This is a genomic window from Actinoplanes hulinensis, assembly GCF_019429605.1.
GTDB classification, from domain to species: domain Bacteria; phylum Actinomycetota; class Actinomycetes; order Mycobacteriales; family Micromonosporaceae; genus Actinoplanes; species Actinoplanes campanulatus.
On record NZ_JAHXZI010000002.1, the window covers coordinates 56,868 to 111,717 of the forward strand.

Here is a 54,850-nt window from a genome sequence, read left to right on the forward strand (position 1 = left end):
GCCTTGGCCGACGCCTCGGCCTCCAGGCAGCCGCGCAGCCCGCAGCCGCAGGGTGTGCCGCCCGGCCGGACCACGACGTGCCCCAGTTCGCCGGCCGCGCCGTGCGCTCCCGGGTAGCCGGCGCCGTCGATCACCAGGCCACCGGCGATGCCGGTGCCGATCGCCACGAACAGCACGTGCCGCCGCCCGCGCCCGGCGCCGAGGCGCGCCTCGGCGAGAGCGCCCACCCGCACGTCGTGGCCGAGCGCCGCGGGCATCCCCAGCCGTTGCACGGCCAGATCCCTCAGCGGTACGTCGCGGAAGCCCACATTCGCCGACCAGACCGCGACGCCGTTGTGCTCGTCGACCACGCCGGGCACCGCGATGCCGGTCGCGACCGGGGTGAGCCCGTCGGCGCGGGCCTTCCCGGCCAGCGCCCCGGCCACGCCCAGGATCGTCTCGGTGACCGCCTCCGGGCCGCGCTCGGCCCGGGTCGGGTGCCGCTCCTCGTGGTGGACCGTGCCGTCCGGCCGGACCAGGGCGCATTTCATCCCGGTGCCGCCGACGTCCAGGGCGACGACGACGCTGTCGCTTCCGTTCACGCGAGGACTACGGAACGGGTGAGGTTGGGAGGGTTGTCCGGGTCCAGGCCCTGGGTGGTGGCCAGCGCCAGGGCCACCCGCTGGGCCAGGATCAGGTCGGCCATCGGGTCCAGCGGGGCCCGGCCGCCGACCCAGCGGCCGATCGAGCCGTACCCGCCGTGGTGGCGGCTGTGCACGAAGGCGGCGCCGGTGGCCTCGACCTCCCCGGCGAGGCCCTCCGGCACGTCACCGAACGCCCACACCACCCGGCGCGGCCCGGCGATCGCGATGGGCCCGTGCCGGTAGTCCATGGCCGGGTACGACTCGGTCCAGAAGCCGGCGGTCTCCCGGCACTTGAGGGCGGCCTCCTCGGCCAGTCCGACGGTCCAGCCCCGGCCCAGGAAGGTGATCTGGTCGAAGAGGGCCGGGTGCACCGGGAGCGGGAGGCGGATCGCGACCTCGGCGTCCGAGGCGGCCGTCTCGATGTCGTGGCCCAGGTGCGCCCGCAGGACGGCCAGCACACTGGTGGCGAAGCGGGTCTGCACCACCGATTTCTCGTCGGCGAAGTCGAGGACCACGGTCTCGTTCGCGATCTCCGCGGCCGGCTGCGTGGCGTCGGCGGTGAAGACGGTCACCGGGGCGCGCTCACCGACGGTGCGCATCACGTCGAGGGTCTCGGTCGTGGTGCCGGAGCGGGTGATCGCCACGAGACGGTCGTAGTGGCGGCCGTACGGGAAATCGGATGCCTGGAACGCGTCGGTCTCGCCGTGGCCGGCCTGTTCCCGCAGCACCGCGTACGACTTGGCCATGAACCACGAGGTCCCGCATCCGACGACGGCGACCCGCTCGTCACGGCGGGGCAGCCCCGGCGCCCCGGCTAGTTTTGCCGCCTGCCGCCAGCACTCCGGTTGTGTGGCGATTTCCGCTTTGACATGGCTCATGTCTGTTCCTCACCGGTTGATGCTGCGCATTAGCGCTCGGTTCCCGGGACTTTCGCGCGTTATTGTGCTCACGAGGCCGTCGTCGGGGCAAGCGTCTAAGGTCCTTCGCGCAACGAATGTCTTTGCTTCCAGGGCTTTCGCGCACTAATGTGCACACACTTATCATGGAACGTGCATCGGAGAGTGGTGGGTGGACCGGTACGCGCGGTGGAATGCCCTGCTCGAATTACTCACGGAGAGCGGCCGGGTAACCGTCGAGGAGGCCTCCGAGCGTCTCGACGTCTCCCAGGCCACCATCCGGCGTGACTTCGACCAGCTCGCCCAGCAGCAGATGATCACTCGAACCCGGGGCGGTGCGGTCGCCAACGGTGTCTCCTACGACCTGCCGCTGCGTTACAAGAGCGCCAAGCACTCCGCCGAGAAACAGCGTATCGGCGAGGCCGCGGCCCGTCTCGTCACTCCCGGAACGGTGGTCGGCCTCAACGGCGGCACCACGATCACCGAGGTGGCCCGGGCGCTGGCGGTCCGGCCCGACCTCAACGCCGGCGGTGAGGGCTCCCAGCTCACCGTGGTCACCAACGCCCTGAACATCGCCAACGAGCTGCTGCTCCGCTCGCGCATGAAGATCGTCGTGGCCGGCGGTGTGGTCCGCCCGCAGTCCTTCGAGGTGGTCGGCCCCCTGGGTGGCGCCCTCCTGAGGGAGGTCACCCTGGACATCGTGCTGCTCGGCGTCGACGCTCTGGACGTCGAGCTGGGCGCCGCCTCCCATCACGAGGGGGAGGCGTCGATGAACAGCCTCATGGTGGCCCGGGCCAAGCGGGTCGTCGTGATCGCCGACTCGTCCAAGCTGGGTGGCCACGCCTTCGCCCGGATCTGCCCGATCACCAAGGTCGAGACCCTGGTCACCGATTCCGGCGCCCCGCCGTCGGTGCTGGCCGCCTTCCGGGAGGCGGGCGTCGACGTCATCACCGCCTGAGTCGCGTATGGGTGCCAGTGGATCGGACGTTGCGTAGCCGTGTGGTCGCTTGAGGTAGCGTCTGCGGGGATCTTCGGTCCGACCTATGCTGAGGATCCCTCGTGAAATCCGTGGTCACCGATGCCGTCTGGGAGCGCCATGCAGCCCGCCGCCGAACCGACCGGGGAGCAGCCGGCGGAACCCGGCCCCCCACCCACTCTCACTGAGCGTGAGCTGGAGATCCTCGCCTTCGAGGGCAGGTGGTGGAAACACGCGGGCGCCAAGGAGCAGGCCATCCGGGACACCTTCGGCCTCTCCTCGACCCGCTACTACCAGATCCTCAACGGCCTGCTCGACAACCCGGCCGCTCTGGAGCACGACCCGGTCCTGGTCGGACGGCTGCGCCGGCTCCGCTCGGCCCGGGCCCGCGGCCGCCGCCGCTAGGCCTGTCGGCTCTCGGCGTAGTTGGCGAGCCAGGCCACCTGATCCGGGTCCAGTGAGGCCCGCACCCGGGCGCGGGCCGTGGCCACGTTGCCGGCGGTGACCGTGGACGCCTCCAGGGAGTCGCGCATCGCGGCCAGCGCCGACTCCCGGATCAGCGCCGAACAGTCGGCCGCCGAGAAGCCCTCCAGCTCCGTGCCCAGCTCGTCCAGATCGACCGAGTCGTCCAGCGGCACCGCCCTGGCCGAGGCCCGCAGGATCGCGGCCCGCGCCGCGGCGTCCGGCGGCGGCACGTAGACCAGGCGCTCCAGCCGGCCGGGCCGCAGCAGCGCCGGGTCGATCAGGTCGGGCCGGTTGGTCGCCCCGATCACCACGACGTTGCGCAGGTCCTCGACACCGTCCAGTTCGGTCAGCAGGGCCGCCACCACCCGGTCGGTGACACCGCCGTCGCTGCCCTGACCGCGAGCCGGCGCCAGCGCGTCCACCTCGTCCAGGAAGACCAGGGTCGGCGCCGCCTCCCGGGCCCGGCGGAACAGCTCCCGCACCGCCCGCTCGCTGTCGCCCACCCACTTGCTGAGCAGCTCGGCGCCCTTCACCGACAGCACGTTCGCCTTCCCGGTCCCGGCGATCGCCTTGACCAGGTACGTCTTCCCGCACCCGGGCGGCCCGTAGAGCAGCACCCCGCGCGGCGGCGAGACACCGAGCCGGGCGAACGTGTCCGGGTAGGTCAGCGGCCACAGCACCGACTCGGTGAGCACCTGCTTCACCTCGACCATGTCCCCGACGTCGTCGAGGGTCACGGCCGCCACCTCCAGGGTGGACTCGGCCATCGAGGTCGGCCGGACCACGTCGAGCGCGGCCTCGAAGTCGGCCATCGCCACGGTCGGCGACTCGGCGTCCTTCTGCCGCAACGCGGCGCGGACCCCGGCCTCCCGGGTCAGCGCGCCCAGATCGGCGGCCACGAAACCGGGGGTACGCCCGGCGACCTCGTCCAACCGCACGTCCTCGGTCAGCGGCATCCCCCGGGTCAGGACGCCCAGCTGCTCCCGCCGCATCGCCGAGTCCGGCAGCGGCACGGTCAACTGGACGGCCAGCAGGTCCGGGGCGCGCAGAGCCGGATCCACGGACTCGGGCTTGCTGGTGGTGCAGACGATCGCGGTGCCGGCCGCCACGGTCTCGGCCAGCACCTGCCGGAAGATCGTCGAGATCGGCCCCGGCTCCTCACGTGGGGCCAGCGCCTCCACGTCGACGAACAGCAGCACGGCGGGATCATCCGTCCGCACCTCGGCGGCCAGCTCACGCAGCCGGGCCGCCGCCGCGTTGTTGGTGAGCGCGGCCAGCTCCGGCGCCCACACCGTGCGCACCTTCGCGCCCACCGCGCCGCCGACCGCGCGGACCAGGGTCGACTTGCCCGACCCGGCGGGCCCGGAGATCAGGACGCCGAGCGTCACCCGGGTGCCCAGCCGGGTCAGCACCTCCCGGTGGTGGAAGCCCAGGTCGAGCAGCTCCTCCAGCTCCTTGGCCTGGGCGCGGAGGCCGGGCAGGTCGTCCAGGTTCGGCGGAGGCGCGTCCGGGACGGCCGGTGCGGGCGTCCCGGCGCTGATCCGCGCGACCGGACCGGCCGAAGCGGTGCCCGGGCCGTCCTGCCAGGTGACCACGGTCTTCATGGTGACCAGGGAGGCATCCGCACCGGCCACCGCCACCACCCGCAGCAGGGCACTGGTCCAGCCGTAGCCGATCCGGTTGGCCAGGCTGCGCCGGGCCGCTTCGAGATGCGGACGGTTCCCGGCCTCCGGCACCACGTCCTGCGGCAGCAGCGAGACGTCGTCGCCGGCGCTGACCACCTTGCCCAGCAGGGCCAGGCGCAGCATCTCCGGGGAGACCGCGGCGACCACCTCCGGCGGCCCGGACAGGGTCACCCGGTCGGCGTGCACCACCGGGATCGGGGTGACGGTGACCTCGCCGCCGTCCCGCATCCGGAGGTTGCCCAGAATCAGATCGTCGGCGTACAGCAGCCCTCCGCCGGAAGCCGCCTCGGCCCTGGCGACGAGGCAGGCGGTGGTCCGCTTGCCGGTGAGGCGCACCGGATCACCGGTGCGCAGGTCCAGCCCTGCCATCACCTCCGGATGCAACCGCACGACTCCGCGCCGCGCATCCAGCGCAGCGGGGCGCAGGGTCACCGTCAGCGTGAGATCATCAGCCACCGCGCGTGCCTCCGATGGAATGTCTGGGGCCATCTGGTTCGTCCACGCTATCCGCCGAGGGGTAGTCCATTGATGAGGCGTAGACCGCTTGTCGTCCTGACGGTGGCGCTGGCCGTGCTGACCGGGTGCACCGACGACCCGTCCACGCCGTCGGCGCAGCCACCGGCGTCCCCGGCCGCCTCCGCCGCGGCCACCCTGGACATGCCGCCGGAGAGCTTCGGCCCGCCCCCGCCGGCGCCCACCCCCACCAGCCGAATGGAGATGAGCCCCGCCGGGTACGGCCCGTTCCGGATCGGCATGACCCAGCAGGAGGTCACCGACGCCGGGCTGGTCGCCGGGCTGTCACCGGACGGCTGCGGCAGCGCGAGCGGCTTCCCCGGTACGCCGGAGGTCGACTTCTGGGGCGGCGAGCTGGTCCGGGTACGGCTCACCGGCCCCACCGCCGGCCCGGTCCCGATCGGGGCCACCCTCGCCGACGTGCGGGCCACGTACCCGGCCGGCCGGGCGGTCACCGGCGCGGGCGGCGTCACCGGCTGGCTCGTCGTGGACGGAGCCAACGCCATGCTCGTCGAGTTCACCGGCGGTACGGCGACCGCCGTTACCGCCGGCGTGACCACCACCGTCGAGGAGGTCTTCGCCGGCACCCGGGGATGCTGAGAGTTCTCCCAGAGAACCCTCAGCCCCACCTCAGGGGTCTCCTACTAGCGTGTGCGCCATGTCTGCCCTGACCACCGGGTTGCGCCGCGCGCTTCCCCGGCTCAAACGGCGCCGGGTCGTCCCGGCGGTGGCCGCCCTCGTGGTGCTCGCCGCCGTGGCCGTCTGGGCCGTCCGCCCCGCGCCGGACGCCTGGACGACCGAGGATCTCCGGCTGGCCGGTGACGGCGTCGAACTGGACGCCCGCTTCTACCTGCCGGCCGACCGGGACACCGATGTGCCCGCGGTCCTGCTGGCGCACGGTTTCGGCGGTTCCAAGGACACCGTCCGCAGCGACGCCGAGGCGCTCGCCGAGCAGGGCTACGCCGTGCTGGCCTACACCGCCCGCGGGTTCGGCCGCAGCACCGGCGAGATCCACCTGGACAGCCCGGACCACGAGGTCAAGGACGCTCAGCGGCTGCTCGACTGGCTGGCCACCCGGCCCGAGGTGACCACCGACGGCGCCGGGGACCCGAAGGTCGCGGTGGTCGGCGGTTCGTACGGCGGGGCCCTCGCACTGCTGCTCGCCGGCCAGGACGGGCGGGTCGACGCGATCGTCCCGTCGATCACCTGGAACGACCTGGGCACCGCACTGGTCCCGCAGTCGGCTGACACCGGCGCGGCCGGCGTCTTCAAGAAGAGCTGGGCCGGCTACTTCTTCGGCAACGGGACGGCCTCGCTGGAAAGAGGCGGCCCACCGCAGCAGCAGCCGCAGGATCCCGCGTGCGGCCGGTTCGCGAAGGATGTCTGCGCCGCCTACCTCCAGATGGCCACCAGCGGCATCCCGGACCAGACCACCCTGGCGCTGCTGCGGAAGTCCAGCCCGGCCACGGTCCTCGACCGGATCAAGGCGCCGACCCTGCTGATCCAGGGCGCGGTCGACACGCTCTTCCCGCTCTCCGAGGCGGACGCCAACGCGAAGGGCATCGCCGTGGCCGGCACCCCGGTCCGGGTGGCCTGGTTCACCGGCGGCCACGACGGCGGCGAGGGGCCCACCTCCGACTCCGACCGGCTCAAGTACCTGACGGTGCAGTGGCTCAACCACTACCTCAAGGGCGAGGGTGAGGCGCCCGGCGACGACTTCACCTGGTCGCGGGTGGCCGGGTTCAGCGCGCTCGACCGCGGGCTGGTCACCAACGGCTACTCCGCGGACGCGTACCCCGGACTGGGCGGAACCGGAAGCACCCGGGTGACCCTCACCGGATCGGCGCAGCCGATCGCCAACCCGCCGAACGGCAACCCCGGCGCCATCTCCTCGATGCCCGGCCTCACCGGCCGGCTCAGCTCGCTGCTCAGCGGCAACGTGGCACTGGACGTGGCCGGTCAGCACGCGATGTTCGACTCGGAGCCGCTCACCGCGGCCGCCGACGTGGCCGGGTCGCCCACGGTCCGGCTGCGGGTCGCGTCGCCGACCGGCGAGGCGGTCGTGTTCGTGAAGCTCTACGACATGGACGCCAACGGCACGGCCACGCTCAGCGCCGGGCTGGTCGCGCCGGTCCGGCTCACCGGCCTGCCGGCCGACATCGCCCAGGCACGACCGGTCACCGTGACGCTGCCGGCGATCGTCCGGCAGATCGAGGCGGGCCACACCGTACGCGTCACCGTCGCCACCTCCGACCAGGCGTTCCTCACTCCCGCCCAGCCCGCCACCTACACCGTCGCGGTGGAGCCGGAGCTGACCCTGCCGACGTTGACCGGCAAGCCGATCGCCGATCCCGGCAGCCTGTGGTGGATCGTCCTGGCCGGCGTGGTCGCGGCCATCCTGCTCGGCCTGGTCCTGCTGCTCGTGGTGAGCCGGATCCGGCACCGGCGGCGGGACGTGGCGGTGGTCGCCGAGCACGCCGGCACCCCGCTCGTGGTGCGCGGGCTGCGCAAGGCGTACGGGGACGGCTTCGTGGCGGTCCAGGAGATCGGCTTCACCGTGGAGCGCGGGCAGGTCGTCGGCCTGCTCGGCCCGAACGGCGCCGGCAAGACCACCACGCTGCGGGTGCTGATGGGCCTCACCCAGCCGACCGAGGGCGAGATCTTCGTCTTCGGGCACCGGCTGGTCCCGGGCGCGCCGATCCTGTCCCGGGTGGGCGCGCTCGTCGAGGGGCCCGGCTTCCTGCCGCACCTGAGCGGGTACGAGAACCTCAAGGCGTACTGGCAGGCCACCGGCCGGCCGTGGGAGGACGCCCGTTTCGAGGAGGCGCTGGAGATCGCCGGACTGGGCGACTCGGTGCACCGCAAGACCCGCAAGTACAGCCACGGCATGCGGCAGCGGCTCGCCATCGCACAGGCCATGCTCGGCCTGCCCGAGCTGCTGGTGCTCGACGAGCCGACGGACGGGCTCGACCCGCCGCAGATCGCCGAGATGCGCCGCGTCCTCCAGCGGTACGCCACCGACGGCCGGGCCGTGCTCGTCTCCAGCCACCTGCTCGCCGAGGTGGAGCAGACCTGCACCCACGCGGTCGTCGTCAACAAGGGCCGGATCGTGGCGTCCGGCCCGGTCGGTGACATCGTCGGCGAGTCGCCGTCGGTGCAACTGGAGGTCTCCGACGTACCGGCCGCCACCCGGATCCTCGAGGACCTGGGCGTGCACTCGGTCAAGGCGGAGGGAACGAACGGCCTGATCGTCGACATGAACGGGACGGCCCGCTCGGAGATCGTCGCGTCGCTGGTCGGCGCCGGCATCGGGGTGGAGCGGCTGGTGCCGCGCCGCCGCCTGGAGGACGCGTTCCTGTCCCTGGTCGGCGACAACTCGCGAGGAAGTGGAGACCGATGAGCTCGCTCGAGGCCGCTACCGGCTACCGGCCGTCGCGCACCCTGCCGATCTGGGCCGAGGCGCGCCGCCAGGCGTCCCGCCGGCGCACCCAGCTGGCGCTCGGCTTCATGGTGCTGCTGCCGCTGATCATCCTGGCCGCCTTCGAGTTCGGCGGCGGGGGCGGCCCGGACGAGGACGGCGACGGCGGCGGCGCGTTCAGCAGCATGGCCGACCTGGCCACCTCCGGCGGCCTGAACTTCGCCCTCTTCGGCCTGGCGGTCTCGGCCGGCTTCCTGCTGGTCGTGGTGGTGGCGCTGTTCTTCGGCGACACGGTGGCCAGCGAGGCGAGCTGGGGCAGCCTGCGCTATCTGCTGGCCGTTCCGGTCCCGCGGGCCCGGCTGCTCGGCGTCAAGCTGACCGTCGCGGCCGCCTACTCGCTCGTCGCGTTGCTGCTGCTCACCGGCACCGGGCTGCTGATCGGCACGCTCCGCTACGGCTGGTCCCCGCTGGGCAGCACGATCGCCGCGGAGATCCCGCCGGCCGAGGGTGTGCTCCGGCTGCTCGGCATCCTCGCCTATCTGGCGACCACCCTGCTCGTGGTGGCCGGCCTGGCCTTCCTGCTCTCGGTGCTGACCGACGCCGCCCTGGGCGCGGTCGGCGGCGCCGTGCTCCTGTGGATCCTGTCCAGCATCCTGGACCAGATCGAGGCCCTCGGCAGCATCCGCAACGCCCTGCCCACCCACTACACGGACGCCTGGATGGGCCTGCTCTCCACCCCCGTCCAGACCGAGGACCTGGCCAAGGGCGCGATCTCCGCGGTCGTCTACGCCACGCTGTTCTGGGGGATCGCCTTCTACCGCTTCACCCGAAAAGACATAACTTCCTGAACCCCTTTTCTCGTACGGAAGTGCCGGGTCCCGTGGCCCGCGGCGGCTCCTCCAGGCGCTCCTCCAGGCCGTCCCCCGCCGCCGGCTCATGAGACGGGGTTCTCGGGCGCGACCGCTCACGCACGTCGCGCGGTGGGGCTCGCGTTCTGGACGCGCCAGCGGCCAGCGGGCCCCGCCGGGCCCTCGGCGGGAGCAGCGGTCCGCACCCACCACCCCGCTGCGACCTCAAGGTTCTGATCTTGGGGGGTGGCTCACACCTCGGGAACTCCGTGTGGTGTCGGCGGGATCTCGTCGTAAGGTGTTGGAAACAACTGAATACCTCATCCAGAGGGGCAGAGGGATACGGCCCGACGAAGCCCCGGCAACCACCGCGCATGACTCTCGATGACGAGGCAGCGACGTGGCAGGTGCTAATTCCGTCCCCGTTCCGGCAGGTCGCCGCGGGGAAAGATGAGAGGAAACTCTAATGACGTCTGTCGTCGACGCACCCTCAGCCACCTCCGCCTCGCCCGCTCGTGGGCTGATCTGTCGCGCTTGCGGCGCCGAGTACCCGCTGGCCGCGCAGCACGCCTGTTACGAGTGTTTCGGCCCGCTCGAGGTCGCCTACGACGAGGCGGCGCTCGCGCGGGTGACCCGGGCCCAGATCGAGGCGGGCCCGCAGAACATCTGGCGCTACGCGGCCCTGCTCCCGGCCGGCCAGGACCCGGCGACCCGGGTGACGCTCGACCCGGGCCTGACCCCGCTGGTCGCCGCCCCGCAGCTGGCCGCCGCGCTCGGGCTGAAGGCGCCGCTGTGGGTGAAGGACGATTCGCAGAACCCGACCCACTCGTTCAAGGACCGGGTCGTCTCGGTGGCGCTGACCGCCGCCAAGGAGCTGGGCTTCAAGCGGTTCTCCTGCGCCTCGACCGGCAACCTGGCCAACTCGGTGGCCGCCCACGCGGCCCGGGCCGGCGTGCCGAGCATCGTCTTCATCCCCTCCGACCTGGAGCAGGGCAAAATCATCACCACCGCGGTGTACGGCGGCGAGCTGGTGGCCATCGAGGGCTCCTACGACGACGTGAACCGGCTGTGCAGCGAGCTGGTGGAGACCGACGAGTTCGAGGACACCGCGTTCGTGAACGTGAACGTGCGGCCGTTCTACGCCGAGGGCTCCAAGACGCTGGGCTACGAGGTGGCCGAGCAGCTGGGCTGGCGCATCCCGGCCCAGGTGGTCATCCCGATGGCCTCCGGTGAGCTGCTCACCAAGGTGGACAAGGCGTTCTCCGAGCTGGTCGAGATCGGACTGGTCGAGGCCCCGGCGGACGGGTGGACCGTCTTCGGCGCCCAGTCCGAGGGCTGCAACCCGATCGCCGTGGCGCTGCACGCCGACACTGACGTGATCACCCCCGTGAAGCCGACCGGCATCGCCAAGTCGCTGAACATCGGTGACCCGGCCGCCGGGCCGTACGCGATCGAGGCGGTCCGCCGCACCGGTGGCTGGATGGACTACGCCAACGACGACGAGATCCGGGCCGGCATCCGGCTGCTCGCCGAGACCACCGGCGTCTTCGCCGAGACCGCCGGCGGCACCACGGTGGCCGTGCTGAAGAAGCTGGTGGAGAGCGGTCGGCTGGACCCCACCAAGGAGACGGTCGTCTACAACACCGGCGAGGGCCTGAAGACCCTCGACGCGGTCGCCGGCCAGGTTGGACCGACCCACACGATCAAGCCGTCGCTGCGTGGTGCCCGCGAAGCCGGCCTGCTCGGATAACACTGCGTGACCGGCGATCAGCCGGTTGTCGAGAATTACCTCCTCCGAGGACTTGCACTCCGATCTCCGGATGGGCAGGATGCTCTCTGCGGGAGGACGCGACGCCGTACGAGGCCCCTCACCTGAGCTTGGCGACAATCTCCGAGGGTCCCAACGATCCAGCGCTGACCCATACGGCTACGTGCCCGGAGGCGTTGTGCGTCCGTCCTCCCGACCAAACATCCGCACTGCCCACCGCCTTCGCACCGCCCACGGCCGCAGTGGCAGGTCCTCCGGGTAGTGCCCGTCGGCCAGCCCCGCGTCCCGCTCGAACCAGTTGCGCACCCCGTAGGACGTGGTGAGCGCGATCGACCAGGCGCAGGCCAGCCAGTAGGCGGGCCAGAAGAGCGGGCCGAGGACGGCGTACTGGCCGGCGTGCCGGCTCTCGTGGGCGAGCAGCCGGGCCCGCTCCTCGGCGAGCAGCCACTCGGCGGTGCGCTTCGTGATGATCACCGAGCCGACCGTGAAGCAGGTCGCGGGCGGCACCCGGAGCCGGTAGTTCTCGGCGATCAGCACGCCGTGCCGGCCGCGCCGGACCCGCGCCCCGGTGGACAGCGCGATCAGCAGACCGATGACGGTCGTCCCGTTCACGGCGGTGAGGACCGTGCGCGTCACGTGCCACCCCCGCCCGGGCATCAGACCCGCCGTCGCATCTGGAGCTCGGTGAGGGCCGGGATGGTCGGATGCCGCAGGCGCACCCCGGTGTCGGCGAAACCCAGCTTCTCGTACGCCCGGACGGCCCGCCCGTTGCCGCACACCACCTCGAGCATCAGCTCGTCCCGCCCGGCCGCGGCCGACCAGTCGGCGACCGCCTCGATCAACTGCCCGAGGATCTTGCCGCCCCGGTACGCCGGAGTCAGGTACACCGCGAAGATCACCGTGCAGTGCGGCGCGTCCGGCAGCACGATCCCGCCGGCGTGCCCGACCAGCGGCCCACCCGGGTCGGCGATGAACTGGGCCGTCTCGAAGCCCTCGGACGACTGCCGGATCCGCTGCCGGTAGCCCTCGTGCGGCCGGGCCGCCGCCTGCGCCAGGGTCTCCAGGAACGCGAGGGGACTGTCCGCCAGCATCTCCAGCCGGAGCGCCCGCATGCGCCCGGCATCCTCGGGGGTGACCCGGCGTACGTCCCAGTTCTCCATGGGTAATCCCTACCGCCGTGGCCCCCGGTCGGCAACCGGGTTGTCGTGAAGCCGAGTGGCGGCGCTGCGCCATGATTCGACGATGAACGATGAGCCCGAGGGGCTTTCCGGTGTCCGGCTGCTGCGCGCCCGCCCCTGGGGGATCGCGCTGGCCGTGCTGCTCACCAGTGCCGCGGCGCTGGCTTACACGTGGGCGTGGCTGTCCCTGATCCCGGGCTTCGGCCCGATGCCGTCGTTCGATCCGGGCGAGGCCCTGACCCGCTGGGTGGTCGTGCCGATCGTCGCGGAGATTCCGGAGATGGTGGCCCTGATCTCGATCGCGGTGCTGTCCCGGCGTCGGGTGACCGTGGGCCGGGCGCTGCTGCTGTGGATCCTCGCCGCGCTCGTCTCGACCGTGAAGAACATGCTGGACGCGGGCCTCGAGTTCGCGGTCGGCGAGGTCGGCTTCGACCCGCTCCTCGTGGTGGCGATCGCCGGCGACCTCGTCGTGCTGATCGGCGTGGGCCTGCTGGCCCGATGGCTGCTGCCGGTGCCCGGGTTCCCGGCGGTGCGGCCCGGCCGCGACCTGACGGCGCTGATCGTGGCCTCGTTCCTCATGATGGCGCTGATCGAGGTCTTCTCCGTCATGACGATGCTGACCGCGAACTCGTTCGCCACGGAGGCGTCGGTGTCGACGGTGATCATGCTGAGGCTGTCGGTGTCCGCTGTCCTGTCGGCGGTCCTCACCGTCGGCTGGGCGGTTGCGGCGCTTGTCACCTCGGCTCCGGAGCGCTCCGAATGGTCCGGGGAGCCCGCTGAGCTGGGCTTTCAAGATCGTTAGCGGAAACCGGGGCTCCCTCGGGGGTTTCGCGGGAAGATGGGGTTTCTTGCACTCGCCATCGGGGAGTGCTAAACAAGTGATTGGCACTCGCGCATGCTGAGTGCCAGCAGGTCGGGACGGTGGGGTTCCGGTCACGATGCCGCCATCGGCATCGGGGCACGGAGCCGGTCGTCGCGGGCTATCCGGCTCGGCCTGAGGACGTCACATCGCCAGGTGGTGACGTCCACAGACTTCCTCAAAGTGCGGAGAGCGGGGCTGATGAGGCCCGGCGCCGCGGATGTCCGGGAGGACAACGCCGTATGGCCAAGATCATCGCATTCGACGAGGAGGCTCGCCGGGGCCTCGAGCGCGGTATGAACCAGCTCGCCGACGCGGTCAAGGTGACCCTCGGCCCCAAGGGCCGCAACGTGGTTCTCGAGAAGAAGTGGGGCGCCCCCACGATCACCAACGATGGTGTATCCATCGCCAAGGAGATCGAGCTCGAGGACACCTTCGAGAAGATCGGCGCCGAGCTGGTCAAGGAGGTCGCCAAGAAGACCGACGACGTCGCCGGTGACGGCACGACGACGGCGACCGTCCTGGCCCAGGCTCTGGTCCGTGAGGGTCTGCGCAACGTCGCCGCGGGCGCGAACCCGATGGCCCTGAAGCGGGGCATCGAGGCCGCCGTGGCCAGCGTCTCCGAGGCCCTCTCGCAGCTCGCGAAGGACGTGGAGACCAAGGAGCAGATCGCCTCCACCGCCTCCATCTCCGCCGGTGACTCCACGGTCGGCGAGATCATCGCCGAGGCCATGGACAAGGTCGGCAAGGAAGGCGTCATCACCGTCGAGGAGAGCAACACCTTCGGTCTCGAGCTGGAGCTCACCGAGGGCATGCGCTTCGACAAGGGCTACATCTCGGCGTACTTCATGACCGACGCCGAGCGCATGGAGGCCGTCTTCGACGACCCCTACATCCTCATCGCGAACAGCAAGATCTCCGCGGTCAAGGACCTGCTCCCGGTCCTCGAGAAGGTCATGCAGTCCGGCAAGCCGCTGGTCATCATCGCCGAGGACGTCGAGGGCGAGGCCCTGGCCACCCTGGTCGTCAACAAGGTCCGCGGCACCTTCAAGTCGGTCGCCGTCAAGGCCCCCGGCTTCGGTGACCGTCGCAAGGCCATGCTCGAGGACATCGCCATCCTCACCGGTGGCGCGGTCATCAGCGAGGAGGTCGGCCTCAAGCTCGACGCCGCCGACCTGTCGCTGCTGGGCCAGGCCCGCAAGGTCGTCATCACCAAGGACGAGACCACCATCGTCGACGGTGCCGGCAACGCCGAGCAGATCCAGGGCCGGGTCAACCAGATCCGCGCCGAGATCGAGCGCTCGGACTCCGACTACGACCGTGAGAAGCTGCAGGAGCGCCTGGCCAAGCTGGCCGGCGGCGTTGCGGTGATCAAGGTCGGCGCGGCCACCGAGGTCGAGCTCAAGGAGCGCAAGCACCGCATCGAGGACGCCGTTCGCAACGCGAAGGCGGCCGTCGAGGAGGGCATCGTGCCCGGCGGTGGTGTCGCGCTGGTGCAGGCCGGCAAGACCGCCTTCGACAAGCTGGACCTGTCGGGCGACGAGGCCACCGGTGCCAACATCGTCAAGGTCGCGCTCGACGCCCCGCTGCGTCAGATCGCCGTGAACGCCGGCCTCGAGGGCGGCGTCGTGGTGGAGAAGGTGCGCAACCTCGAGGCGGGCCACGGCCTCAACGCCGCGAACGGTGAGTACGTGGACCTGCTGGCCGCGGGCATCATCGACCCGGCCAAGGTGACCCGCTCGGCGCTCCAGAACGCCGCGTCGATCGCCGCGCTGTTCCTCACCACCGAGGCCGTCGTGGCCGACAAGCCCGAGAAGAACCCGGCTCCGGCCGGCGCCCCGGGCGGCGGTGACATGGACTTCTGAGTCCATCGGTTCCCAACCGGAAGGCGGTCCGCTTCGGCGGGCCGCCTTCCGGCCTTCTGCGCGACGCCTCCCCCGGAGGTGTGCCGGCGATATTCCCTCGCCTGGGCGACGCCTGTGGGGGCTAACCTGGGACGGATGCGTGATCCCTCCGTTTCCCGCTATTCGGCCGGCCGTCTGTCCCCGATCCGGCGCGCGGCCGACCTGCGCCGGCTGCGTGACGAGCAGTTCGACGTCCTGGTGGTCGGTGGCGGGGCCACCGGCGCCGGCGCCGCGCTCGACGCCGCCTCCCGTGGCCTCAAGGTCGCCCTGGTGGAGGCGCGGGACCTGGCCGCCGGCACGTCCAGCCGCTCCAGCAAGCTGATCCACGGTGGCCTGCGGTATCTGGAGCAGCTGGAGCTGCACCTGGTCCACGAGGCGCTGACCGAGCGCGGCCTGCTGGCCACCCGGCTCGCGCCGCACCTGGTGCGCCCGGTCCCGATCCTGGTCCCGCTGCCCAGCGCCGGCCTGCCCCGGCGGGCCTGGCAGCGCGGCTACTACGGGCTCGGCGTGGCCGCCTACGACGCGTTCGCCGGGATCTTCGGCACCGGGCGGGGCATGCCGCTGCACCGGCACCTCACCCGCGACGGCGCCCGGCACCTGTTCCCCAGCCTGCGGGCCGACCGGATCGCCGGGGCCATCCGCTACTACGACGGGCAGGTCGACGACGCCCGGCTGGTGGTCAACCTGGCGCGGACCGCGGCCAGCCTGGGCGCCGCGGTGGTGACCAGCGCCCGGGTCACCGGCTTCGTGCGCGAGGCCCGCCAGGTGGTCGGCGTGAAGGTGCGTGACCTGGAGGCCCCGGGCTCGGAGGAGTTCGAGGTCCGGGCGCGCACGGTGGTCGCCGCCACCGGCGTGTGGAGCGACGACATGTCGCAGATGCTCAACGACGTGGGCGTCCGGCCGGGGCTGCGGGTCCGCGCCTCCAAGGGGGTGCACCTCGTGGTGCCCCGCTCGGCGATCACCGGTGAGTCCGGCCTGATCCTGCGGACCGCGACGTCGGTGCTGTTCGTGCTGCCCTGGGGCGGTCACTGGATCATCGGCACCACGGACACCGACTGGCAGCTCGACCGGGCCCACCCGGCCGCCTCCGCCCGCGACATCCGCTACCTGCTCGACCAGGTCAACGCGGTGCTGGACCGGCCGCTCACCACCGACGACATCGAGGGCGTCTACGCCGGTCTGCGGCCGCTGCTCTCCGGCGAGGCCGACTCCACCTCGAAACTGTCCCGCGAGCACGCCGTGGTCGAGCCGATGCTGGGGCTGCTGCTGGTGGCCGGCGGCAAGTACACGACGTACCGGGTGATGGCGGCCGACGTCATCGACCGGGCGGTGCGCCGGCTGAGCGGTCCGGCCCGGCCGTCGCGGACCGCCGAACTGCCGCTGCTCGGCGCGGACGGCTACGCCGCCGCGTGGCGGGACCGGCACGACACGGCCCGGCGGCACGGCGTCACCGCCGGGGTGGTCGAGCATCTCCTGGAGAGGTACGGAACCCTGACCGTTCACCTGCTGGCGATGATGGCCGCCCAGCCCGAGCTGGCCGCGCCGCTGGCCGGGGCGCCGGAGTACCTGGCCGCCGAGGTGGCGTATGCGGCGCTCGCCGAGGGGGCCCTGCACCTCGACGACGTGCTCACCCGGCGGACCAGGATCTCGATCGAGACCTCGCACCGTGGCGCCGAGTCGGCCGCGCACGCCGCCGAGATCATGGGCCAGGCGCTCGGCTGGGACGCCACCGTCCGGCAGAAGGAGATCGAGCACTACCTGGCCCGGGTCACCGCCGAGCGGCAGTCGCAGACCAAGCCGGACGACGAGACCGCCGACGCCGCCCGGATGGGTGCGCCGGACGTCCGCGGGCTGACCGCCGACCGGTGGGAGCCGCTGCTCGAGATCGACCTTTGATCCTCGTCGACGAGCCGCTCTGGCCGGGTCGCGGCCGTCTCTGGTCGCACCTGGTCAGCGACGTCTCCTATGACGAGCTGCACGTCTTCGCCGAGATGCTCGGCACGCCGCGGCGGGCCTTCGACCGGGACCACTACGACATCCCGGAGTTCCGGTTCCACAGCGCGCTCTGGCTGGGCGCCACCCTGCTGCCCTCGCGTGAGCTGGCCGCCCGTCTCAGGGCGGCCGGCCTGCGCCGCCCGAAGCATGTGGTCAGGCGAGTTCTTCCAGCTCAGCCTTGAGATTTGCCCGGGCCCGGTCCTCCCACTGTTCGCGGATCTCGGCGTGGCGGTAGATGGACGGCAGGTTCAGCAGCTCGGTGAGGACCCGCGAGCGGCCGCCCCGGAAGGCGTCGTCGGGGACGTGGGCGTACTCGCGGCGGATCGCGCTGGTGTAGCGGACGTACCGCTCGGTGTCGGCGGCCAGGATCGACAGGTCGGCGTCGCAGAGCAGCTCGCCGTCCGGATCGTTCTCCCCGGTCGCGTGCCCGGCGGTCAGGCTCACCAGGCGGGCCACCTCGACGGCCACCTCGGCCGGGGCGCCCAGGCTGGTCAGCAGACCCTCGGCGAACTCGGCGCTGTCCCGCTCGTTGGCGTCACCCAGAGCACGCGGGTCGTACACCGCGTCGTGCAGCCAGGCGGCCAGGCGTACCCGGTCGGGGTGGGGCGCCAGGTGGGCGAAGCGGTCGACCACCTCGAGCACCGCGGCGAGATGGGTCACGTCGTGATAGTGGCGCTGCGGCTCGGTCCAGCGGCCGACCAGGTAGCTCGCGGCGGAGTCCAGGTCCGCGTCGCTCGCGGTGGCGCCGGCGCCACGGGCCGCGGCCCGGAAAGCTTCAGGCAGAGAGGTCACTCAGGCATCCTGACACGTAGGTTGTTGTCATGATCGGCAAGAAGCGGGTCCCGGTGTTCCTCGTCCGGGGCAGGGCCGGGCTGATGCTCGCGATGCAGGCCGGTCTCGCCGCCGGACTGGCGTGGTATGTGGCTCACGACCTGTCCGGCCGCCCGATACCGTTCTTCGCGCCGATCGCCGCGGTGATCGCGCTCGGCTCGTCGGTGGGCCAGCGCCTGCGGCGGACGGCGGAACTGGTCATCGGGGTGGCGGTCGGCATCGGCCTGGGCGACGGCATCATCCTGCTGATCGGCAACGGCCCGGTGCAGATCGGCCTGATCGTGCTGCTCGCCGTGCTGTTGGCGACCGCGGTCGGCGGCGGCGCCGCGCTGATCGTGCAGTCCGCCTCCTCGGCGGTGCTGGTCGCCACCCTCACCTCGAGCAACGGACAGCCCTGGACCCGCTTCCTGGACGCTCTGGTCGGCGGTGCGGTGGCGCTCGTGGTGATGACCGTGCTGCTGCCGCTGAACCCGCTGACCGTGGTGCGCCGGGCCGCCGACCCGGCGCTGCGGGCCTTCACCGACGGCCTGCACGACGCGGCCCGCGGGCTGGCCGCCGCCGATCCGGACGTGCTCCAGGCGGCTCTGGAGCGGCTGCGGGCGGCCGAGGGCCCCTTCGCGGCGTTCCAGTCGGCGATCGAGGCGGCCGGGGAGAACGTGGCGTTCGCGCCGGCCCGGTGGCGGGCCCGCGGCGCCCTGGCCCAGTACGTCGAGGGCGCCCCCCAGCTCACCTACTCGCTGCGCAACGTCCGGGTGCTGCTGCGCCGGGCACACACCGCGCTCAACGACCAGGAGCCGGTCCCGGCGCTGCTGCCCGTGTCGGTCCGGCACCTGGGCGACGCCGTGGAGCTGCTCCGGCAGGAGTGGGATCGGGGCGTCGAGCCGGTCGCGGCCCGGGAACGGGCGCTGCGGGCGGTCGCCGAGTCGGGCCACGCCTACCAGGAGGGGGTCGGCTACTCCGGGGGCGTGGTGGTGGCGCAGATCCGGACCGCGGTGGCCGACCTGCTGCGGGCCACCGGCGTCGAGTACGCGGAGGCGACCCGTCAGGTGCGGGCCGCCATCGGCTGGCGGGGGCGGCCCCACGGAGCACGCCGTCGTACCGGTCGATGACTAGGCTTGCGGGCATGGCCGACGATCCCGCCCCCGAGACGACCGAGGCTGTCCCTCCCTATCCCGAGGTGACCGAGGCGGCGAAGGCGCCGGTTCCCGGGCGCACCGCCGGGTGGCGGCGCTGGCTGCCGGTCACCCTGGTGATCGCGCTGATCGCCGCCGGGGCCGTCTTCATGCTGGTCTTCCTCGGTTACAACATCGGCATCACCGGCCTGGCCGTCGGCCTGACCGCGGCGATCCTCCCGGTCCCGCTGCTGGCCAGCAGTTTCGTCTGGCTGGACAGGTACGAGCCGGAGCCCGCGAAATACCTGATCTACTGCTTCGCCTGGGGCGCCGCCGTGGCGACCGCGGTGTCCCTCGGGGTGAACAGCGGCGCCGCCTGGCTCTTCGACCGGGTGGGCCTGCCGGACGCGCTGGTCGCGGTGCTGGTGGCCCCGCTCATCGAGGAGTCGACGAAGGTGCTGGGCCCGCTGCTGCTGTTCTGGCGCCGCCGCGGCGAGTGGTCCGGCATCACCGACGGCATCGTCTACTGCGGCCTCTCCGCGCTCGGCTTCGCCATGGTGGAGAACGTGCTGTACCTGGGCGGGCACGGCTACGCGGCGGGCGCCGACGAGTACGGTCCGGCCACCGGCCTGCAGAACGTGTTCCTGATCTTCATCGTCCGGGTCCTGTTCACCGGCTTCGCCCACCCGCTGTTCACCTCGATGGCCGGGATCGGGCTGGGCATCGCGGCGCGCTCCGGCGACCGGACCGTCCGGCGGCTCGCCCCGGTGGCCGGCCTGCTGCTCGCGATGATCCTGCACGGCATCTTCAACCTGCTGCCGACCCTGGCCGGCGCCACCGGCGAGACCATGATCATGCTGTACGGCTACCTCGGCTTCATGGTGCCGTTCTTCTTCCTGGTGGTCGGCTTCGCCATCGCGCTGCGCAGCTGGGAGGGCCGCCTCGCCGAGCGGGTGCTGTACGACTACGCCGCCGCCGGCTGGTTCGCCCCGTCCGAGGTGGCCGCCCTCGGCACGCTCGGCCGCCGGCACGCCGCCCGGGAGTGGGCGACCCGGGTCGCCGGCCCGATGGGGCGCCGCGCGATGCGGGACTTCCAGTTCGCGGCGACCCGGCTGGCGCTGCTGCGCGACGGGCTGCGGCGTGGGCTGCCGCGGACTCCGTACGAGCTGAACCACGCCACCGAGGAGGAGCGGGAGCTGCTGACCGCGATCACCGGGTACCGTTCGGTCTTCGCCGGGCGCGACCCGCAGACGCCGCCGTCCTGGTGGGACGGGCGGTATTACCGGATCGCCTTCCCGGACGGGGTGGTGCGGACCGTGGCCCCGCCGCCGGAGCCGGTCATGCCGGTGCCGGTGCGGCTTGGCTACTACGCGAGCCCGCCTCCGCCGATGTTCGCCCCGATGCCACCTCAGAGGTAGAGGCCGGTGCCGTCCGGCTCGACCCGGTCGGCCGCGACCGCGTGCACGTCCCGTTCGCGGAGCAGCACGTACCCCTTGCCGTGCAGTTCGACCTCGGAGCGGTCGTCCGGGTCGAAGAGGACGCGGTCGCCCACCACGATCGACCGGACGTTGGGCCCGACGCCGACCGCGGTCGCCCAGGACAGGCGCCGGCCCATCGAGGCGGTGGCCGGGATGACGATGCCGGCGGTGGACCGCCGCTCGCCCTCCCCACCGTCCTGACGGACGAGGACGCGGTCGTGCAGCATCCGGATCGGCAATCCGGTCTCGGTACGGGCGGTGTCGGCACTCACGATTGCAGACGGTACGCCGCCACGGATTCCCATCGTCGCGGGGTAAGGCGTTCCGAGCCACTGGGTACTAGCGTGATTACCGCGCATTCGAGAGTCGAGGAGGTATGGCGGTTGAACCGCTTCCGACGGGTCCGGGACAACCTGAGGAAGGCCTACGACTCCGGCCGCGAATCGGTGCGTCAGGGCCGGACCGACCGTGCCGAGGAGGAGTCCGACCGGTACGAGGAGTTCATCCCACCACCACCCGTGCCCGAGTTCACGCACCACTCGACGGCCAGCAGGGACGACGCGGACGTGCCGCAGCCGCTGCGCATCGCGGCGTCCTGGAGCTGGCGCCTGATCGTGGTGGGCGTGATCGGCTGGGCGCTGCTCAAGCTGATCGGCATGGTCAGCATCGTGATGATCCCGCTGGCCATCGCGCTGCTGCTGTCGGCGCTGTTCGGCCCGGCGGTGGGCTGGCTGCTGCGGCTGCGCCTGCCCCGGTCGTTGGCGACGTTCCTGGTGATGGTCACCGGGATAGCCGCGGTCGTCGGCACGCTGACCCTGGTGGTGAACCAGTTCATCGCCGGGGTGCCGAAACTGACCGAGAACGCGAGCGCCGGTGTCCGGCAGATCCAGCAGTGGGCGCGGACCGGGCCGCTGCACCTCTCCGACGCGCAGGTGGATCAGGGTATCGACGCCGGTCAGGAGTGGATCAACTCGAACACCACGTCGCTGACCTCGACCGGCATCGCCACCGTGGCGACCATCGCGGAGCTGGTCACCGGCCTGCTGCTGGTCCTCTTCGCGACGTTCTTCTTCCTGCGGGACGGGCGGTCGATCTGGCGGTTCATCGTCCGGCTCTTCCCGGTGAACGCACGCTGGTCGCTGGCCGACGCGGGCGACGCCTCCTGGGCGACCCTGGGGTCGTACGTGCGGGCCACCGTGCTGGTCGCCTTCATCGACGCGGTCGGCATCGGCCTGGCGCTGGTGGTGCTGGAGGTGGAGTTCGCCTTCCCACTGGCCGCGCTGGTCTTCCTGGGCGCGTTCATCCCGATCGTCGGCGCCAGCGTGTCCGGTGTGGTCGCCGTCCTGGTGGCGCTGGTCGACGAGGGCTGGGTGGTCGCCCTGATCACGCTGGCCGCGGTGATCCTGGTCCAGCAGATCGAGGGGCACGTCCTCCAGCCGCTGATCATGGGCCGGGCGGTGTCGGTGCACCCGCTCGGGGTGATCATCGGGATCGCCTGCGGTGTGGTGCTGGCCGGGATCATCGGGGCGCTGGTGGCGGTGCCGCTGATCGCGGTGCTCAACACCGGCATCCGGCGGCTGTCCCGGCGGCGGCCGGAGATCCCACCGCACGCCGAGGTGGTCACCACCGGCGGGACATGAGAGAAGGGCGGGACCCCGAGGGGTCCCGCCCTTTCAACAGAGCGTGGGTCAGGCGGTGGCCACGTTCAGAGCGATCTCGTTGACGCCGAGGGCGGCGTCGACCGCCAGCTCGCCGTTGCCGTGCCGGCTGAGCGCCTTCACGGTCCAGGAGCCGGGCGCGGCGAAGAACCGGAACACGCCCTCGGGCGAGGAGACCACCTCGGCGGTGAACTCGCCGGAGGAGTCGAGCAGGCGCACGTACGCGCCGCCGACGGCCTCGCTGTCGGCGTTGCGGACGATGCCGGTGATGACCGTCTCCTTGGCCAGGTCCACGCTGCTGGGGAGGGGCGCGGACTGGTCGGGGGCGGCGCAACCGGCGGCGATGTTCCCCGCGGTGTTCGCGGTGGTGGGCACAGTCATGATGATCAGGCCTTTCCGGGTTCGTCGCCGAGGGCGATCGGCACACCGATGAGGGAGCCGTACTCGGTCCAGGAACCGTCGTAGTTCTTCACGTTCTCGTGACCGAGCAGCTCCTTGAGCACGAACCACGTGTGCGAGGAGCGCTCGCCGATGCGGCAGTACGCGATGGTGTCCTTGCTGCCGTCCAGACCGGCCTCACCGTAGATCTTGGCGAGATCCTCGTCGGACTTGAAGGTGCCGTCCTCGTTCGCGGCCTTGCTCCACGGCACGCTGAGCGCGGTCGGGATGTGGCCGGCCCGCTGGGACTGCTCCTGCGGCAGGTGCGCCGGGGCGAGCAGGCGGCCCGCGAACTCGTCAGGGCTGCGCACGTCGACCAGGTTCTTCACGCCGATGGCCTGGACCACCTCGTCACGGAACGCGCGGATCTCCAGGTTCGGCGCCTTGGCGACGTAGCTGGTCTTCTCGCGGACCGGCACGTCCTTGGTGTAGGCGCGGGCGTCCAGCTCCCACTTCTTGCGGCCGCCGTCGATCAGCCTGACCTGCTCGTGGCCGTACAGCTTGAAGTACCAGTACGCGTACGCCGCGAACCAGTTGTTGTTGCCGCCGTACAGGATCACGGTGTCGTCGTTGGAGATGCCGCGCTCGGAGAGCAGAGCGGCGAACTGCTCCTGGTTGACGAAGTCCCGCCGGACCGGGTCCTGGAGGTCCTTCTTCCAGTCGATCTTGATCGCGCCGGGGATGTGGCCGCCGTCGTAGGCGGTGGTGTCCTCGTCGACCTCGACGAAGACGAGACCCGGGGTCTCCAGGTTCTCCTCGGCCCAGTCGGCCGAGACGAGTGCGGTGTCGCGACTCATCGGTTCACTCCCTGATGGTGGGTGATGGGTGAGTCAGCGCACGGAAGTGTCCTGTTCAGTCGCACTCCGCGCGGACCCATGGGTGGTTGGGATCACGGGCTGCTTGTGCGACGGCGCCACTGCCGGGCTAGAAATGCCCTGGGCTATCAGAAAAGGTGCTCAGCACCGAGTGGCCCCGTCAGTGAACGGGGCGACACAGGCACGCGGCCACGCGGCACAGGTCGACCGCGCGCCTTTTCGTGAGCAACAGGCTCATGGGAAACGACCCTACCAGCGGGCTCAGCCAGCGGAACAGCACCGACCACCATCCGGGAAGACGCGGCCGGTCAGGCGCCCGCCCCGGCGAGCGCCACGTCGCTGGCGCCGAACGTGACCCGCAGTCCCCCGGGCAGCGGGGTCAGCTCCTGGACCTGGAGGTTCATCGGCAGATCCGGGACGTCGACGGTGAACGTCATCCGCTTCACGTACGAATCGATCTGGCCCTGGACGAACGGGTTGGGCGCCACGTCCTTGGCCGTCACATCGGAGAAACGCACCTGAACCCTGCCCTTGGCGACGCTCAGGTCGGCGGTGCCGGCCAGTTCGACGGTCTGGAGGCCGGAGATCTTCAGCTCGGCGGTGCCGACGACCCTGCCGTCCTTCTCGGCCAGGGTCAGGCCCGGCTGACCGGTCGCTTCGGCGATCACGTCGTAGTCGATCGTGCCGGTGCCGGTGACCGTCTCGGCCCGCACGTCGCCGGTGCCGTCACGCAGGGCGCTGAGCGGCGCGCTGACATCGGTGGCCCGGATGTCCAGCGAGTCCATCCGCACCGTCACGTCGGTGCCGGTCGGGGCCGAGAAGTCCGGCAGCGAGATCCGGATCTCCTGGTACTTCCCGGCCAGGACCTGGGTCAGGAACGGGACGCCGGCGATCTCGACCTCCGGGGTGCCGCTGGTGGCGCCCTGGTCGGCGACCTGCTGGGACACCTTCTCGGCGAGGACGCCCTCGGCGTACGACGAGCCGATCCGGTCGATCACCACGACACCGAGGAACAGGAGCACCAGCAGCGTCAGGACGACGATCATCAGGGCACGACCACGACGGCGACGGCGTGGGCGTCCTGATACGTGCACCTCGGTCACTGTTCCTCCCGGCTCATCACCCTGGGGAACGTACATGCCCGGGTCGAGGGTTCACCGAAACCGGTGTGTCAGGTGAGGTAGAGATGGACCAGCGAGTACGCCGCGAACGCGGTGAGCGCGAACCCGCCGAGCGGCCCCTGCATGTGCCGTGCCAGCCAGAAGGTGGGCGCCTCCCCGGCCAGCCGGCGCCCCGCCTCGCCGAAGTTGACGGCCAGGTCGATCAGGTGGGCGGCCACCGCGGCGACCAGGCCCAGCACCGCGCCCTTGGCCGGGGTGAACGGCAGCACCAGGTAACTGCCGAGCAGGGAGGCGGCCAGCGTGCCGAGCATCGCGCCGAGCACGATGCCGGTCGCGCCGCGCGGCACCTGGAGCGCGATCCGCGGCTTCGGGAAGACCGCGTCGGTCAGCCGGGCGGTCAGCAGCGCCACCCCGGCGCCGGTGCAGCAGACCAGGATGGCCTGGGCGCCGAGCGGCTCACGGACCAACAGGATCATGATCGAGTACGCCGTCGCGCCGCTGACGATGATCAGCGTGGTCCGCCATGAGTCCCTGGCCCGTTGCCGGTCCTCGGCCCGGATCATCTGCGCCACCAGCGTCACCGCGAAACCGCCGAGCGTCACCCAGATCAGCGGGAGCAGCGCGTCCTCGCCGGTGACCGCCAGGTAGTCGGTGGCCAGCGCGGTCACCGCGACGATCGCGGCGGTGGCGCCCGCCGCCGGCGGGTGCAGGGCCATGGTCCAGGCGAGCAGGCCGAGCAACTGCACCCCGAAGAGCACGATCGCGTACGACACGCGCGAACCCGGGCCGGTCGCGTGCGCCCCGATGACCAGCGCGATGGCGAGCAGCGCGGCGAAGCCACCGATCGCGGCCGACAGTCTCGGCCGGACCGTGGCTATCGGGATCTCTTCGAACTCGTCGTCCTCGTGATCCGCGGAGTCGGGACGGTCGCCCCCCTCCTCTTCGGGGACGGCGCCGTAGAACCCGGCCTTGGGGCGGCCTGGATTCATCCGGGCGACCTGCTGAGAGGCCTCGGCGTCCCAGGGGTCGTCGTTCGGCATGGAGGGAAACACGACTGCGATCGTGCCAGACCCGGGTCCGCGGACCCAATCGCCGGGCGTGGCAATCCTCGGGTAAAAAGCCGGTTAAGGATCAGCCGTTCGGCCACCTTCATCGCGTTCTCTACATCACTTGCGAGTACGACCCGGGTGTTCAGCCTGATGTATCGGTTAAGGTAACCGCAACCCACCCGTCGGTGACGCCGGGCCCCAAACTCCGGTGGCGAAGCCTCCAGTGCTGCGCAGACCGGGTCACCCGAGCGGCCTGTGCCGCGAGGACGGAGGTGAGTGTGGAGATCCTTCTGCTTGTCACGGCACGTGCCGGTGAGCCTTCTGCCGTACTGCCGGCTCTGGACCTTCTGCCCCACTCGGTTCGCACTGCTCCCCGCGACGTACGGACCCTGGTGTCGGGGCCGAGCCCCGACGCCGTCCTGGTGGACGCCCGCTCCGAGCTCTCGGAGGCGCGTGCCACCTGCCGGATGCTGCACGCCACCGGAATCGGTGTCCCGCTGATCGCGGTCGTCACCGAGGCCGGGCTGATCGCGCTGAACGCGGACTGGGGCGTCGACGACGTCATCCTCGCCAGCGCCGGACCGGCCGAGGTCGAGGCGCGGCTGCGCCTGTCGGTCGGCCGTCTCAACAACGCGACCGCCGGCGCCGGCGGCTCGATCCGGGCCGGCGAGCTCAACATCGACCCGGACACCTACGCCGCGAAGCTCAAGGGCCGGCCGCTCGACCTGACCTACAAGGAGTTCGAGCTGCTCAAGTTCCTCGCCCAGCACCCGGGCCGGGTCTTCACCCGCGACCAGCTGCTGCGCGAGGTGTGGGGCTACGACTACTTCGGCGGCACCCGGACGGTCGACGTCCACGTCCGGCGCCTGCGTGCCAAGCTCGGCTCGGAGTACGAGTCGATGATCGGCACCGTCCGCCAGGTGGGTTACAAGTTCGTGGTCCCGCCGTCCGGCCGCCAGCTGCCGGACAACGAGCCCGTCTCGCTCCCGGTCTGATCCAGAGTTCCTCCATGACGTCGCGACAGCCGGTCCGTGCCACGGACCGGCTGTCGTCGTCCGAGGTGGACGACGTGCTGGCCCTGGCCGCTGCCGCCGGGTATCTGGACGGCGTCTACCCGCTCTCCGAGGACGTCGTGCTGCGGGTCCGCGGCGGCGTCTCCGCGCACGGGCGGCACCTGCTGGCCTACGCCGGTGACCGGCTGGCCGGCTACGCCTTCGTGGAGGACGCCTCCGGCGAGCTGATCGTCCATCCCGAGTTCCGCCGGGCCGGCGTCGGCACCGAGTTGCTGACCGCCGCCGGGCCGGGCCCGTTGCGGTTCTGGGCGCACGGTGACGATCCCGGCGCGGCCGCCTTCGCCGCGCGGACCGGTTTCGAGCGCGCCCGGGTGCTGTGGCAGATGCGCCGTTCCCTGCTCGAGCCGCTGCCCGACATCCCGCTGCCCGAGGGTGTGACCGTCAGGTCCTTCCGTCCCGGGGCCGACGAGCAGGTCTGGCTCGAGGTGAACGCGAGGGCGTTCGCCCATCATCCGGAGCAGGGGCGCTGGACCCTTCCGGATCTGCTGACCCGGGAGGACGAGCCGTGGTTCGACCCGGCCGGCTTCCTGCTCGCGGTGGATGTCGCCGACACCGTGCTCGGTTTCCACTGGACCAAGGTGCATCCGGCCTCGGGTGACGAGCCGGCGATCGGGGAGATCTACGTGCTCGGTGTCGACCCGTCCGGGCACCGGCGCGGGCTGGGCGCCGCGCTGAGCGTGGCGGGTCTGCGGCATCTCGCCGGGGCCGGTCTGACGGTCTCCAGCCTCTATGTCGACGAGTCGAACACGGCCGCCGTGAAGCTGTACCGGCGTCTCGGGTTCGAGGTCTACAAGACCGACGTCAACTACCGCCGATAACGGCACGGACAAGCGCTTGTCTCGCTCAGGTAACGCCTGACCGTATATACCCGACATTTCGGGTAGCAGGAGCGCAGTTCACTTAACGGACAACTGTCTCTCGGGGGATGGCTACCTTCTGGGACTTACGTGTTCACGCCCAGTTCATTTACGGCCAGGAATCCGGTCACCTGGCCTTCTTAGCTTTTCGGGTGTGAGCCGGTGAGAGACCGGCTGCATAACCCCGAAGGGACTCCCGTGAAGCTCCAGCGGTCCGGTTTCGTGGCCGGCATTGCTTTGACTGCGGCGATCGCGCTCACCGGGTGCGGCTCCGACAACGAGCCCGCCGGCAGCACCTCGTCCGCGGCGCCGGGCGACTGCGTCGGCGGCAGCCTGACGGCGCAGGGCTCCACCGCTCAGAAGAACGCCATGGACGACTGGATCAAGGCGTACCAGACCAAGTGCGCCGACTCCAAGGTGGACTACCAGGGCACCGGTTCCGGCGCGGGCATCGAGGCCTTCATCGCCGGCACCGCCGACTTCGCCGGTTCCGACTCGGCGCTCAAGGAGGAGGAGCAGCCGCAGGCCGACGCCAAGTGCGCCGGTGGCAAGGCGCTCAACCTCCCGATGGTGATCGGCCCGATCGCGGTCGTCTACAACGTCGACGGCGCCGACGGCCTTCAGCTCTCGTCCTCCACCATCGCGAAGATCTTCGCCGGCAAGATCACCAAGTGGAACGACGCGGCGATCGCCGCGGAGAACGCCGGCGCCAAGCTGCCCGACGCCAAGATCGAGACGGTGCACCGGGCGGACGAGTCGGGCACCACCGACAACTTCACCAAGTACCTGAGCAAGACCGCCGAGGCGGACTGGACCTACGGCAACGCCAAGGCGTGGAAGGCCCCGGGCGGCACTGGCGTCTCCAAGTCGGACGGCATCGCCACCAAGGTCAAGAGCACCCCGAACACCATCTCGTACGTCGAGCTGTCGTTCGCCGAGAACAGCGGCCTCCAGACCGCGAAGATCAAGAACGGCGCCGGCGAGTACGTCGAGCTGTCCGGTGAGAGCGCCGGCAAGACCTTCGAGAACGCCGAGATCAAGGGCACCGACGGCGACCTGGCCCTCAGCCTGGACTACGCCACCACCACCCCCGGCGCGTACCCGATCGTGCTGGTGACCTACGAGATCGCGTGCAGCAAGGGCAGCGCGAAGGCCAAGGAGGTCCAGGCCTTCCTGAAGTACACCTCCAGCAGCGATGGCCAGAAGGCGCTCGCGGACCTGGGCTACGCCCCGCTGCCGGAGACCCTCCGCACCAAGGTCGCGGACTCGGTCGCCAAGATCTCCTGACCCATCCGTCAATCCCTCCTAGACGACAGCGAGCGCGCAGATGGGTGACTACCCTTCCCGCTCGGCGAACGCCACCGCCGGCGACCTGGCCATGACTCCGCGTCATGCTCAGGGCGCCGGCTACGGCAATTCCCCGGGCAACTACAACGAGCCCCCGCTCGGTGGCGGTGGCGCACTGCCCAAGAAGACCCGCTTCTCGATGGAGACGGGCTTCCGTGGCCTGTCCACGGCCGCCGGTGCGATGGTGCTGGTCATCATCGTCGCCATCGCCGTCTTCCTGATCTCCAAGGCGGTGCCGGCCCTCCAGGCCAACAACGCCGGTTTCCTGACCGAGCTCAAGTGGTTCCCGAATGACACGGAACCCGTCTTCGGCATCGCCGCGCTCGCCTTCGGCACCGTCCTCAGCTCGATCATCGCGCTGATCGTCGCGGTGCCGATCGCGCTGAGCATCGCGCTCTTCCTCTCGCACTACGCGCCCCGGCGCCTGGCGACCCCACTGGGCTTCGTGATCGACCTGCTCGCGGCGGTGCCCAGTGTCGTCTTCGGTCTCTGGGGCCGGGACGTGTTCCAGCAGCCGGTCCGCGACTTCTCGATCTGGCTCAACCAGTACTTCGGCTGGATCCCGCTATTCGGCGGCGAGGGCCCGTTCGGCCAGTCCATCATGCTCGGCGGCCTGGTGCTGGCGATCATGGTGCTGCCGATCGTCACCTCGCTCTCCCGTGAGGTCTTCCAGCAGACCCCGGGCATGAACGAGGAGGCCGCCCTGGCCCTCGGCGCCACCCGCTGGGAGATGATCCGGACCGCGGTCCTGCCGTACGGCAAGCCCGGCGTGATCGCCGCCGTGATGCTCGGACTCGGCCGCGCGCTCGGCGAGACCATCGCCCTGGCCCTGACGCTCAGCATCGCCTTCAAAATCAACTTCAACCTGATCGAGAACGGCGGCAACTCGATCGCCGCCAACATCGCGAACGCCTTCGGTGAGGCCAACGAGACCGGCCGCGGCGCCCTGATCGCCTCCGGGCTGGTGCTCTTCGTGATCACGCTGGTGGTCAACATGACGGCGCGAGCGATCATCTACCGCCGTCGCGAGTTCCGGGACAGTGCCGCATGAGCATTCTCGAACAGCAGGTGCCGGGCGTCGTCATGACGCCGGACAACATTCGCAGCCGCAAGCTCCCGGTCGTCACCAACGTGCTCGTCGCGGTCGCCGCCTTCGCGGTCGCCGCGGTGGTCGTGCTCGGCACCGGAGTCGGCAACTGGGTCCTGGCCGTGGTGGTCGGGGCCTTCCTCTACCTGGTCGGCCTGTACTACGCCGCCAGCCGGGTGGAGGGCAAGCGGGCCGCCAAGAACCGCACCATGCAGGCGCTCATCTACTCCGCGTGCGTCCTGGCCATCCTGCCGCTCGCCTCGGTGGTGTGGACGCTGGTCTCCAAGGGCGTCGAGCGCCTCGACGCGAACTTCTTCAGCACCTCGATGAACAACATCGGCGCCCGGGACCCGCTGGGTGGCGCCTACCACGCCATCATCGGCACCCTGCAGCAGGTCGGCATCGCCACCCTGATGGCGGTGCCGCTCGGCGTGCTCGGCGCCATCTACCTGGTCGAGTACGGACGCGGAAAGTTCGCCGGCACGGTCCGCTTCTTCGTCGACGTGATGACCGGTATCCCGTCGATCGTGGCCGGTCTGTTCATCCTGTCGTTCTGGGTGCTGATAGTCAGCCCGTGGTTCAACAACGGGCAGCCGCGGTTCTCCGGCTTCGCCGCCTCACTGGCCCTGGCCGTGCTGATGCTGCCGACGATCGTCCGCTCCACCGAGGAGATGCTGCGCCTGGTGCCCGGGCCGCTCCGCGAGGGCTCGTACGCGCTCGGCGTCCCCCAGTGGAAGACGATCCTCAAGGTGGTCCTGCCGACCGCACTGCCCGGCATCGTCACCGGCGTCATGCTCGCCGTCGCCCGCGCGGCCGGCGAGACCGCCCCGGTGCTGTTGGTCGCCGGCGGCGCCGCGGCGATCAACTTCGACCCGTTCGGCGGGAACCAGCAGTCCCTCTCACTCTTCGTCTACCAGCAGGCCGGAGACGCCTCCCGATACGCGCCGGCCCGGGCCTGGACCGCCGCGCTGACCCTGGTGGCGCTGGTCCTGATCCTGACCATCGCCGCCAAGTTGCTCGCCCGACGCAACAAACTGTCCCGGTAAAGAAGGTGTACCCCGCCATGGCAAAGCGCATCGAGGCGAGCAACGTCTCCTCCTACTACGGTTCGTTCAAGGCCATCGACAGCGTCTCGATGACGGTCGAGCCGAAGACGATCACCGCTCTGATCGGCCCGTCCGGCTGCGGCAAGTCCACGTTCCTGCGGTCCATCAACCGCATGCACGAGGTGCTGCCGGGCGCCCGCATCGAGGGCAGCCTGACCATCGACGACCAGAACATCTACGACCCGGACGTGGACGTCACCGCCGTCCGCCGCATGATCGGCATGGTCTTCCAGCGGCCCAACCCGTTCCCGACCATGTCGATCTACGAGAACGCGGTCGCCGGCCTCAAGCTCAACGGCGTCAAGAAGAAGTCGCTGCTGGACGAGGCCGCCGAGAAGTCGCTGCGCTCGGCGAACCTGTGGGACGAGGTCAAGGACCGTCTCGACCGGCCCGGCGCGGGTCTCTCCGGCGGTCAGCAGCAGCGCCTCTGCATCGCCCGCACCATCGCGGTCGAGCCGCAGGTCGTGCTGATGGACGAGCCGTGTTCCGCCCTCGACCCGATCTCGACGCTGGCGATCGAGGACCTGATGTTCAAGCTGAAGGACCGCTTCACGATCATCATCGTCACGCACAACATGCAGCAGGCCGCCCGGGTCAGCGACAAGACCGGGTTCTTCTCGATCGACAAGACCGGCGACCCGGGCCGCCTGATCGAGTACGACGACACCCAGAAGATCTTCAGCAACCCCACCCAGAAGAAGACCGAGGACTACATCACGGGCCGCTTCGGATAAAGCTGGGCCTGATTGCTCCGCTTCGCTCCGCGGCAAAACGCCTTGTAACCGGTGTCGAGGCAGGTGATTTGCCGACGCCAGCGGGTTTTGCTGGCGGCGGGAAATCACCTGCCCCGACACCGGCGGCGTTTTGCGGGGACGTCGAGTGCACCGCCGTAGGGGCGGGTGGGCGTTCCGTGGGTGGGTGGGTGGGGTAGCCGGACCACCGAGCTCAGCCCGGTGGGCGCGGCAAAGGCTGGGGACGGCAGACGCTCGCGTGGAGCCGGCGGGGCGGACACGATTCGGTGGGGCGGTCGGTCCCGTACCGGAAATGTTCATGGGATGTGGAGGGTGACCTGGCCGTCCGGGGTGACCTCGACGCGGGGGTTGAGGGGGGTCGCGGCGTCGCGGTGGGCGGAGGCGGCGACGACGTCCGGGATGGTTCGGCAGGCGGCCAACTGGTCGAGGGTGCGCCGGGTGGGCGGCAGCATCGGGAGGCCGGCGGTGTCCTCGATGGTGATCCAAGCGGTGCGGTCGGCCTCGCCGGAGACGTCGCGGGTGGTCTGCGCCTCGGGGAGCAGCGCCACGAAGAACCAGGTGTCGAACCGTTTGGGCTCGAAGTCCGGGGTGATCCAGCGGGCCCAGGGCAGCAGCAGGTCGTCGCGCAGGCGCATGCCACGCCGGGCGAGCAGCTCGGTCATGGTGAGCTCGCGGCGCTGGACGGCGGCGCGGTCGGTCTCCCAGTCGACGCCGTCGGTGGCGGTGGCCGTGTGGTCCGGTTCGGCGAGCGAACCGGCCAGCAGGATGCCGGTCTCCTCGAAGAGCTCCCGGGCGGCGGCACCGACCACCGCGTGCGCCTCCCCGGTGGGCACGCCGAGACGCCCGGGCCAGTCGGCGCGGATGGTGTCGGGACGGTCCGAGGGGTCCACGGTCCCGCCCGGGAAGGCGTAGAGGCCGCCGAAGACCATGGTGGAGGCCCGGCGGAGGACGTAGACCTGGAAGGTGTCGGCGTGCGGCCGGAGCAGGACCACCGTGGCCGCCGGGCGGGCCGGGACCGGTGGGCCGGTGAACTCACGTGCGCGCTGCGACATGGCGGGGGGAAGCGGCATCGAGTCGGTCACCGGTCGATCCTGCCACCGCGGGTGCCCCGGGCGATACGGTATCGATCATGACTGGACAGAAGGTGCGCTGGGGGATTCTCGGTCCCGGTGGGATCGCCGGTACGTTCGCGGCCGACCTGCCCCTGGTGGCGGGCGCCGAACTGGCCGCCGTCGGCTCGCGGAATCTCGCGAGCGCCGAGGCGTTCGCCGAGCGGTTCGGGTTCGCCCGGGCGCACGGCTCGTACGCGGACCTGGCGGCCGACGACGGCGTCGACGCGATCTACGTGGCCACGCCGCACGCCTTCCATCTGGACGCCGCGATGCTGTGCGTGGAGGCCGGCAAAGCGGTGCTCGTGGAGAAGCCGATCACCGTGGATCTGGCCTCCGCCACGACGCTGATCGAGGCGGCCCGGGCCCGTGGGGTGTTCCTCATGGAGGCCATGTGGATGCGCTGCAACCCGGCGATCCGGAAGATCGCCGATCTGGTCGCCGGGGGCGCGATCGGCGACGTCAGCGCCCTCCACGCCGACTTCGGGCTCCAGGGCCCGTTCGAGGCCACGCACCGGCTGCGCGACCCGAGGCTGGGCGGCGGTGCGCTGCTCGACCTGGGCGTCTACCCGATCCACCTGGCGCATCTGATCCTGGGTTCGCCGGTCTCGGCGCAGGCCTGGGCGCATCTCACCCCGGAGCGGGTGGACGAGAACACCGGCGTCCTGATGGGCTATCAGGCCGGCGCGGTGGCCGCGCTGACGTGCAGCATCAACGGCGCCAGCCGGAACGCGGCCTCGATCACCGGGACCGCCGGGCGGATCGACCTGCCGGTCGGCTTCTTCGTGCCGCGTTCGTTCGTGCTGAACCGGCCGGACCGCGCCCCGGAGACGTTCGAGTTCCCCTTCGAGGGCAGCGGCTACCAGTTCGAGGCGGCCGAGGTGCAGCGCTGCCTGCTCGCCGGTGAGCTGGAGAGCCCGCTGGTCCCGCAGGCCACCACGCTCGAGGTGATGGCCCTGCTGGACGCGCTGCGCGACCAGATCGGCGTGGCCTACCAGCTCACGGACTGAAGAGCGGCCGGACCACGAAGTAGATCAGGCAGGAGAAGAACGCGGCGGCGGGGAACGTCGTGACCCACGCGATCACGATGTTGCCCGCCACGTTCCACCGGACCGCGCTGAGCCGCTTCGTCGCGCCCACGCCCATGATCGCCGAGGTGATGGTGTGCGTGGTCGAGATCGGTGCGGACAGCACCAGGGCGTTGAAGTAGAGCACCGAGCTGGCCACGGTCTCGGCCGCGAACCCCTCGGCCGGGCCCAGGTCGATGATCTTGCGGCCCAGGGTGCGGATGATCCGCCAGCCGCCGGAGTAGGTGCCGGCCGCCAGGACGGTCGCGGACGTCCAGTACACCCATTCCGGGATGTGCGTGGGGTCGTCCTGGATGCCGCCGGTGTAGAGGGCCAGCACCACGATGCCCATCGTCTTCGCGGCGTCCTGCATGCCGTGCCCGATGGACATCGCCGCGGCCGAGACGGTCTGCGCCCAGCGGAAACCGCGGTTCAGCCGGCCCGGGTGGCCGCGCCGGAAGATCCACATGATCGCGACCATCATCACGAAGCCGAGCACCAGCCCGACCAGCGGCGACAGCACCATCGGGACCAGCACCTTGCTGATGATGTTGTCCCACTGCACCTCGCCGGCCGTGGCGAAGAGGGTGGCGCCGACCAGGCCGCCGAAGAGCGCGTGCGACGAGCTGGACGGCAACCCGAAATACCACGTGATCAGGTTCCAGACGATGGCGCCGAGCACGCCGGCGAACACGACGCCGAGGCTGGCGATCCCGGTCGGCAGGTCGACCAGGCCGTCACCGACCGTCTTGGCCACCTCGGTGCCCAGGTGGGCGCCGATGAAGTTGCCGACCGCGGCCATCACCAGCGCGACCCGCGGGGTCAGGGCCCGGGTGCTCACGCTGGTGGCGATGGCGTTCGCGGCGTCGTGGAAGCCGTTCGTGTAGTCGAACGCCATCGCGGCCAGGATCACCGCCACGACCGCTATGAATTCGGGATCCAAGGTCTAGGACTCCTTGACCGCGATGGTCTCGACCGTGTTGGCCACGTGCTCGAAGGCGTCACAGGCCGCCTCCAGCTCGTCGACGACCTCCTTCATCTTCAAGACGGTCAGGGCGTCGTACTCCCCGGAGAAGAGCCGGACCAGCAGCATCCGGTAGGCGCGGTCGCCGTCGTTCTCCAGGCGGTTGACCTCGATCCAGTACTCCTCGAGGCCCTTCATCGAGCGCAGTCGGGGCATCGCCTCGGCGGTGATCTTCGCCTGCTGGTCCAGCACGGTGACCAGCTCGTGCATCTCCCGCGGGAGCGACGGCAGGTCGGTCAGCCCGTACAGGTAGAGCAGGTTGCCGGCCGCCTCCAGGTGGTCCATCACATCGTCCAGCTGGGAGCCGAGCGAGTAGATGTCCTCCCGGTCGAACGGGGTGATGAAGGTGGAGTTGATCTTCTTGTACAGCTCGTGGGTGATCGAGTCGCTGTCGTGCTCCACGTCGCTCAGCCGGTCGGCGACCGATTGGACGTCCACTCCGGGCAGCGCGAGCTCGTTGAGCAGCTCGGTTCCCTTCACCAGGTTGGACGCGGCCTTGGTGAAGAGTTCGTAGAAGGCGCCCTCGACGGGACGGAATGAGAACTTCACGGCGCGGACCTCGATCGGCGGTCTTGTGGATGGATCTCCGGAGGCATGCTATCGGTCCACGCGGGTTCACCCTTCGCGACGGGGTCAAACCTGTTCGTGATGTACAACCGTGCGGGGCGCGTTCGGGCGGGGGACGGAACGGCGTACCGCCCTCGTCGGAAGGTGCGGGCGAGGGGTTCCGCTGACCGGGTGCCGGCGCAGGTGCCGGGCCAGCCCGGTCAGGTCGGCGTCGGCGATCACGTCCACACCGGCCGCTCCCAGCTCGCTCCACACTGCCGCACGGGCCTTGCGGGAGCCCTCCGGCAGCCCGGAGAACCGGACCGTACGGCCGTCGTCGTGAGCGGCCCGGACCAGCGCGTGCAGCTGATGCCGTTCCTCGGCGGTGATCGGATCGCGGCCGTCCCAGCCGAACCGCCTGGTCCACCACTCGCTCACCATCGGCACCAGATCCGGCGGGGCGGCGCGGGAGCCCAGGTCATCGAAGGTGCCGTCGGCGAACGCGTACCGTTCGGACTGGGCGGCGAGCAGCTCACGGACGTCGACCGCGCCGGTCACCGTGACGGTCACCGCGCCCGCGGTCAGCACCCCGTCGCGGCTCCGGCTGAGCAGGTCGGCGTGGTCGCGCAGTTGCCGGTCCAGCATCCGGTAGGCGCGCAGCAGCGCCTGCGGGTCCCGGCTCGGCCCGCCGAACTCGACCACCAGCCGGAACGGCGCCTGCTGGTTCGGCCAGAGCCGGCCGTCGGCGGCCATGGCCCGGGCGAAGAGCGGCGCCAGCACCAGGCGGCGCAGGGTGCGGCCGGGCTGCGGGGCGCCGGGCCCGAGGAAGAGCTCGCCGCGGGGTCCGGGGTAGACCCGTACGGTCATCCCGCCCAGTCCGAGCTTGAGCACCCCGGGCAGCGGGTCGGCGAGGGCCGGTCCGGTCAGCGCGTGCCCGGAGATCAGCCATGAGCGGCGGGAACGGCGGAATACCGCGACCGAGACCGCGCCACCGGCTCCGGCGAGACCGGCCAGGCCGCCGGCGAGAGTCGCCATGTCCTGCAACACGCACCATCCGATTCGTACTTTATGGGTGTTTCATACTGTGGCACAGTCGACTCCCGGGAACCCGCAATCTCCCGCAGAATTTCCTTCATGCCGTCGCCGACCGTGACCGAGTTCGAGGCCCACCGTCCCTATCTGATGGCCGTCGCGTACCGGATGCTCGGCAGCCGGACCGAGGCCGAGGACGCGGTCCAGGAGGCCTGGCTGCGCTACGCGCAACAGCCGGCCGGCGACATCCGGGACGCGCGGGGCTGGCTCACCACGGTCACCGGCCGGATCTGCCTGGACCAGCTCAATTCCGCCCGGGTACGCCGTACCGCGTACCCCGGTGAGTGGCTGCCCGCCTTCGTGGTCGAACCGGACGCCGGCCCCGCCGACCGGGCCGAGATCGCCGACCAGGTCAGCCTCGCGCTGCTCGTGGTGCTGGAACGGCTCACCCCGGAGCAGCGGGTCGCGTTCGTCCTGCACGACGCGTTCGGCGTGCCGTTCGACGAGGTGGCCGCGGTGCTCGACGGCACGCCGGCCGCGGCCCGCCAGCACGCCTCACGGGCCCGCCGGGCGGTCTCCGGCGGCGGCGTCCGGCACACCGCCGGGCCGGCCGAGCAGCGGCGGGTGCTCGACGCCTTCCTCGCCGCGGCACGGGACGGCGACATGCGTACCCTCGCCGCGGTGCTCGCCCCCGACGTGGTCGCGATCAGCGACGGCGGCGGGGTGGTCCGGTCCGCGCTCCGGCCGATCCTCGGCGCCGAGAAGGTGGCCCGGTTCTACCTCGGGCTGGCCAGGAAATTCGCCGCCGTCAGCGGCGTCACGACGGAACCGGTGCTGGTCGACGGCACGGCCGCGATCCTGATCCGGGGCGAGGGGCTCAGTGTGGCGCTCGCCGTCGCCGTCGACGACGGGCGGATCACCGGCCTCTTCAGCCAGCAGAACCCGGAGAAGCTAGTCCTGGGTGACCTCGAGTAGGTGCTTGCGGTAGTGCGAGGCGAACGGCTCGGTGCCGTCGCCGAGCACCCCGAGCAGGTAGTGGGACGCGGCATAGGCGTGCTCCACGAGATCCTCCGGGTAACCGAACGCGACCCGGTGCTCGGCGAACTCGTCCTCGTCGCGCAGCTCGACCAGACCGCTCTCGCGGCGGCGGACCGCATCCAGATCCAGGTCGACGATGTGCACCGTGTCACCCTCCCAGCGGGCCGGGGTGGTGATGTCGCAGTAGACCTCGCTGGTCCGCGGCGGCGGGTTGAACATCCCGGTCCACCAGGCGTGATGCGGGATCAACAGGACGAACGGGATCTGCTCCACCGAGGGGCGGCCGTGGTAGACCGACGCTGTGCCGCGCGTCACGCCGACCCAGGTGCCCAGGTCGTCCTCGGCCAGGCGGCGGGCCGGGTAGTCACGATGCGCCGAACCGTCGTACTTCGTGTAGATGACCCGGACCATCTCGCTCGGCATGGCTTGCACCCTAGCGGTGACCCGGATATGTCGGTGGTGGCGGGTACGGTTCCACCGTGCCCGCAGCCGCCAAGAAGAAGACCACCGCCGGACAGCTCCTCGCCGCCGCCGTCGGCGCGGTCCCCGGAGGGGCCGCCCGCCCAGGTCAGCAGGCCATGGTCGAGGCCATCGAGAAGTCGATCAAGGACCGTGAGCACCTGCTCGTCCAGGCCGGCACGGGCACCGGCAAGAGCCTCGGCTACCTGACCCCGGCCCTGCTCGTCGACGGCCCGGTGGTGGTCTCCACGGCCACCCTGGCGCTCCAGAACCAGCTGGTCGAGCACGACCTGCCCCGGCTCGCCGAGGCGGTCCAGCCGGTGCTCGGGCGCCAGCCCACGTTCGCCGTTCTCAAGGGCCGTCACCACTACCTCTGCGTGGCCAAGCTCGAGCACGCCGACGAGGAGGGGCCCACCGACACCCTGTTCGACGCCGCCCCCGCGCCCAAGGCCGGCCAGTGGCTCGGCGAGGCGGGCCGGCTCGGCAAACAGATCCAGCGGGTCCGGGCCTGGTCGGAGAAGACGCAGACCGGCGACCGGGACGAGCTGGACCCCGGCGTCGATGACACCGCCTGGCGGCAGGTGTCCATGCCGGCACGTGACTGCGTCGGGGCCGGCCGTTGCCCGTACGGGGCGGAGTGCTTCGCCGAGGCCTCCCGCACCCGGGCCCGCGAGGCCGACATCGTCGTCACCAACCACAGCCTCCTCGCCGTCGACATGCTCGCCGGCCGGCAGATCGTGCCGCCGCACAAACTACTCGTCGTCGACGAGGCGCACGAGCTCGCCGACCGGGTCTCCTCGGCCGCCCAGGCCGAGCTCACCCCGGAGGCGATCGAGCGGGCCGGCCGCCGCGCCCGCACCCTGGTCCCGCAGGCCGCCGCCGAACAACTCGCCGAGGCCGCCGACGCGCTCACCGTGGGCCTGGCCGACGTGCCCGCCGGGCGGCTCACCGACGGCCTGCCGGAGACGCTGCGGCTCGCCGTCACGACCCTGGAGCTGGCCACCCGGTCCGGGCTGTCCGCGATCGGCGAGATCAAGGCCGACGACTCCGACCCGGTCGGCAAACAGCAGGCCAAGGCGGTGCTCGACGAGCTGTCCGGCACCGCTCAGCGGCTGCTGGAGGAGAATGCGTACGACGTCGCCTGGGTGGAGAAGTCCGACATGGGCCACGGCCGCCGGGCGCTCGTGGTGGCGCCGCTGTCGGTGGCCGGCACCCTCTCCGAGAGCCTCTACAAGGACCGGACCGTCGTGGTCACCTCGGCCACCCTCACCCTGGGCGGCCGGTTCGACACGGTGGCCCGCTCCCTCGGGCTGCCCGCGGGCGCCGACGGCGCCTCCTCCGGAGACGGGTGGACCTCCCTCGACGTCGGGTCGCCCTTCGACTATCCCAAACAGGGGATTCTGTACGTGGCGGCGCACCTGCCCAGGCCCGCGGCGTCCGGCCTGCCCGACGCGGCCGCGGCCGAGCTGCTCCGGCTGGTCGAGGCGCTCGGTGGGCGTACTCTCGGGCTCTTCTCCTCCCGCAAGGCCGCCACCCAGGCCGCCGAGCTGCTGCGCGCCAAGACCGACCTGCCGGTCCTGTTGCAGGGCGAGGAGACGCTGCCGATCCTGGTCCGCAAGTTCAAAGAGGACAGGGCCAGCTGCCTCTTCGGGGTGATGTCGCTGTGGCAGGGCGTCGACGTGCCGGGCGACGCCTGCCAGCTCGTCGTCATCGACCGCCTGCCCTTCCCTCGCCCGGACGAGCCGCTGGCCGCCGCCCGCTCGGCCGCCGTGGACTCCTCCGGCGGTTCCGGCTTCTCCGCGGTCAGCGTCCCGATCGCGGCGGTCCGCCTGGCCCAGGGGGTCGGCCGCCTGATCCGCTCCACCGGCGACAAGGGCGTGGTCGCGGTCCTCGACTCCCGCCTGGAGACGGCCCGCGGCTACGGCGGCTTCCTCCGTAAGTCCCTGCCCCCGTTCTGGTACACGACCCGGCCCGACGTCGCCGAGGGCGCCCTCCGCCGCCTGGCCCAGACCTGATCGGGATCAGGGTGACGTGGAACCCGGAGCGTTCTTGAACGATCGGCTACCTACAGCGGTGGCAAATCGTTCAAGATCGCACAACGTCGGCATGCAAAGCGGGCGAAATGGAGCAATGTGCGTCTCGACTGGGGGCGCCCGTTAGGGTCGTCGTCGGTAAGGCCGAGCCGGAGGGATTCGCTGGTGCTTCTCATTGCCTGCACGTTCGTGGTGGATCGGGACGGGGCTCTGCTTCTGCAACTGCGTGACGACAAGGCGCCCTACTTCCCGAACGTGTGGGGGCTACCCGGCGGGGCGATCGAAGCGGAAGAGACGCCGGAGCAGGGCGCGGCCCGCGAGCTGTGGGAGGAGGCCCGGCTGCGGGTCGACGACCGGCTGCGGCTCTTCGCCCAGCAGGAGTTGCCTGAGCAGGCGCGCGTCAAGAACTACTTCTACGGGGCTACCTCCGCGCGACAGGAGGACGTGGTGCTCGGGGAGGGCGCGGCCATGGTGTTCGTACCGGCGGCCGAGGTGCTCGATCGGCCCTTCACGCCGGGCACCGCCGAGATGATCGAGCGGTTCCTGTCGTCCCGGGAGTATGCGTCCCTCACTTAGGGTTCCGCCCTCCTGACGTGTCACCATGACTGCCGTGACAGGGGCGGGGCGGCGTCGATGGCTGATCGGTGGGGTCACCGCCTGGGCTGTGCTGCTGCTGGGCGGCGGGCTGTGGTCGGTGCGTTCCGACCCGCCCACGGTGCCGGAGCAGCGGGACGCCGGGCAGGCGCTGCCGGTGCTGCGGGAGGCCGCCGGTGCGGTGGTCTCGGCAGCTCAGGGCGGCGAGTGGGTACTGCGTCTCGGGGAGTTGCGGGTCGAGGAGTGCGCGCTCACCCCGGCATGGGACGGCGCCGAGATCAGCCGTGAGGTGACCGTCTACGTGCCGGAGGGGGAGGCTCACGCGGCGCTCGACGGCATCGCGGCAGGGCTTCCGGCCGGTTACCGGGCCGGGATGACCGTGGCCCGGGGCGCCACCCGGTTGTCGTTGTTCGCGGATGCCGGAGAGTTCGTCGGGATCGCGGCCGAGGCCTCGTCCGCCGACCAGGTGTTGCGGATCCTGATCTCCAGCGGGTGCCGGCCGGGCGTGGAGCGACTCGACCGGGCCGACCCGGCTTCCGGCCCGGCCCCGGAGCTGCTCACCGAGACGCTGGCGGCGTTCAGCACCCCGAGCCCGGCTGACGGCGGCGAAGACCCGGCGGATGGTGGCGTGAGCACGACGGAGACCCGGGCCGTCGCCTGCCCGGACGGGGGGACCGCGGCGACGTTCGTGGCGGACGGTGGCGCGGCCCGGCCGGAGAGCGAGCCGGTCGGCGTGCCCGAGGGGACGCTTCCGGTGTGGGTGGAGCCGGGCGCATGGGCGTACCGGATCGGGTCTGAATCGGTCGTGGTGACCACCGAGGGCGGGCGGTGGCAGGTGACCTTGACCACCGGCTGCCGTCAGTAGACGAGGGCCTGCGCGCCCTCCGACATGATCTCCTCGACGAAGGCCGCCGCGCCGGCGATGCGGATGCCGGGGATGACGTCGCCGGGGCCGATGCCGCGGCGGGCCGCGCACTGCGTGCAGAGGGTGACCCGGGCCTCGGCCAGCAGGACTTCCAGCAGGTCGGGCAGGGGTGCGGCGTGCGGCAGGTCGAACTCGGCGGCCCGTCCGGGCAGGGCGAACCACGCGGACTCCCCGGTGAGCCAGAGGGAGACGCCGATGCCGGCGGTCACCGCCGTGCTCGCCACGTTGAAGGCCTGCGAGCAGCGCTCCGGCGCGTCGGCGCCGGCGGTGGCCTTGACGACCAGCAAACGTGCCATACCGGCCAGCATAAGATGGGCCGGTCATGGTTACCGAGATCGGGTTCGTGAGCCTGCTGGTCGCCGCCCTGGGTGGGCTGGCCGGCGGGTTCGGCTATCTGGCAATGCGTATTTCGAGGGGGCGCTGGTGAGCGGCAGCGAGACGGAAAACCCACTGGGCCCGCCGCCGTGGCTGCACGCGCCTCCGGTCGATCCCTATCCCTACGAGGACACACACGACCTGCGGTCCGGCCCGGACCTGCACCCGTCGCTGCTCGGCCTGCTGCCCTTCGTGGGCCTGTGGCGGGGCCGTGGCCAGGGCGGATTCCCGGTGGACGAGGACTACAACTTCGCCCAGGAGATCCGGATCAGCCACGACGGCCGGTCGTTCCTGCGCTACGAGTCGCGGTCCTGGCTGCTCGACGACGAGTCGAAGCCGATCGGGCAGGCGCTTGTCGAGTCCGGGTTCTGGCGTCCGGTGCTGGTCGACGACCGCCCCGGTGACGAGATGGAAGCCACCATGATCCGGCCGGACGGGGTGGCCGAACTCTACCTGGGCAAGGCGAACAACACGCGGCTGGAGATGACCGCCGACGCGGTCGCCTACACGCCGTCGGGTCTGCACGTCACCGGTGGGCAGCGGCTCTTCGGGATCGTCGAGGGCGCGCTGCTCTACGCCCACGAGATCTCCGTCGACAACAGCAAGCTGCACCCGCACATGTCCGCCCGGCTGCTGCGGATCGGCGGCTGAGCGACACCTTCGGTCCGGATGTGGCGGGACGCCGCGGGAGATCCAGCGAACTATGCTCGTAACGTGTCCGCCACATCGCTAGCCGCCATGCTCCGGGAGCGGGGCCTGCGACTCACCCCGCAGCGTCAGCTGATCCTCGAAGCGGTGCACGAACTCGGTCATGCGACACCGGAGTCGGTGCACAACGCGGTCCGGGAGCGGGCCGCCGGGGTGAACATCACGACCGTCTACCGCACCCTCGAGCTGCTCGAGGAGCTGGGGCTGGTCAATCACACACACCTCTCGCACGGCTCGCCGACGTACCATGCGGCCGGCGAGGATCAGCACGTCCACCTGGTGTGCCGGTCGTGCGGGTCGATCGCCGAGGTCGATCCGGCGGTGATGGAGCCGGTCACCGGGCTGCTCCTGCGGGAGCGGGAGTTCCGGGTGGACGTCGGGCACGTCTCCCTCTTCGGCCTGTGCGGCAACTGCAAGGAGCCCGAGTGACCGTCGTGATGGTCGAGGATCTCGACCCCGGTTCCGCCGATGCCGGAGTGCCCGCGCACTTCGGCGACCCGATGCGCGAGCAGCGCCTGCTGGAGACCGGGGTGGGCCTGGTCGACCGGTCGAACCGTGAGGTGATCGCGGTTCCCGGCGAGGAGCGGGCGAGCTGGTTGCACACGCTGACCACCCAGCACCTCTCGTCGCTGAGCAGCGGCGAGGGCAGTGAGCTGCTGGTCCTCTCCCCGAACGGGCACATCGAGCAGCACGCCTTCGTCACCGAGGACGGGACGACGGCCTGGCTCGACACCGAGCCCGGCGCGGGGGCGGGACTCCTGAAATATCTGGAGATGATGCGCTTCTTCACCCGGGTGGAGCCCCGCGACGCGACCGCCGAGATCGCGGTGTTGTCGCTGGTCGGCCCCGGTGCGGCCGAGCTCTTCCCGGACCTCGCGGCCGCTCGGGTCAGCGCGGTTCCGGCGAGCCGGTTCGCCGCCGGGTCCGTTCCACCCCAGGCCACATCGCTCTATTCGGTACGGGCATTCGAAGGCGGCCTGGCCCGTCGTGTGCCTCTCGGCGTGGACCTGCTCGTGCCGCGTTCCGCGAAGGAGGCGGTCGTCGAGAAGCTGGGCGTGGCGCCGGCCGGGCTCTGGGCCTACGAGGCGGTGCGTGTCGCGGCCCGCATCCCGCGTCTGGGCTGGGAGACCGACCACCGGACGATTCCCGCCGAGATCGAGCTGATGGCGGCCAGTGTGCACCTCGAGAAGGGGTGCTACCGCGGTCAGGAGACGGTCGCCCGGGTGCACAACCTGGGCCGTCCGCCCCGCCGCCAGGTCCTGCTGCACCTGGACGGGGTCGCCACCGACCACCCACCGGCCCGCGGTACTGCCGTCGAGCTGGACGGGCGGGCGATCGGCTTCGTCGGCACCGCCGTGCGGCACCATGAGCTGGGCATGATCGCGCTGGCCGTGGTGAAGCGCAACGTGCCCGACGACGCCCGCCTCACGGTGGGGGAGTCGGCCGCGGCCATCGACGCCGAGTAGGAACCGGGTAACCCGCCCGGCGTGAGTGGCGGCACGTTAGGGAGCAGCCGGCCGATCTCAGCCCGGCGGGCGCGGCACAGGCCGGTCCACGACGCAAGCGAGCGCCGCACGGACGGAACGGCCCAAGTCGGTCAGGACGAGGTCAAGCCGTACCGGGGAAGATGTTGAACTCGATCGGACGGGTCTCCGGGCGCTTCCGGCGGAGGAGATCGGGCCGTCCCGCATGGCAGGATGACCGGCATGACCGGGACCTTGATCACCGTCGCCCCGACCGGCGCGGAGAGCAGCAAGGCGGACGCGCCGGCTCTGCCAGTGACCCTGGACGAGCTGGTGACCACCGCAAAGGAGTGCGAGGCGCTGGGCGCTTCGATCATTCACGTCCACATCCGTGACGACGCCGCCCGCCCGACCCTGGACCAGGGCCGCCTGCGGGACACCGTCGCCGCGCTGCGCGAGGGCACCGGCCTGATCGTGCAGTTGTCCTCGGGTGGTTCGGTGCACGACCCGGAGGCGGACCGGCTGGCGGTTCTGGACGCCGCCCCGGAGATGGCCTCCTGCACGATGGGCACCGTCAACTTCGGCGCCGACGTGTTCATGAACCGCTGGGAGTTCATCGTCGACCTGCACACCCGCATGCAGGAGCGCGGCATCGTGCCGGAGTACGAGATCTTCGACCTGGGCCAGCTCACCACCCTGCAACACCTGCTCGGCCGGTACGGTCTGCCCGCCGGCGGCCACGTGCACGTGGATCTGGTGATGGGCGTGCCCGGCGGGATGCCCGGCACCGCGGCCGCCCTGGTCGCCTGTGAGCAGGCCGTCCGTGACCTGCCGGAGGGCACCACGTTCTCGGCGACCGGTATCGGCCGCAGCACGATCCCGGTGATGCTGGCGTCGCTGTCGGCCGGTGGGCACCTGCGTGTCGGGATGGAGGACACCCTGACGTACGCGAAGGGCCGTCCCGTCGAGTCGAACATGCAGCTGGTGGCCCGTGCCGTCGGCTTCGCCCAGCTCGCCCAGCGTCCGCCGCTCACCCCGTCGCAGGCCCGTGAGCTGCTGGGGGTCCCAGCCCGATGATCGTTGCCGAAGTGGTCCGTTCCGGCTTCGTGGAGAGCACGCACCACGGTGTCGTCGCGGTCGACGGTGGCACGAGCATCGGTGACGTCGACACCCCGTTCTTCCCCCGGTCGTCCAACAAGCCTCTCCAGACCGTCGGCCTGCTGAACGCGGGCCTGCTGCCGCGGGAGGAGGCCGACCTCGCCCTGATCAGCGGCAGCCACGACGGCGAGGGGTTCCACGTGGAACGCGTGCGGGCCATGCTCGCCGCCGTCGATCTCGGGCCGGAGGCGCTGCGCTGCCCGGCCGATCTGCCGCTGGGCGAGGTCCCGCGGCACGACTGGCTGCGTGGCGGCGGCGCGGCCGAGCCGATCCTGATGAACTGTTCCGGCAAGCACGCCGGGATGCTGGCCACCTGTGTGCTCAACGGCTGGCCCCTGGACACGTACCTCGACATCGACCATCCGTTGCAGAAGGCCCTCGCCGACGCGGTGAGCCGTCTGTCCGGCGAGCCGATCGCGGCGCTCGGGGTGGACGGCTGCGGCGCACCGATCTTCGCGATCTCCCCGATCGGGCTGGCCCGGGGGTTCCGGCGGCTGGTCGAGGCCGAGCCGGGCAGCCCGGAGCGCCGGGTGGCCGACGCGATGCGGGGGCACCCGGAGCTGGTCGCCGGCACCGGCACCGAGGACACCGTGCTGATGAACGCGGTGCCCGGCCTGCTCGTGAAGAAGGGCGCCGACGGGGTGGCCGCGGCCGCGATGGCCGGGGTGGGAGCGGTGGCGCTGAAGATCTCCGACGGCGCGAGCCGGGCCCGCGTACCGGTGCTGCTCGCCGCCCTGCGCCGTCTCGGCCTGGAGGTTCCCGCGATGCCGGAGCAGATCCTGGGTGGTGGCCTTCCGGTCGGCGAGGTTCGCGCGGTCATTTAGCGGGGTGACCGGGTTCACGCTAGCTGTTGCAAGCACTTTGCTTGCAACAGCTAGCACTCCGAGCTAGTTTCGAGTCATGGCCACTCCGAAGGACCTGCCGGAGGACATCGGATCGTTCATCCGAGACCTGCGGCAGACCGCGAAGATCTCGCTCCGGCAGCTCGCCGACAAGGCCGGCGTCAGCAACCCCTATCTGAGCCAGATCGAGCGTGGCCTGCGTAAACCGAGCGCCGAGGTGCTGCAGCAGATCGCCAGCGCCTTGCGAGTGTCGACACCCGCGATGTATTTGCGGGCGGGGCTGCTCGATGGTGAGGGCCAGCAGGGCGTGCTGGCCGCCATCGCGGTCGACCCGGAGCTCACGATCGCGCAGAAGCAGTCACTGACGCAGATCTACGAGACATTCCGCAACGAGAACGCCCGTAACGCGCCACCCGCAGACGACGCTGAGGAGTCGAAATGACCGAGCAGACCAAGACCAAGATCCCCGCCCCGCTGTACGCCGCCGCAGGCGCCGGTGACGCGGCCTACGAGCAGCTCCGCAAGCTGCCGGCCGTGCTGACCGAGCTCAGCGACCGGGCCACCGCCTCGCTGAAGGCCTACAACGAGCAGGCCGGCACCAAGGCCGCCGAGCTGCGCGGCAAGGCCCAGGAGACCGACTTCGTGGCCCTGCGTGACAGCGCCACCACCGCGGCTGCGAACTTCGCCCAGGTCGCCCAGGAGCGCGCGATCGCCGTCTACAACGACCTGGTCGCCCGTGGCGAGCGCGTGGTCGGCACCGGTGTGGTCGAGGCCGCCGAGGTGGTCAACGCCGACATCGAGGCCACCGAGCAGCCGAAGGCCGTCGAGGCCCCGGTGACCGAGACCCCGGCCGTCGAGACCGCGCCGAAGCCGCGCAAGCGGGCGAAGCCGGCCGCGTCCGCCGAGTGATCGACAATCCGACATGATCCGCGGGCCCCGGCAAATGCCGGGGCCCGCGGCATAGACTCTTCCTCATGGCCACATCCGCCGCGCCCATCTTCTTCGACGACGTCCGCATCTACCTGAATGCCGCCGTCTGGCTCGTGTCCATGGCTGTCCAGGCGGTCGCACTGATCCATTGCCTGACACAGCGCGGCGCGGGCTTCCAAGCGCTCGGCACCCTGCCGAAAGGCGCGTGGGCCGCGATCATCGGCGTCTGTCTGGCGCTGACCGTGATCACCATGGGCGGCCTGCTCATCATCACGATGATCGGTGTCGCCGCGGCGCTCATCTACATGCTCGACGTCCGCCCGGGCCTCAAGGATCTGTCGGACGGCAAGGGCTTCTGGTGATCCGGGCCGGCCATTGAGGAATCGTTTCGGCCCGCCTCCTCCGGACGGCGGGCCGCGCCTCCAGCGCATGGACCGGAGCGGCCCGCGGACCGGTCGCCCCACGTTGCCGGGTCCGGTCACCGAGCTGGTCACTCTCCCTTCAGGGGTACGGGTGGAGCAGCTCGTCACCGGTGCCGGCGACCCGGTGACGGTGTTCGCGCACGGGCTGGCCGGGGACGTCTCCGGCACCCGCCCGCTGGGCAGCGCGGTCGCCGGCCGCCGGGTGTTCTTCCACTTCCGCGGGCACGGCCGCTCCGATGCGCCGCCCGGCCCGTGGTCCTTCGGTGACCTGGCCGACGATCTGCGCGGTGTCGCCGACCTGTCCGGGGCCACCCGGGCGCTCGGCGTCAGCATGGGCGCCGCCGCGCTGTGCCGCCTGCTCACCGAGGCTCCGGACCGGTTCGAGCGGGTGGTCCTCTACCTGCCGGCCGCGCTGGACGGGTCCCGGACGGCCGCCTCGGTGCAGCGCCTCTCCCGGCTGCTGGCGTCGGTCGAGTCGGGGGAGGCCGCGGTGATCGCCGCGGCGGTCGAGCAGGAGCTGCCGTCCTCGGTGCGCAACACCCCGGCCGGCTGGAGCTTCCTGCGGCAGCGGGTCGAGCAGCTGCAACGGGACGGGCTGGCGCCCGAGGTCGAGACGCTGTGGTCGGCGCCACCGGTGGCCGACGAGTCGCTGCTGCGGCGGTTCCGGGGCCGGGCGCTGGTGATCGGTTGTCTCGGCGACGAGGTGCACCCGGTGGCCTGGGCGGAGCGGATCGCCGGCCTGCTGCCCGGCGCCGAGCTGGAGGTGTACGACCGGCCGGCCGTTCTCTGGAACAACCGGGCCGAGTTGCGGGACCGCGTCTCTGCCTTCCTCAACGCTTGAGTTCAGGAGCTATGTCCGGAAAGCCGTAACTTTTCCCGCGGTTGAGCGGTGAGTATTACGTGCGCTTGTCCCCCAAGTCCGTTTTCTTCGCTTTGGTGGTTCTCGGGCTGCCGTTCGCGGTCGTGGCCGGCTGGGCCCTCGGAGCGCCGGTCGCGCGCCAGGCCGCCCTCGGCGCCCCGGACGGGTCCGGCGCCATCCTCGGCGACGGCGGTCTGGGCGCCGCGCCGGACGGGGCGGCCCCGAACCGGGACTCCGCCGCGGGCTACACGGCCCGGCCACCCCGCGCCACCCCGGACCCGGTCCCGGCACTGTCGGCGCCGGCGGCCGGGCCCGCCACGGTCATCGCCACGGTGACAGTCGTCCAGTCCGTACCGGTGCCGCCGGTCGCGACCACCGATCCGCCGCTCACCGCGCCGCCGGTGCCGACCCCGACCCAGCCGGACCAACCACCGAGCCCGTCCGCCACTCCGCCCTCGCCGAGCGCATCGGCCACCCCCTCCGCATCGACCCCGGTAGCGATGGGGTTCTAAGCTCACGCAACGTGAGCGGTGATCAGAAACGTCCGGTAACGGCCCTCCGTGAGTTCTTCACCGGTGCCGGGTTGCTGGGCCGTGGGCTCGGTCTGGTGCTGGGCAACCCCCGGCTCTTCCTCATCGGGCTGATCCCGGCGCTGATCTCCGGAGTCCTCTACACGGCCGCGATGGTCCTGCTGCTGCGGTTCCTGCCGGATCTCTCGGCACAGGTCACCTGGTTCGCCGACGACTGGTCGGGCTGGCTGCGCGGCACCTTCCGGGTGCTCGGCGGCACCGCGGTGCTCGGCCTCAGCGTGCTGATCGGCGTCCTGACCTTCACCGCCGTGACGTTGCTGATCGGCGACCCGTTCTACGAGAAGATCTCGGAATTGGTCGAGGACCGGTTCGGTGGCGTGCCCGAGGCGGTGGACCTCGGCTTCTGGGAGTCGCTGCGCCGCAGCCTCGTCGACTCGCTCAAACTGATCGGCATCTCGATCCTGGTCGGCATCCCGCTCTTCCTGCTCGGGTTCCTGCCGTTCGTGGGGCAGACCGTGATCCCCGTACTGGCCGGCGCGGTCGGCGGCTGGCTGCTCGCCCTGGAGTTGACCGGCGTCGCGTTCCAGCGGCGTGGCCAGCGGCTGCGGCACCGTCGCGCGGTGCTCGGACAGCACCGCTCCGTGGCCCTGGGCTTCGGCTCGGTCGTCTTCGCCTGCTTCCTGATCCCGCTCGGCGCCGTCCTGGTGATGCCGGCCGCCATCGCCGGCGCCACGCTGCTGGCCCGGCGGTCGCTCGGTAAGCCCATCGAGATCACCAGCACCGCCTCGCTATGAGGATCGACCTGGTCGAGGGCGACATCACCGCCCGGTCCGAGGATGTGATCGTCAACGCGGCCAACTCGTCGCTGCTCGGCGGCGGCGGCGTGGACGGGGCGATCCACCGTAAGGGCGGACCGGAGATCCTGGCCGAGACCCGGATGCTGCGGGCCTCCCGCTACGGCCGTGGCCTGCCGGTCGGCCAGGCCGTCGCGACCACGGCGGGCCGGCTGCCGGCCCGCTGGGTGGTGCACACGGTCGGCCCCGTCTTCAGCGCCACCGAGGACCGCTCCGACCTGCTGCGCGCCTGCTACACGAACTCCCTCCAGGTGGCCGACGACCTGGGCGCGGTCTCGGTGGCGTTCCCGCTGATCTCGGCCGGCGTCTACCGCTGGCCGGTCGAGGACGCCGTCCGCCAGGCTCTCACCGTGCTCGGCGCCGCCACCCCGCACCACGTCCGCACCGCGACCCTGGTCCTGTTCGGGTCCGAGACGGCGGCCGTCGGGCGCGCGGTCCAGGCCGTTATGTTTCCGTGATCTGAGAATCAGAACCACCCCGCCCGGGGCCGCATCGCACTACATGTCGAAGCAGCCTGGACAACGGGGAAGAACAATGACTTTCAGCATCAAGTCGGTCGGTATCGTCGCCGCGGGCATCGCGGCCATCGCGTCAGCGGCCGTCCTGCCGGCGCCCGCCTACGCCGCCTCGGCCGGCACGGCGTTCATCGCCGACTACACCGTCGAGTTCACGGCGGCCAAGGGTGCGGTCAACGACGTCGTCATCATCGTGAACGGGAAGACGGTCACCATCGACGACCGGGTCGCGATCAAGCCCGGCCCGGGCTGCCGGGCCGTCCCCGGCGACAGCACCAAGGTCCGGTGCACCGACGACCACCTGTTCTGGATCTTCGCAAAGCTCGGCGACCGGAACGACCGGATCGTCAACCGGAGCGCCATCGACATCATGGTCCTGGGTGGGGCCGGCGACGACCGGATCGCCGGCGGCTCCACCGCGGACAGTCTCTACGGCGGCAGCGGCCGGGACGTGCTCTCCGGCGGCGCCGGACCGGACAGCCTGATCGGCGGCACCGGCGACGACGTGCTCGGTGGCGGCGCCGGCAACGACAACCTCAACGCCGACGCCGGACGGGACGTCATGCGCGGCGGCAGCGGGATCGACCTGGCCTACTACGGCGGCCGGCGTGGCGCCGTGCGCGTCGACCTGGACGGCGCCAAGGGCGACGACGGCGCGCCGGGCGAGGGGGACACCGTCGGCGCCGACGTCGAGATGATCGTCGGCGGCTCCGGGAACGACCGGCTGACCGGCAACGGGGCCGCCAACCGGATCTACGGCGGCACCGGTGACGACCGCATCTCCGGCGGCGGTGGCAAGGACCTGCTCGTCGGGCAGGGCGGCAACGACACGCTGCGCGGGGACGCGGGCAGCGACCGGCTCTACGGGGAGCAGGAGCACGCCCGCGTGCCGGACGCGGACGGCACGCCCGCCAGCAACCCGAAGGCCAAGGACCACCTCAACGGCGGCACCGCCACCGACACCTGCGTGGGCGGCTCCGCAACCACGAAGGTCAACTGCGAGATCCGCCGCGAGTCCTGAAATCCCGGCGGGACCACCGATCTACGCCCGGCGCGGGCGGCACAGGCCGGACCCGGCAGTGGGATCGCTGTTTGCCCACGGCGGTTCGGGTAGGCGTACAGGGAAGGCGTCGGAAAGCGGGAAGGACGTCTCAGCCGGTCGCGGAAACGGCCGTGAGGGCCGGGAATGATCAGGCTGAGGCGCGGACGATGAGTTCGGTGGGCAGGATGATCGCGGGCGGCACCCCCGGGTCGCCGGAGATCAGGCGGAGCATCTCGCGGGCCATCGTCCGGCCTGCCTCGCCGATCGGCTGGCGCACCGTGGTGAGCGGTGGGTCGCTGTAGCGGCTGATCTCGAAGTCGTCGAAGCCGATCACGGCGACGTCCTCCGGGACCCGGCGACCGGCGTTGCGCAGGGTTTGCAGGGCGCCGTGGGCCATCAGATCGGAGGCGGCGAAGACGGCGTCCAGGTCCGGGTCGCGATCGAGCAGTTCGCGCATCGCGGTGATGCCGGAGTCGCGGGTGAAGTCGCCGGTGGCGACGAGTTCCGGGAGGCCGGCCGCGCGCAGCGTGTCGTGGTAGCCGGTGAGGCGTTCGAGGCCGGCCACCATGTCCTGTGGGCCGGCTATGGTCGCGATGCGCCGGCGACCGGAAGTGATCAGATGCTGGATGGCCGCGGCGACGCCGCCGGCGTGGTCGACGTCCACGTACGGGACCGGCGGGTCGGCGATCATCGGGCGACCGCTGCAGATCACCGGGATGCCGCGGCGGGCCAGCAGGCCGGGCAGCGGATCGGCGCCGTGGATCGAGGCGAACATGACGCCGTCGACGTGGCCGGCCACCGCGTAGCGCTCGACCCGGGCGTAACCGGCCGCCGAACCGGCCATCATCAGCACCAGCTGTTTGTCGGCGGCCTCCAGCTCGGAGCCGACGCCGCGGATGATGGCCGGGAAGAACAGGTCGTCGGAGAAGACCCGGTTCGCCGTCTCCGGAAGGATCAGGGCGATCGAGTCGGTCTGCCGGGTGACCAGGCTCCGGGCCGCCTGGTTCGGCACGTAACCGAGTTCGTCGACGGCCTGGTTGACGGCCTCGCGGATGGAGGCCGCCACCGTGGTCGAACCGTTGACGACGCGGGACACCGTCGCGCGGGAGACCCCGGCTCGACGGGCGACCGCTTCCAGAGTCGGGCGTTCCCGCGTCGTCACAAGCCCCCCGCTCTGAAATGGCTCAGCCCAGGCCGTTGCGCCGGATCACCTCGCTGTACCACTTCGCGCTGTCCTTGAGCACCCGCTGTTGCGTGGTGTAGTCGACGTGCACCATACCGAAACGCTTCGCGTACCCCTCGGCCCATTCGAAGTTGTCCATCAACGACCAGGCGAAGTATCCCCGCAGATCCACTCCGGCCGCCAGAGCGTCGTGGCAGGCGCGCAGGTGGGAGTCCACGTACTCGATCCGGCGCAGGTCGTGGACCTCGCCGTTCTCGGCCGGGCCGTCCGGGTACGCCGCGCCGTTCTCGGTGATCATCAGCGGGACGCCCGGGTAGTCCCGGTGCAGGCGGGTCAGCAGACGGGTCAGCGCGGCCGGCTCGATCTGCCAGTTCATGTCGGTGACCGGGCCGACCGGGGAGCGGAACTTGACGCCGTGGCTGCCCGGGTAGTCGAGCGGGCCCGGGTGGCCGGGGGCCGCCGAGACGTACGCCGGGGTGTAGTAGTTGATGCCCAGCACGTCGATCGGCGCGTTGATGATCGCCTCGTCGCCGTCGCGGATCCAGACCGGTTCGGCGATCCGGGCGATGTGCGCCAGCACGTCGGCCGGGTAGTGGCCCTTGAACAGCGGGTCCAGGAAGATCCGGTTGGCCAGGCCGTCGATCAGGTGGGCGGCCGCGCGGTCGGCCTCGCTGTCCGGGTCGAGCGGGGCGACGGCGCACGGGTTCAGCGTGATGCTGATGCTCTTCGCGCCGGCCGCGCGCAGCGCCCGGGTGGCCAGACCGTGCGCCAGGTTGAGGTGGTGCGCGGCGGTCAGGGCGGCGACCGGGTCCTGGACGCCGGGCGCGTGGATGCCGGAGCCGTAGCCGAGGTAGGCCGAGCACCACGGCTCGTTCAACGTGGTCCAGGTGGTGACCCGGTCACCGAGACGGCGGTGGACGATCTCGGCGTAGTCGGCGAACGCCTCGGCGGTCTCCCGGTTGGTCCAGCCGCCCCGGTCCTCGAGCGTCTGCGGCAGGTCCCAGTGGTAGAGGGTGACCACCGGGTCGATGCCCTTGCCGAGCAGCTCGTCGGTGAGCCGGTCGTAGAAGTCCAGGCCACGGACGTTGACCGGGCCGGTGCCGTCCGGGCGGATCCGCGGCCAGGCGATCGAGAAGCGGTACGAGGCCAGGCCCAGATCGGCCATGAGCGCGACGTCCTCGGCGTACCGGTGGTAGTGGTCGCACGCGATGTCGCCGGTGTGGCCGGCGAAGACCCTGCCCGGTGTGCGGCTGAAGGTGTCCCAGATGGACGGGCCGCGGCCGTCCTCCCTCGCGGCGCCCTCGATCTGGTACGAGGCCGTGGCCGCTCCCCAGATGAAACCTTCGGGGAAGGTGATCCCCGCGGGGGCCGGCTGCGCCGACGTGGACGTGACGGTTGCCGTCATGTCTTCTCCGCTTCCTGATGATCCGCTGAACTTAACCGGTTCATCTTACGGCCTGGCGACGCGGTGACAACGGATCTTGACACCGAACCTCAGCCGGTGTGCAGGGCCTGCACCAGCCGCGGATCGCCGGTGAGGGCGAGTTGATCGGCCCGTTTCCGGCCCATCAGGGCCAGTTGCAGGTCGCTGGCCGTGCCGGTGATCCTCGCCCGCGGGTGGTGATCGTCGCCGTCCAGGATCGTGCCGGTGTCCAGCAGGGCGATGCCGGTGCCGCGCAGCCGGACGAACCACTCCTGCGCCGCGTCCGTCCCGACCAGGTGCACCACGCCGTGCATGTCGGTCGGGCCCTGGCGCTTGCCGGCCGGCAGCCAGGTGTCCAGGATCTCGCTCACGCCGTCGGTGGCGAGCTTCGTCTCGATCGGGGTGGCCCGCCCGGCGGCGGACTCGGCGTCCCACCGGTGCACCGAGATCTCGTGGGCCATCCGGCGATGCCAGAAGACGGCCCGCTTCGGCTGCGGCGCCCAGTTCCACGCCGGGAGGTCCGGGTCGAGCGCCTCCAGCGTCTCGATGGTGCCGGTGATCTCGCGGCGCAGGTGGTCGAGCGCCTCGGACCACTCGGCCGGGCGCTCCGGATGGACGAACCCCTCGTGGCGCACGGTCACACCGCGGGGCACCGTGCCGCGCACCCAGTTCAGCACCGTGGCCACATGATGGGTGAGGTCGGCGACGGTCCAGTCCGGGCAGCCCGGGACCACCGCGTCCGGCCCACTCTCGGCGACGGCGTCCCAGAGCGCCGGGCCGTCGGCACGCAGCGCCGCCAGCCAGAAATCCTTCGTCGCGTGCAACCTGTTCATCGCAGTCGTCTCCCGCTCGGCCGGACCGCCGGTG

At 71.3% G+C, this 54,850-nt stretch carries 58 protein-coding genes, 1 pseudogene and 1 riboswitch (1 of these 60 running past the window's edge); of the genes and pseudogenes, 38 read left to right on the forward strand and 21 right to left on the reverse strand.

The window, feature by feature from the left end:
* On the reverse strand, nt 1-581 hold the 5' portion of the coding sequence (locus KZ829_RS03915) for an ROK family protein (RefSeq protein ID WP_220142481.1). It extends 352 nt beyond the left edge of the window; the window shows 581 of its 933 coding nt (coding positions 1-581); it begins with the start codon at nt 579-581; the stop codon falls past the left edge of the window.
* Nucleotides 578-1,501 carry an SIS domain-containing protein gene (locus tag KZ829_RS03920; RefSeq protein WP_220142482.1) on the reverse strand — a complete coding sequence of 308 codons (924 nt, stop codon included), beginning with the start codon at nt 1,499-1,501 and terminating at the stop codon, nt 578-580. Before KZ829_RS03920 ends, KZ829_RS03915 begins: the two co-directional genes overlap by 4 nt.
* A 190-nt stretch (nt 1,502-1,691) precedes the next feature.
* Between KZ829_RS03920 and KZ829_RS03925 the strand changes: the two genes are divergently transcribed.
* Together KZ829_RS03925 and KZ829_RS03930 are read left to right on the forward strand one after the other, a co-directional pair.
* On the forward strand, nt 1,692-2,477 hold the full coding sequence (locus KZ829_RS03925) for a DeoR/GlpR family DNA-binding transcription regulator (RefSeq protein WP_183222415.1): 786 nt from the start codon (nt 1,692-1,694) through the stop codon (nt 2,475-2,477).
* Between the two features lie 138 nt (nt 2,478-2,615).
* Complete coding sequence (locus tag KZ829_RS03930; protein ID WP_220142483.1) at nt 2,616-2,900, forward strand: DUF3263 domain-containing protein; 285 nt, start codon at nt 2,616-2,618, stop codon at nt 2,898-2,900.
* Here the strand turns inward: KZ829_RS03930 and KZ829_RS03935 are convergent.
* Nucleotides 2,897-5,134, reverse strand: coding sequence for an AAA family ATPase (locus KZ829_RS03935; protein WP_220142484.1), 2,238 nt, complete (start codon nt 5,132-5,134; stop codon nt 2,897-2,899). The genes KZ829_RS03930 and KZ829_RS03935 overlap by 4 nt on opposite strands.
* 39 nt (nt 5,135-5,173) lie before the next feature.
* Here KZ829_RS03935 and KZ829_RS03940 point away from each other — a divergent pair, with 39 nt between their 5' ends.
* From KZ829_RS03940 to thrC, 4 genes are all read left to right on the forward strand, one after another.
* Nucleotides 5,174-5,758 carry a hypothetical protein gene (locus KZ829_RS03940; protein WP_220142485.1) on the forward strand — a complete coding sequence of 195 codons (585 nt, stop codon included), beginning with the start codon at nt 5,174-5,176 and terminating at the stop codon, nt 5,756-5,758.
* Nucleotides 5,759-5,816: 58 nt separating this feature from the next.
* On the forward strand, nt 5,817-8,558 hold the full coding sequence (locus KZ829_RS03945) for an alpha/beta fold hydrolase (RefSeq protein WP_220142486.1): 2,742 nt from the start codon (nt 5,817-5,819) through the stop codon (nt 8,556-8,558).
* Nucleotides 8,555-9,424, forward strand: coding sequence for an ABC transporter permease (locus KZ829_RS03950; RefSeq protein WP_220142487.1), 870 nt, complete (start codon nt 8,555-8,557; stop codon nt 9,422-9,424). Before KZ829_RS03945 ends, KZ829_RS03950 begins: the two co-directional genes overlap by 4 nt.
* A gap of 317 nt (nt 9,425-9,741) precedes the next feature.
* A riboswitch (SAM riboswitch) is annotated at nt 9,742-9,881 on the forward strand.
* 9 nt (nt 9,882-9,890) lie between these two features.
* Nucleotides 9,891-11,174: a threonine synthase gene (gene thrC, locus KZ829_RS03955; protein WP_220142488.1), complete on the forward strand. Its 1,284-nt coding sequence runs from the start codon at nt 9,891-9,893 to the stop codon at nt 11,172-11,174.
* A gap of 177 nt (nt 11,175-11,351) precedes the next feature.
* On the opposite strand, the gene KZ829_RS03960 is transcribed toward thrC, so the two are convergent.
* Both KZ829_RS03960 and KZ829_RS03965 read right to left on the reverse strand, forming a co-directional pair.
* Nucleotides 11,352-11,828, reverse strand: coding sequence for a hypothetical protein (locus tag KZ829_RS03960; protein ID WP_229794657.1), 477 nt, complete (start codon nt 11,826-11,828; stop codon nt 11,352-11,354).
* A gap of 20 nt (nt 11,829-11,848) precedes the next feature.
* Nucleotides 11,849-12,352, reverse strand: coding sequence for a GNAT family N-acetyltransferase (locus KZ829_RS03965; protein ID WP_220142489.1), 504 nt, complete (start codon nt 12,350-12,352; stop codon nt 11,849-11,851).
* 82 nt (nt 12,353-12,434) lie between these two features.
* Between KZ829_RS03965 and KZ829_RS03970 the strand changes: the two genes are divergently transcribed.
* The 4 genes from KZ829_RS03970 to KZ829_RS03985 all read left to right on the forward strand — a co-directional run bounded on the left by KZ829_RS03970 (nt 12,435) and on the right by KZ829_RS03985 (nt 17,310).
* Complete coding sequence (locus KZ829_RS03970; protein ID WP_220142490.1) at nt 12,435-13,172, forward strand: hypothetical protein; 738 nt, start codon at nt 12,435-12,437, stop codon at nt 13,170-13,172.
* A gap of 299 nt (nt 13,173-13,471) precedes the next feature.
* Nucleotides 13,472-15,094, forward strand: coding sequence for a chaperonin GroEL (gene groL, locus KZ829_RS03975; RefSeq protein ID WP_220142491.1), 1,623 nt, complete (start codon nt 13,472-13,474; stop codon nt 15,092-15,094).
* A 135-nt stretch (nt 15,095-15,229) separates the two neighbouring features.
* Complete coding sequence (locus KZ829_RS03980; RefSeq protein ID WP_220142492.1) at nt 15,230-17,029, forward strand: glycerol-3-phosphate dehydrogenase/oxidase; 1,800 nt, start codon at nt 15,230-15,232, stop codon at nt 17,027-17,029.
* Nucleotides 17,026-17,310: a DUF4031 domain-containing protein gene (locus KZ829_RS03985; protein WP_220142493.1), complete on the forward strand. Its 285-nt coding sequence runs from the start codon at nt 17,026-17,028 to the stop codon at nt 17,308-17,310. The genes KZ829_RS03980 and KZ829_RS03985 overlap by 4 nt, the downstream gene beginning before the upstream one ends.
* Here KZ829_RS03985 and KZ829_RS03990 read toward each other — a convergent pair.
* The gene (locus tag KZ829_RS03990) at nt 17,282-17,920 is read right to left on the reverse strand and encodes an HD domain-containing protein (RefSeq protein WP_204293840.1); all 639 of its coding nucleotides are present in this window, start codon (nt 17,918-17,920) and stop codon (nt 17,282-17,284) included. The two genes, KZ829_RS03985 and KZ829_RS03990, sit on opposite strands and share 29 nt — an antisense overlap.
* 29 nt (nt 17,921-17,949) lie before the next feature.
* Between KZ829_RS03990 and KZ829_RS03995 the strand changes: the two genes are divergently transcribed.
* Nucleotides 17,950-19,068: an FUSC family protein gene (locus KZ829_RS03995; protein WP_220142494.1), complete on the forward strand. Its 1,119-nt coding sequence runs from the start codon at nt 17,950-17,952 to the stop codon at nt 19,066-19,068.
* A gap of 14 nt (nt 19,069-19,082) precedes the next feature.
* Nucleotides 19,083-20,489: a PrsW family intramembrane metalloprotease gene (locus KZ829_RS04000; protein WP_246635057.1), complete on the forward strand. Its 1,407-nt coding sequence runs from the start codon at nt 19,083-19,085 to the stop codon at nt 20,487-20,489.
* On the opposite strand, the gene KZ829_RS04005 is transcribed toward KZ829_RS04000, so the two are convergent.
* Nucleotides 20,480-20,776 carry a GroES family chaperonin gene (locus KZ829_RS04005; RefSeq protein WP_220142867.1) on the reverse strand — a complete coding sequence of 99 codons (297 nt, stop codon included), beginning with the start codon at nt 20,774-20,776 and terminating at the stop codon, nt 20,480-20,482. The two genes, KZ829_RS04000 and KZ829_RS04005, sit on opposite strands and share 10 nt — an antisense overlap.
* Before the next feature lie 156 nt (nt 20,777-20,932).
* Here KZ829_RS04005 and KZ829_RS04010 point away from each other — a divergent pair, with 156 nt between their 5' ends.
* Nucleotides 20,933-22,189, forward strand: coding sequence for an AI-2E family transporter (locus KZ829_RS04010; protein ID WP_220142496.1), 1,257 nt, complete (start codon nt 20,933-20,935; stop codon nt 22,187-22,189).
* A 48-nt stretch (nt 22,190-22,237) separates the two neighbouring features.
* On the opposite strand, the gene KZ829_RS04015 is transcribed toward KZ829_RS04010, so the two are convergent.
* From KZ829_RS04015 to KZ829_RS04030, 5 genes are all read right to left on the reverse strand, one after another.
* Nucleotides 22,238-22,588 (reverse strand): DUF1416 domain-containing protein, encoded by a 351-nt coding sequence (locus KZ829_RS04015; protein WP_220142497.1) that lies wholly within the window; start codon nt 22,586-22,588, stop codon nt 22,238-22,240.
* Nucleotides 22,589-22,593: 5 nt separating this feature from the next.
* A complete protein-coding gene (locus tag KZ829_RS04020) occupies nt 22,594-23,442 on the reverse strand; it encodes a sulfurtransferase (RefSeq protein WP_220142498.1) in 849 nt (282 codons plus the stop codon).
* 178 nt (nt 23,443-23,620) lie between these two features.
* On the reverse strand, nt 23,621-23,698 hold the full coding sequence (locus KZ829_RS44795) for an Ms5788A family Cys-rich leader peptide (protein ID WP_311733677.1): 78 nt from the start codon (nt 23,696-23,698) through the stop codon (nt 23,621-23,623).
* 70 nt (nt 23,699-23,768) lie between these two features.
* Nucleotides 23,769-24,506, reverse strand: a complete 738-nt coding sequence (locus KZ829_RS04025) for an LmeA family phospholipid-binding protein (protein ID WP_246635058.1) — start codon at nt 24,504-24,506, stop codon at nt 23,769-23,771.
* Between the two features lie 125 nt (nt 24,507-24,631).
* Complete coding sequence (locus KZ829_RS04030; protein WP_308285327.1) at nt 24,632-25,633, reverse strand: hypothetical protein; 1,002 nt, start codon at nt 25,631-25,633, stop codon at nt 24,632-24,634.
* Nucleotides 25,634-25,908: 275 nt separating this feature from the next.
* Here KZ829_RS04030 and KZ829_RS04035 point away from each other — a divergent pair, with 275 nt between their 5' ends.
* The 6 genes from KZ829_RS04035 to pstB all read left to right on the forward strand — a co-directional run bounded on the left by KZ829_RS04035 (nt 25,909) and on the right by pstB (nt 31,834).
* Nucleotides 25,909-26,625, forward strand: coding sequence for a winged helix-turn-helix transcriptional regulator (locus tag KZ829_RS04035; protein ID WP_106315799.1), 717 nt, complete (start codon nt 25,909-25,911; stop codon nt 26,623-26,625).
* A 14-nt stretch (nt 26,626-26,639) separates the two neighbouring features.
* A complete protein-coding gene (mshD, locus tag KZ829_RS04040; RefSeq protein ID WP_220142500.1) occupies nt 26,640-27,521 on the forward strand; it encodes a mycothiol synthase in 882 nt (293 codons plus the stop codon).
* A 237-nt stretch (nt 27,522-27,758) separates the two neighbouring features.
* Nucleotides 27,759-28,847 carry a phosphate ABC transporter substrate-binding protein PstS gene (gene pstS, locus KZ829_RS04045; RefSeq protein WP_220142501.1) on the forward strand — a complete coding sequence of 363 codons (1,089 nt, stop codon included), beginning with the start codon at nt 27,759-27,761 and terminating at the stop codon, nt 28,845-28,847.
* 40 nt (nt 28,848-28,887) lie between these two features.
* Complete coding sequence (gene pstC / locus KZ829_RS04050; protein ID WP_220142502.1) at nt 28,888-29,958, forward strand: phosphate ABC transporter permease subunit PstC; 1,071 nt, start codon at nt 28,888-28,890, stop codon at nt 29,956-29,958.
* Nucleotides 29,955-31,040 carry a phosphate ABC transporter permease PstA gene (pstA, locus tag KZ829_RS04055; protein ID WP_220142503.1) on the forward strand — a complete coding sequence of 362 codons (1,086 nt, stop codon included), beginning with the start codon at nt 29,955-29,957 and terminating at the stop codon, nt 31,038-31,040. Before pstC ends, pstA begins: the two co-directional genes overlap by 4 nt.
* Nucleotides 31,041-31,057: 17 nt before the next feature.
* Nucleotides 31,058-31,834 (forward strand): phosphate ABC transporter ATP-binding protein PstB, encoded by a 777-nt coding sequence (pstB, locus tag KZ829_RS04060; protein WP_220142504.1) that lies wholly within the window; start codon nt 31,058-31,060, stop codon nt 31,832-31,834.
* Between the two features lie 314 nt (nt 31,835-32,148).
* Here pstB and KZ829_RS04065 read toward each other — a convergent pair whose 3' ends face one another.
* Nucleotides 32,149-32,922, reverse strand: coding sequence for an NUDIX hydrolase (locus tag KZ829_RS04065; protein WP_220142869.1), 774 nt, complete (start codon nt 32,920-32,922; stop codon nt 32,149-32,151).
* Nucleotides 32,923-32,981: 59 nt separating this feature from the next.
* On the opposite strand from KZ829_RS04065, the gene KZ829_RS04070 reads away from it, so the two are divergent.
* Nucleotides 32,982-33,971, forward strand: a complete 990-nt coding sequence (locus tag KZ829_RS04070) for a Gfo/Idh/MocA family protein (protein ID WP_220142505.1) — start codon at nt 32,982-32,984, stop codon at nt 33,969-33,971.
* Here KZ829_RS04070 and KZ829_RS04075 read toward each other — a convergent pair.
* The 3 genes from KZ829_RS04075 to KZ829_RS04085 all read right to left on the reverse strand — a co-directional run bounded on the left by KZ829_RS04075 (nt 33,961) and on the right by KZ829_RS04085 (nt 36,633).
* Nucleotides 33,961-34,971: an inorganic phosphate transporter gene (locus KZ829_RS04075; RefSeq protein ID WP_220142506.1), complete on the reverse strand. Its 1,011-nt coding sequence runs from the start codon at nt 34,969-34,971 to the stop codon at nt 33,961-33,963. The two genes, KZ829_RS04070 and KZ829_RS04075, sit on opposite strands and share 11 nt — an antisense overlap.
* Before the next feature lie 3 nt (nt 34,972-34,974).
* A complete protein-coding gene (locus tag KZ829_RS04080; protein WP_220142507.1) occupies nt 34,975-35,601 on the reverse strand; it encodes a DUF47 domain-containing protein in 627 nt (208 codons plus the stop codon).
* Nucleotides 35,602-35,685: 84 nt separating this feature from the next.
* The gene (locus KZ829_RS04085; RefSeq protein WP_220142508.1) at nt 35,686-36,633 is read right to left on the reverse strand and encodes a PI-PLC domain-containing protein; all 948 of its coding nucleotides are present in this window, start codon (nt 36,631-36,633) and stop codon (nt 35,686-35,688) included.
* A gap of 99 nt (nt 36,634-36,732) precedes the next feature.
* On the opposite strand from KZ829_RS04085, the gene sigJ reads away from it, so the two are divergent.
* Nucleotides 36,733-37,605, forward strand: coding sequence for an RNA polymerase sigma factor SigJ (gene sigJ, locus KZ829_RS04090; RefSeq protein ID WP_220142509.1), 873 nt, complete (start codon nt 36,733-36,735; stop codon nt 37,603-37,605).
* Here sigJ and KZ829_RS04095 read toward each other — a convergent pair.
* A complete protein-coding gene (locus tag KZ829_RS04095; protein WP_220142510.1) occupies nt 37,582-38,091 on the reverse strand; it encodes a DUF402 domain-containing protein in 510 nt (169 codons plus the stop codon). The two genes, sigJ and KZ829_RS04095, sit on opposite strands and share 24 nt — an antisense overlap.
* A 155-nt stretch (nt 38,092-38,246) precedes the next feature.
* Here KZ829_RS04095 and KZ829_RS04100 point away from each other — a divergent pair, with 155 nt between their 5' ends.
* The 3 genes from KZ829_RS04100 (at nt 38,247) to KZ829_RS04110 (ending at nt 41,619) form a co-directional block, all read left to right on the forward strand.
* The gene (locus KZ829_RS04100; RefSeq protein ID WP_246635101.1) at nt 38,247-40,142 is read left to right on the forward strand and encodes an ATP-dependent DNA helicase; all 1,896 of its coding nucleotides are present in this window, start codon (nt 38,247-38,249) and stop codon (nt 40,140-40,142) included.
* 183 nt (nt 40,143-40,325) lie between these two features.
* The gene (locus tag KZ829_RS04105) at nt 40,326-40,736 is read left to right on the forward strand and encodes an NUDIX hydrolase (RefSeq protein ID WP_308285328.1); all 411 of its coding nucleotides are present in this window, start codon (nt 40,326-40,328) and stop codon (nt 40,734-40,736) included.
* Nucleotides 40,737-40,761: 25 nt separating this feature from the next.
* Nucleotides 40,762-41,619, forward strand: a complete 858-nt coding sequence (locus KZ829_RS04110) for a hypothetical protein (RefSeq protein WP_220142512.1) — start codon at nt 40,762-40,764, stop codon at nt 41,617-41,619.
* Here the strand turns inward: KZ829_RS04110 and KZ829_RS04115 are convergent.
* Nucleotides 41,613-41,987 carry a DsrE family protein gene (locus KZ829_RS04115; protein ID WP_220142513.1) on the reverse strand — a complete coding sequence of 125 codons (375 nt, stop codon included), beginning with the start codon at nt 41,985-41,987 and terminating at the stop codon, nt 41,613-41,615. The two genes, KZ829_RS04110 and KZ829_RS04115, sit on opposite strands and share 7 nt — an antisense overlap.
* Nucleotides 41,988-42,001: 14 nt before the next feature.
* Between KZ829_RS04115 and mtfM the strand changes: the two genes are divergently transcribed.
* The 14 genes and pseudogenes from mtfM to KZ829_RS43775 all read left to right on the forward strand — a co-directional run bounded on the left by mtfM (nt 42,002) and on the right by KZ829_RS43775 (nt 51,356).
* A complete protein-coding gene (mtfM, locus tag KZ829_RS43770; RefSeq protein ID WP_043533180.1) occupies nt 42,002-42,106 on the forward strand; it encodes a small membrane protein MtfM in 105 nt (34 codons plus the stop codon).
* Nucleotides 42,103-42,705: a heme-binding beta-barrel domain-containing protein gene (locus KZ829_RS04120; protein WP_220142514.1), complete on the forward strand. Its 603-nt coding sequence runs from the start codon at nt 42,103-42,105 to the stop codon at nt 42,703-42,705. Before mtfM ends, KZ829_RS04120 begins: the two co-directional genes overlap by 4 nt.
* Nucleotides 42,706-42,768: 63 nt before the next feature.
* Nucleotides 42,769-43,191: a Fur family transcriptional regulator gene (locus KZ829_RS04125; RefSeq protein WP_220142515.1), complete on the forward strand. Its 423-nt coding sequence runs from the start codon at nt 42,769-42,771 to the stop codon at nt 43,189-43,191.
* 8 nt (nt 43,192-43,199) lie between these two features.
* Nucleotides 43,200-44,228, forward strand: a complete 1,029-nt coding sequence (ygfZ, locus tag KZ829_RS04130; RefSeq protein ID WP_220142871.1) for a CAF17-like 4Fe-4S cluster assembly/insertion protein YgfZ — start codon at nt 43,200-43,202, stop codon at nt 44,226-44,228.
* A gap of 240 nt (nt 44,229-44,468) precedes the next feature.
* Entirely contained in the window at nt 44,469-45,302 is an 834-nt protein-coding gene (locus KZ829_RS04135; RefSeq protein WP_372453833.1) for a beta-keto acid cleavage family enzyme, read from the forward strand.
* Complete coding sequence (locus tag KZ829_RS04140) at nt 45,299-46,207, forward strand: asparaginase (RefSeq protein ID WP_220142516.1); 909 nt, start codon at nt 45,299-45,301, stop codon at nt 46,205-46,207. The genes KZ829_RS04135 and KZ829_RS04140 overlap by 4 nt, the downstream gene beginning before the upstream one ends.
* 76 nt (nt 46,208-46,283) lie before the next feature.
* Nucleotides 46,284-46,664: pseudogene (locus KZ829_RS04145) on the forward strand (helix-turn-helix domain-containing protein); the annotation flags it as partial.
* Nucleotides 46,664-47,134: a hypothetical protein gene (locus tag KZ829_RS04150; protein WP_220142518.1), complete on the forward strand. Its 471-nt coding sequence runs from the start codon at nt 46,664-46,666 to the stop codon at nt 47,132-47,134. The pseudogene KZ829_RS04145 and the gene KZ829_RS04150, both read left to right, overlap by 1 nt.
* A 65-nt stretch (nt 47,135-47,199) precedes the next feature.
* Nucleotides 47,200-47,517: a DUF2516 family protein gene (locus tag KZ829_RS04155; RefSeq protein WP_208469763.1), complete on the forward strand. Its 318-nt coding sequence runs from the start codon at nt 47,200-47,202 to the stop codon at nt 47,515-47,517.
* Between the two features lie 13 nt (nt 47,518-47,530).
* Entirely contained in the window at nt 47,531-48,418 is an 888-nt protein-coding gene (locus tag KZ829_RS04160; RefSeq protein ID WP_372453834.1) for an alpha/beta fold hydrolase, read from the forward strand.
* 95 nt (nt 48,419-48,513) lie between these two features.
* Nucleotides 48,514-48,948, forward strand: coding sequence for a hypothetical protein (locus tag KZ829_RS04165; RefSeq protein ID WP_220142520.1), 435 nt, complete (start codon nt 48,514-48,516; stop codon nt 48,946-48,948).
* Nucleotides 48,949-48,959: 11 nt separating this feature from the next.
* Nucleotides 48,960-49,760: an EI24 domain-containing protein gene (locus KZ829_RS04170; RefSeq protein ID WP_220142521.1), complete on the forward strand. Its 801-nt coding sequence runs from the start codon at nt 48,960-48,962 to the stop codon at nt 49,758-49,760.
* Nucleotides 49,757-50,278, forward strand: coding sequence for an O-acetyl-ADP-ribose deacetylase (locus tag KZ829_RS04175; protein ID WP_220142522.1), 522 nt, complete (start codon nt 49,757-49,759; stop codon nt 50,276-50,278). Before KZ829_RS04170 ends, KZ829_RS04175 begins: the two co-directional genes overlap by 4 nt.
* A gap of 76 nt (nt 50,279-50,354) precedes the next feature.
* Complete coding sequence (locus tag KZ829_RS43775) at nt 50,355-51,356, forward strand: calcium-binding protein (RefSeq protein WP_281428031.1); 1,002 nt, start codon at nt 50,355-50,357, stop codon at nt 51,354-51,356.
* Nucleotides 51,357-51,525: 169 nt separating this feature from the next.
* Here KZ829_RS43775 and KZ829_RS04185 read toward each other — a convergent pair whose 3' ends face one another.
* The 3 genes from KZ829_RS04185 to KZ829_RS04195 form a co-directional block, all read right to left on the reverse strand.
* Nucleotides 51,526-52,539: a LacI family DNA-binding transcriptional regulator gene (locus KZ829_RS04185; RefSeq protein WP_220142524.1), complete on the reverse strand. Its 1,014-nt coding sequence runs from the start codon at nt 52,537-52,539 to the stop codon at nt 51,526-51,528.
* A gap of 22 nt (nt 52,540-52,561) precedes the next feature.
* Entirely contained in the window at nt 52,562-53,965 is a 1,404-nt protein-coding gene (locus KZ829_RS04190; RefSeq protein WP_220142525.1) for a GH1 family beta-glucosidase, read from the reverse strand.
* 89 nt (nt 53,966-54,054) lie between these two features.
* Nucleotides 54,055-54,816: a maleylpyruvate isomerase family mycothiol-dependent enzyme gene (locus tag KZ829_RS04195; protein ID WP_220142526.1), complete on the reverse strand. Its 762-nt coding sequence runs from the start codon at nt 54,814-54,816 to the stop codon at nt 54,055-54,057.
* Between the last annotated feature and the right edge of the window lie 34 nt (nt 54,817-54,850).

Excerpts from the sequence above, each read along its gene's own strand:
- KZ829_RS03920 (WP_220142482.1), bottom strand. The coding sequence starts at position 1,501 with ATGAGCCATGTCAAAGCGGAAATCGCCACACAACCGGAGTGCTGGCGG.
- KZ829_RS03930 (WP_220142483.1), top strand. The coding sequence starts at position 2,616 with ATGCAGCCCGCCGCCGAACCGACCGGGGAGCAGCCGGCGGAACCCGGC.
- KZ829_RS03935 (WP_220142484.1), bottom strand. The coding sequence starts at position 5,134 with ATGGCCCCAGACATTCCATCGGAGGCACGCGCGGTGGCTGATGATCTC.
- KZ829_RS03940 (WP_220142485.1), top strand. The coding sequence starts at position 5,174 with ATGAGGCGTAGACCGCTTGTCGTCCTGACGGTGGCGCTGGCCGTGCTG.
- KZ829_RS03945 (WP_220142486.1), top strand. The coding sequence starts at position 5,817 with ATGTCTGCCCTGACCACCGGGTTGCGCCGCGCGCTTCCCCGGCTCAAA.
- KZ829_RS03950 (WP_220142487.1), top strand. The coding sequence starts at position 8,555 with ATGAGCTCGCTCGAGGCCGCTACCGGCTACCGGCCGTCGCGCACCCTG.
- thrC (WP_220142488.1), top strand. The coding sequence starts at position 9,891 with ATGACGTCTGTCGTCGACGCACCCTCAGCCACCTCCGCCTCGCCCGCT.
- KZ829_RS03965 (WP_220142489.1), bottom strand. The coding sequence starts at position 12,352 with ATGGAGAACTGGGACGTACGCCGGGTCACCCCCGAGGATGCCGGGCGC.
- KZ829_RS03970 (WP_220142490.1), top strand. The coding sequence starts at position 12,435 with ATGAACGATGAGCCCGAGGGGCTTTCCGGTGTCCGGCTGCTGCGCGCC.
- groL (WP_220142491.1), top strand. The coding sequence starts at position 13,472 with ATGGCCAAGATCATCGCATTCGACGAGGAGGCTCGCCGGGGCCTCGAG.
- KZ829_RS03980 (WP_220142492.1), top strand. The coding sequence starts at position 15,230 with ATGCGTGATCCCTCCGTTTCCCGCTATTCGGCCGGCCGTCTGTCCCCG.
- KZ829_RS03995 (WP_220142494.1), top strand. The coding sequence starts at position 17,950 with ATGATCGGCAAGAAGCGGGTCCCGGTGTTCCTCGTCCGGGGCAGGGCC.
- KZ829_RS04000 (WP_246635057.1), top strand. The coding sequence starts at position 19,083 with ATGGCCGACGATCCCGCCCCCGAGACGACCGAGGCTGTCCCTCCCTAT.
- KZ829_RS04005 (WP_220142867.1), bottom strand. The coding sequence starts at position 20,776 with ATGCTGCACGACCGCGTCCTCGTCCGTCAGGACGGTGGGGAGGGCGAG.
- KZ829_RS04015 (WP_220142497.1), bottom strand. The coding sequence starts at position 22,588 with ATGACTGTGCCCACCACCGCGAACACCGCGGGGAACATCGCCGCCGGT.
- KZ829_RS04020 (WP_220142498.1), bottom strand. The coding sequence starts at position 23,442 with ATGAGTCGCGACACCGCACTCGTCTCGGCCGACTGGGCCGAGGAGAAC.
- KZ829_RS44795 (WP_311733677.1), bottom strand. The coding sequence starts at position 23,698 with ATGAGCCTGTTGCTCACGAAAAGGCGCGCGGTCGACCTGTGCCGCGTG.
- KZ829_RS04025 (WP_246635058.1), bottom strand. The coding sequence starts at position 24,506 with ATGATCGTCGTCCTGACGCTGCTGGTGCTCCTGTTCCTCGGTGTCGTG.
- mshD (WP_220142500.1), top strand. The coding sequence starts at position 26,640 with ATGACGTCGCGACAGCCGGTCCGTGCCACGGACCGGCTGTCGTCGTCC.
- pstC (WP_220142502.1), top strand. The coding sequence starts at position 28,888 with ATGGGTGACTACCCTTCCCGCTCGGCGAACGCCACCGCCGGCGACCTG.
- pstA (WP_220142503.1), top strand. The coding sequence starts at position 29,955 with ATGAGCATTCTCGAACAGCAGGTGCCGGGCGTCGTCATGACGCCGGAC.
- pstB (WP_220142504.1), top strand. The coding sequence starts at position 31,058 with ATGGCAAAGCGCATCGAGGCGAGCAACGTCTCCTCCTACTACGGTTCG.
- KZ829_RS04065 (WP_220142869.1), bottom strand. The coding sequence starts at position 32,922 with ATGCCGCTTCCCCCCGCCATGTCGCAGCGCGCACGTGAGTTCACCGGC.
- KZ829_RS04070 (WP_220142505.1), top strand. The coding sequence starts at position 32,982 with ATGACTGGACAGAAGGTGCGCTGGGGGATTCTCGGTCCCGGTGGGATC.
- KZ829_RS04085 (WP_220142508.1), bottom strand. The coding sequence starts at position 36,633 with ATGGCGACTCTCGCCGGCGGCCTGGCCGGTCTCGCCGGAGCCGGTGGC.
- sigJ (WP_220142509.1), top strand. The coding sequence starts at position 36,733 with ATGCCGTCGCCGACCGTGACCGAGTTCGAGGCCCACCGTCCCTATCTG.
- KZ829_RS04095 (WP_220142510.1), bottom strand. The coding sequence starts at position 38,091 with ATGCCGAGCGAGATGGTCCGGGTCATCTACACGAAGTACGACGGTTCG.
- KZ829_RS04100 (WP_246635101.1), top strand. The coding sequence starts at position 38,247 with ATGGTCGAGGCCATCGAGAAGTCGATCAAGGACCGTGAGCACCTGCTC.
- KZ829_RS04110 (WP_220142512.1), top strand. The coding sequence starts at position 40,762 with ATGACTGCCGTGACAGGGGCGGGGCGGCGTCGATGGCTGATCGGTGGG.
- KZ829_RS04115 (WP_220142513.1), bottom strand. The coding sequence starts at position 41,987 with ATGCTGGCCGGTATGGCACGTTTGCTGGTCGTCAAGGCCACCGCCGGC.
- mtfM (WP_043533180.1), top strand. The coding sequence starts at position 42,002 with ATGGTTACCGAGATCGGGTTCGTGAGCCTGCTGGTCGCCGCCCTGGGT.
- ygfZ (WP_220142871.1), top strand. The coding sequence starts at position 43,200 with ATGGTCGAGGATCTCGACCCCGGTTCCGCCGATGCCGGAGTGCCCGCG.
- KZ829_RS04135 (WP_372453833.1), top strand. The coding sequence starts at position 44,469 with ATGACCGGGACCTTGATCACCGTCGCCCCGACCGGCGCGGAGAGCAGC.
- KZ829_RS04140 (WP_220142516.1), top strand. The coding sequence starts at position 45,299 with ATGATCGTTGCCGAAGTGGTCCGTTCCGGCTTCGTGGAGAGCACGCAC.
- KZ829_RS04150 (WP_220142518.1), top strand. The coding sequence starts at position 46,664 with ATGACCGAGCAGACCAAGACCAAGATCCCCGCCCCGCTGTACGCCGCC.
- KZ829_RS04155 (WP_208469763.1), top strand. The coding sequence starts at position 47,200 with ATGGCCACATCCGCCGCGCCCATCTTCTTCGACGACGTCCGCATCTAC.
- KZ829_RS04175 (WP_220142522.1), top strand. The coding sequence starts at position 49,757 with ATGAGGATCGACCTGGTCGAGGGCGACATCACCGCCCGGTCCGAGGAT.
- KZ829_RS43775 (WP_281428031.1), top strand. The coding sequence starts at position 50,355 with ATGACTTTCAGCATCAAGTCGGTCGGTATCGTCGCCGCGGGCATCGCG.
- KZ829_RS04190 (WP_220142525.1), bottom strand. The coding sequence starts at position 53,965 with ATGACGGCAACCGTCACGTCCACGTCGGCGCAGCCGGCCCCCGCGGGG.
- KZ829_RS04195 (WP_220142526.1), bottom strand. The coding sequence starts at position 54,816 with ATGAACAGGTTGCACGCGACGAAGGATTTCTGGCTGGCGGCGCTGCGT.